Source organism: Pedobacter nanyangensis (assembly GCF_003313505.1).
In the GTDB taxonomy this organism is placed as follows: Bacteria; Bacteroidota; Bacteroidia; order Sphingobacteriales; family Sphingobacteriaceae; genus Pedobacter; species Pedobacter nanyangensis.
This window is the reverse complement of record NZ_QMHO01000011.1, coordinates 57,672-115,342: the sequence shown is the minus strand read 5'-3', so window position 1 is coordinate 115,342 and position 57,671 is coordinate 57,672. Positions and strand designations below refer to the sequence as shown.

The following is a 57,671-nucleotide window of genomic DNA, read 5'->3' as shown; positions in this document are numbered from 1 at the left end:
AACTAGCCCACCTCTTTCCATGTTTTTTTATTGATTAAATTGATTTTGCAGCCTTTTCTTCTAATAGGTTATAGATTGCTTCGTTCCTCGCAATGACGCACCTATTCTCGTCACTGCGAGGCACGAAACAATCCCTATTGGACAATGCCATAATATTTGTTTGGCTGTCACGAATTATTAAGATACTAAATTAGTGCTTTTTCAATATTTTTTGTCAATTGCTTAGGTCGGAGACTGCTTCGTCGTACCTCCTCGCAGTGACGAGAATAGGTGCTTCATTGCGAGGCACAAGCAATCTCTGTATATTAACGCTTTCGTGTTTTGTTGATTAGCTAGGTTGGAGACTGCTTCGTCGTACCTCCTCGCAGTGACGGGAATAGCAACGTCATTGCGAGGAGGTACGACGAAGCAATCTATATTAGTTATTTTTGGTTTAACTCACTTTCCACTTATTTCGGCATGTCATCCAGCAACTTTAAATAAAGCAAGGCATGTTGTTCGGCAATTACAGGCGGAGCAAAAGTGCTCAGCACCGTTCTGCGAGCTTCCTTTTGGATTTCCTCCTTTTGCTCATGCAGAAATAGCCATTCGATACCATCCGCCAGGTCAGAAGCATCTTCATATTTAGCTAAATAGCCATTTTGGAGGTGTTTCACCATATCGGGAATACCACCAGTGGTAAAAGCAATCACAGGTGTAGCGCAGGCCAAACTTTCCATCACGGTGTTGGGTAGGTTGTCTTCCAGAGAAGGAGTGATGAAAGCATCAGCTGCAGCATAGCATTTAGCTAGATGTTCATCCTTATTGATGGTTCCCAAAAAGGTGGTTTTGAAAGGGAACTTAGGAATATTTTCTTCGTTCTTATTACCAAAAATAACCAGTTCTATTTGCTCGTTAGGGATTTCTGGTCGACGGGAAAGTTCAAACAGGGCATCAATAAGGTATTGAGTGCCTTTATGCTTATCATTTTTAGAGGGCATAAAGCCGCTCATCAGTACAAATTTTTCAGGGGCTATCTTAAGGATTTTCTTGGCTTCGGCCTTTACGTAAGGTTTAAAAACATCCACCTCAATGGTATTTGGAATCACCGAAGTATGTCTTAATCCCAATAAACTACTTTCTTTTACCGATTGGGCCATCCATCTACTTGGAGCCACCACATGGAAATTTACTTCCGAGTAAGCTTTCTGTTTGCGTTTCCACGTTTGGTGGGAAATGTCTTTCGGCCCACTCATTTTCAGCAAGGGGCAATTGCCGCATTGCCTGTGAAAATTTTCACAACTGTAACGCACGTGACATCCACCTGTAAAAGCATTACTGTCATGGAAAGTCCAAACAATAGGTTTTTCCAGTTCATCAAGCTGCGCTAAAAATTTAGGGCTTAAAAAGCCGTGATTAATCCAGTGGATGTGAATAACATCAGCCTCTTTTACCAGCTTATTTTTAAGAACGCTTTTGCCAAACCACTGTAAGGAAAAAGGCGTTTTTACCTCTTTTTTTGAAAATAATTTGGCCAAGTATCGTTCGGCCATGATGTTAAAAACGGCCTTGGCTTTAGCAAAAGGACTTTTGCTTAAATTGTAGATGCCCGGATTGTTGCCAAATTGATAATAGACCAATACCTTCGAATCAATACCTGCTTGGTTCAGCGCATCGCTTAAACGTAAACACGCCCTACCAGCGCCGCCGTTGCCATCGTATGTGTTGAGGTGTACTACTTTCAAAGCAATCAAAAATACATTTTATTGTTTAGGTTTGTAAAACCGTTACTCAAATTAACTAAACTTATCATTATAAAAATGAAGAATAAAAACCTATTCAGCAAGCTTGCGTTCGCATTTTTGTCGTTACCGTTAATGGTAAAAGCCCAAAACCAAACTTATTTTGCCAGTTGTCCAGCCTTATCTCCAGACGCACAAACCGTGGTATTTAGTTACGATGGCGATATTTGGAAAGTGCCCGTTAAAGGTGGCTTAGCCTCAAGAATTACCGCGATGCAGGGCGATGAAATCAATCCTAAAATCTCGCCAGATGGCAAGTGGTTGGCTTTTTCGTCCAATCAATATGGCAATTTTGACGTTTATGTAATGCCAATGACCGGTGGCGAAATCAAACAGTTAACCTTTAATGATGGTACCGATGAAGTGGATAACTGGAGCTGGGACTCGAAAACCATTTATTTTACTTCTAGCCGTTATAACAACTTTTCGAGCTATAAGGTAGGCATCAACGGCGGTACTGCGGTACGTTTGTTTGAAAACTATTTTAATACTACGCACCATATTGCCGAGGCTCCAGATGGCAGCTTGTTTTTTAGCGATACTTGGGAAAGCAGGAACTTTGCTAACCGCAAGCGCTACAAAGGTGCTTTTAATCCTGATATCCAATCGTACAATCCTAAAACCAAAACGTATAAACGTTACACCGATTATATTGGCAAAGACTTTTGGACTTCTGTTGACCAAAAAGGGAATATCTACTTTGTTTCGGACGAAGCCAATGAGGAGTACAACCTTTACACTTTTGTAGGTGGTAAAAAAACAGCACTTACCAAGTTTGATACTTCTATTAAACGCCCATTTGTAGCGGCTAATGGCAATACCGTTGTTTTTGAGAAAGACTATCAGTTGTATGTGTATGACGTAGCTTCTAAAAAAGCTGAAAAAATCAATATCAGTTCTTTTAGAAATCAAGTGCTGACCAAAGAACAAGAGTATGAGGTAAAAGCCAATATCTTCAATTTCGATGTATCGCCAGATGGTAAAAAAATGGCTTTCATTTCACGAGGAGAGTTGTTTGTGAGTGATGTAGATGGAAAGTTTATCCGCCAGATTAGCAATAGCGGTGAGCGTGCGATGGAACTGAAATGGTTGGCAGATAACAAAACCATCCTTTTCAATCAAACCGTTAATGGTTACCAAAACTGGTTTACGGTAGTTGGTGATGGAAAATCGGCCCCAAAACAACTGACCAATGACAAGGCAAATAATAGGGCCATTGCTTTTAACAAAAGCAAAACCCAGGCGGTTTATTTAAGCGGGAGGAATGAATTGCGGTTGATGGACCTGAAAACCTTACAAAGCAAAACAGTGCTAAAGGATGAGTTCTGGGCTATCCAGGAATCTTCGCCTAGCTTCTCGCCAAATGAGCAATACTTGCTTTTTACGGTCTACCGTAATTTTGAGCAGGACATTTTGGTGCATGATCTTAAGGCCAACCAAACCACTAATTTAACCAATACAGGCGTAACCGAGTCCAGTCCAATTTGGTCGCCAGACGGAAAATACATCTATTTTACCAGTAACCGCACCAAGCCTTCTTATCCTTTCGGGATGCAAGATGCGCATGTGTATCGTATGGCATTGGATTACTACGATGCACCTTACCGTGCCGATAAGTTTGATGAGCTGTTCAAGGAAAATCCACCAGCAGCTCCAAAAGAAACTGCACCAACAAAGGATGCCAAAAAAACTGCCGATACTGCGAAGAAGAAAGCAGAGACTAAGCCAACAGCAAAACTGATTACCATTAACACTGACCGTATTTTAGACAGGATAGAGTTGGTAAGCCCGGCTTTTGGCACCCAATATTTAACGGAAGTTTTAGCCAAGGGCGATAAAACCTATGTGTTTTACACTTCAAGCCACGAAGGAATGCCGATGAGCACCTATAGAACGGTTATTGAACCTTTTGAAAACAACAAAACAGAAAAGGTAGCACCTGGCGGTTTTGGCATTGCCGAAGCTGCGGGCAAGCACTTTGTATTGGCTAGGGGAGTGCTTAATAAGTACAACATCGACATGAACAAACTGGATGCGATGGACTATAGCTACAAATTCAGCAAAAATTTGAATGCCGAGTTTAACCAGATGTTTTATGAAACATGGGTAGGTTTGGACGAAAACTTTTACGATGATGATTTTCATGGGGTTGATTGGCCGAAAATGAAAACTCGCTATGCGGCCTATTTGCCATACGTGAACAACCGTTCAGACTTACGTATTTTGTTAAATGACATGCTGGGCGAACTCAATTCTTCCCACATGGGCTTTAACAGCTTTGGCGCCGAGGAACGTAAAAACATGAACTATTTTACCAATGAAACAGGAATCATCTTTAATAATGAAAAACCTTATCAGGTAGATAGGATTGTAGCCAAAAGTAGTGCGGCATTGCTGGGAGGTAAAGTTGCCAGCGGCGATATTCTGACGCATGTAAACGGCGTAAAAGTTGATGAAGCAATGGACAGGGACTACTATTTCAGCAAGCCCTCTATTGATAGGGAAATGAACCTGACTTTCTCCCGTAATGGCAAGCCTGTAAATGTAAACGTACACCCGCAAAACACCGCAAGCTTAAAATCGAATTTGTACGACGAATGGATTGCCAATAATCGCAAAAATGTAGACAACTGGGGCAAAAACCGTATCGCTTATTCGTACATGAAAAACATGGGCGCCGGCGAACTGCAAACCTTTTTGTTGGATATGGTAGAACAGGAAAATAACAAGGATGCAATTATCTTAGATTTACGATATAACACTGGCGGAAATGTTCACGACGAAGTATTGCGCTTTTTATCGCAACGCCCGTACCTAAAATGGAAATATCGTGGTGGTAAGCTAACTACCCAAAGTAATTTCGGCCCTGCCGTAAAACCTATTGTGTTGTTAATTAACGAGCAATCTTTAAGTGATGCCGAGATGACCGCTGCTGGATTTAAGCAATTGAAGCTGGGCAAAATCATCGGTACAGAAACCTATCGTTGGATCATTTTTACCTCTGCTAAGGGCTTGGTTGATGGGTCTTCTTATCGCTTACCATCATGGGGCTGCTATACCATGGATGGAAAGAATTTAGAGAAAGAAGGTGTTGCACCAGATATTACGGTGAAAAACACTTTCGAGGATAGATTGGCAGGTAGAGACCCTCAATTGGAAAGAGCCGTGGCCGAAATCATGAAAGAACTGAAATAATATCCAAACACTAAAAAACTTACGAAGTTTTTAACAATAATGCACTTGAAAACTACAGGCAATTAAAGTTAAACTTCGTAAGTTTACTGCTACAAAATGGCAAACTTACTTACCGACAGAGATTTTTGGGTGAAATATTGGGAAAGCAAAACAGATCTTGCCGTAACCATCCCAGAAAATTATTTATTCCATCAGCAGCTAAAGGAAATCGTTAAACGAAATCAGGTGAAAACTGCCATCGAGCTTGGCGGCTTCCCGGGATATTACGCTGTTTTTTTAAAAAAGTATTTGAAGCTGGATGTTACTTTGCTCGATTACTTTGTACATGAGCCTATTACGCATCAACTTTTACAAGCTAACGGGCTAGGTAAAGACGATATTCACATCATTGAGACCGACTTATTTAATTATGAGCCAGCACAGCGATATGATTTGGTGTTAAGCTGCGGATTGATTGAGCATTTTAACGATACCGAGGACATTATCCGCAGGCACATATCATTTTTAAACCCAGGAGGGACCCTCTTTATTACCCTGCCCAATTTTAAGGCGGTTAATGGTTGGTTCCAAAAAAACTTTGATAAGGAAAATTACGATAAGCATAACATCAACTGCATGGATCCTCAGCTGTTAAAGCAGATCGTAGAAAATGCAGGGCTCAAAGTTTTAAAAGCCAATTATTTTGGTAAATTTAGTATTTGGTTAGAGAACGAGAAGGAAAAATCAGCGGCAGTAAGAATCTTTAAGAAAACCTCTTGGTTGGTTGGCAAGGTTTTTACCAAGATATTTCCCTTTGATTCGAGGCAATTATCGCCTTACATCGTAATCGAAGCCAAAAAAGCAGACTAAAAAAATTAAGGCTCATGAGTATCAGTTGGGGATATTCTCCCAAGGTTGAAAAATTTATTCCCTTAGCTGATTTTCCATCAGATAAGTATTTGATTATTGTTAAACAGGCTTTCGAAAATCTCGGTTGGAAGTTGAGCCATGTCTCCGAATCGGGTATTATTGCCTATACCCCACTTTCATTTCAGTCTTACAGCGAAGAAGTAACCGTGCGTATTCACGGCAACTTTGCCGTGGTGAAGAGCGAATGTGTGGGCATGCAACTGCTGTTTAATGATTATGGGAAAAACGAAGCCAATTTAGAAAAGCTGTTTCACGAATTTGAGTATGTACAGTACCATTTGAGTGAGCAATGGGAAGAACAGGTGCGTGCTTTTCATGAATTTGCTGAACAACAAGACGACCACTATTTTGAAAAGGCACCTTTAGCGGTAAAGGATAAAATCAAGAACATTTTTTACCTGTTTGTTCCCAGAAAGGGATATGTTGCTGCGCCAATTCTTTTGCTGTTTAATATATGCTGTTTCCTCGCTTGGATTGCGCTGCTAGTTGCTGCGCCCATGTTTTTGGCAGCCCGGCAAGTACCGCCAGAGGAAATCACCAATATATTCATGAAGCTTAGCTCACTGGGCTCACTCAACAGAAAACTGGTGCTGGAAGGGGATTATTGGCGCTTAATTAGCTATCAGTTTTTACATGGTTCGTTCAGGCATCTTTTTTTCAACATGTATGCCTTTGTTTATTTGGGGCTGATGTTGGAAAATAAGATTGGTTGGAAGAACTTTTTGCTGATTTACCTATTAAGTGGCATTTGTGCCGGTTTAACCAGCATTGCCTACCATGAGGATATTTATACCGTAGGTGCATCAGGCGCTATTATGGGGCTTTTTGGCGCCATGATGGCTTTATTGCTGAACAAATTTTTTGAGAGGAATGCGAACAAGGCTTTATTGGTGAGCACCGTTTTTGTACTGGGCATTATGTTAATGAACGGCAGCATCAGTGAAAGAGTTGATAACGCCTGCCACCTGGGTGGTTTGATTTCTGGCTTTGTGATTACTTACCTCTTGGTTTTCGATCATCGATGGGAGGTGAAGAAAGTTTATCCTGCCATAAAATATGCAGTGGTAATAGTGGTTTTTGGAGCATTTAGTTATGTCGTTTTAGCTTTTACTACGGTTTATCAGCATGAGGAATTTTTAAAATTAAAAAAGCAATTTGACATCAATGCGTTTGTTTTTAATAGAGTACTGTGGATGAAGGCCGACTATTCTAGAGACCAAAAGATTCAATATGTTAATTTGTTTGGAATTAGGCCCAGCAAAGCAAATTTGGAAGTGGTAGAAAAAATGGGGAAGCTCAAACTGAATGATCATTTCACCCTCGATAGAAAACTAAGGACAGCAATTGCCAAGGAAACCTACGAAGCCGCAGAACTTTTGATGAAAGATGTTAAAAGCGGTCATCAATACAAGAAAGCGGTGTCCGAAAAAATTACCAACCTCATGAAAATGCAGGCTAAGTTTAGGGATAGTTTGGGGCGCATCTCATCGCCTTTACCCCAATAAAAAGAGACCTATTTCGCTCAATGTAATAGCGGCTGGGCACTTGTTGATCTTTACTCGTATCAACCGCGAGGAGACAGGCTTGTCTAATTTAATTAAACGCTTAGCGCCAATGCTTTCTCCTTGTGCTATTTGCTGCCACTTGCCGTCTATCATTGCTTCAATGTGATACTGTTCAATCCGTTGGCCCAGTGGAATATATTCCTGAAGGCTGATAATGTCAAAAGTGATTGGCGTTTTAAAACTCAGGGAAATGGTGGCACTTTTTACATCATCGTTTGTTGCCCAATAGGTACTCTTATTGTTGTCTTTTAGATGGCTAGTTTTAAAATTTGAACCTCTGATGTTGCTAGCTATTATGGTTGCTTTAGTGGCTAAATTATTTGAAAAGGTTTTGGTGAGCCTAGTTCCGAATTTATTTAGGGCAGCCACATCATCCTCATGTAAAATACCTCTTTGATCAGGAGCAAGTCCCAAATCTAAACCTGCGCCTCTGCCCACACTTTTCAAATACAAATCAAAGAGTTCTTCGGGAGTTTTGGGCCGCTCATTGGCGTGGAAAAACCAGCCTTTTCTTAATGGTACATCACATTCGGCGGGCATCCAATATTTTCCATTTCTGATCCCCGTTGGGCTTTGGGGATAATTCGCCTGGCCTGGTACGGCAACATTTTTTCCCTGTGGCGGCATAGGCGTAAAAGTAGCCCAGCTAGTTGCCGCTGCAATACCTTTTTCATTGCCTACCCAACGTACATCAGGGCCAACGTCGCTAAAAATATTTGCGCTGGGTTGTAGCTTTCTGGTAATTTTCCAAGTGTTTTCCCAATCGTAATAAGTGGTGTTGTCAATTGCACGGTTTTCCTTAGCGCCTCCATAGTAGCCATCGCCACCATTGGCGCCATCATGCCAGCTCATAAAAAGAGGGCCATAATTGGTGTAAAGTTCTCTGAGTTGTTCCTGATAAATTGGGAGGTATTTTTCCGTACCATAATATGGGTTGTTTCGGTCCCAGGGCGAACAATAAACCCCAAATTTAAGCCCATGTTTTCTGGCTGCGGTTTCAAACTCCTTTACCATATCGGCTTTGCCATTTTTATAAGGACTTTTAGAGATATTATAAGAAGTAGTTTTAGTGGGCCACAACGCAAAACCGTCATGGTGCTTAGCTACCAAAATAATGGCTCTTAAACCTCCGGCTTTTGCTGCCAGAACAATCTGTTCAGCATTAAATTCCCTCGGATTAAATTTCAAAGGGTCAGCATCGCCGTATCCCCATTCCTTGTCTTCAAAAGTTGTAGGGGTGAAGTGTATTAAGCCATAAAGTTCAACGTTATGCCATGCTAATTGTCGCGCAGAAGGTATGGCACCATGAGGTTTAGGAGTTGTGTTTTGTGCAAATAAGGTAGTACAAAACACCAAATTCAGGTAGGCGAAAGTAAGCAGTTTCATGAGAGATTATTTTCGGTTAGGTAATTTTAAGGCAAATCGGGGGAAACGGCAGGTTATGTTATCCCTAAGATAGTAAAAGAGTAACTAAAATTTCTAGAGAAGGGCTTAATGAAGTTGGTGATGATTTATTTGTCCCAAGTTTTTGCTAATGTTGTTATTTGGCTTTTAAGGCCGATGCTGAACTAAATTCAGCATGACGGGACGTTGATTTAGCGTTACCCTGACCTGTAGCGAAGCGGAAAGCTACAGTAAATTTAGTTCGGGGTCAGCCTACATGAACAATAGTTAAACAACTATAAGCTAATGGTATAATATTCAGGTTATTTAATCAATTTTTCTCTAACGTAGCGTTTAATCCTGGTCCACAGGCTACCTTTTCTGCCCGCCAGGAAATTTTTAATGGCTGTGTAGGCTTTTTTGTCTTCTGCAATTTGTGTTGGGAAAACAGTAATTGGTTTAGGGTTGATGATGACGTTGTAGATATCGTTAATGCCCGAGTGTACGCCTGTGCCATCGTGACCAATATTGTTCACTAGAGATTGAGATGGGTTCAAGGTTAATCCTCCTTTTAGAAAGATAGAGGCATACCAGCGAATGGCCCAGGAGTTGTTTCTGCCACGTTTAAAATCCTGCATCTGTTTCCAGAAATTCATGGTGCCATCTATCGAAAACTCGTGAATTTTACGTGCATTAAATTGGGTTAGTAAGGTATCGATATTAGGTTCGAAATGTTGCCAAGCCCTTTGCCAAGTTGCCCAACCCCAGCTGGTAGCTGCTCTGTAAAAGAAACTTTCAGGCAGGTTTTCTTCTTTTAAATGATACATATAAGCCCCAATGTGCATCACTTGATCTTCATTTCTGTAAATATTGAGGGCTTCGTTAAAATACGTTAGGGTATGTGGCGAAGTAATCAGGTCATCTTCAAAAACAATCACCTGCCCATAATTTTGATTGAGCATAGTAACCCCTTCAATGATGGAATTGGCCAAGCCCTTGTTGGTTTTGCTTTCCACCACCTTTACTGATTTAAAACCTTCTATGGTTTTGATGAAGGTTCTTACTTCGTTTACTTTTTCCTCATCGTTTGGCGTTTTCGGCCCATCAGAGAAGATATATAAACGGCTATCGGCTGCCAGCTTATTCTGTTGTAAAAACTTTACGGTACGCTCGGTATGCTGCGGACGGTTGTAAACAAATAAAGCGATAGGGGCCAGATTTTGCATAAATCAAATTAATTCTACTTTTAGGCTTATATAGCTAAACAGTTGGATGCTTTGTAAAAAACAGAAGTTGCTTTATTATAAAACAATCCAGGAGAAATACCGGAGAAAGACAGCTCCTTAAAACCTTCTGCTTTTAAAAATGTTCTTGCTTCTTCGTAAACTTCACGTTCCGAATCGTCTAAAACCAATACACCATTTTCGGTTAGCGCACTGATGCTATGCTTGCAACAGTTTACCCGGTCTCTACCATCTACAATAATCACCTCAAACTTTTCGCCCAGTAGTTTGGCCTTTTGGCTGTATTCTCCGTTGGTTTCCAGTTTGGTGAAGATCATTTCGGCGTTTGGCGCCTTCTGGTTCACAATTTTTTGGTACCAAGCCTCGTCGTGCTCTACAGAAACTACTCGTTTTACATGCTTCGCATAAAATAAAGTGGAGTTGCCAGAGCCATATTCAAATACCGATAGGTTTTTGTTCAATCTGTCTTTGATAAAATCGATGAACGAATAGGTTACCCAGGGAATAGGTTGGTTGTGCGCATCTACCGCTTGGCGGTTGTCAAAAGCCGTAAACCATCCAATGCTGGCTAAATAGCCTTTGTGGCCATAGGACAAAAGGGCAGCCAAACGCTTTGGTTTGGATAGAAGTGTTGCTAGTGCTTTTAGTTTGTTCAACGTTTAAAAATTTTCTGAAATAAAGAAACCAAAAATAATGATTTTAACATCATTAAACCTTGTCGATGTGTTTTTGGGATAGCCAGGATGAAGAATGTTGCCACAAAATAGGCCGCAAGTGTAGCAATTGCGGCGCCCATAATCCCAAATTTTGGGATGAGATAAATATTCAGTGCGATATTTACCGCCGCTCCAACGCCAGTTCTAATTAACGAAATTTTGGTGTAGCCCTCTGCAATGAGATATTGGCCGCTTGCCGAGCCCAGAAATACAAAAATTCCGGCCCATACGTGCACGGAAAGTACATGTGCGCCGCTCCAAAATTCTTCTTTATAAATTATCCGATAAGCCAAAGGCGATATAAAAGTGGTGACGATGGCAATACTTAAGCTCATCCAAACCATGAGGTCATACAGGTTTTGCAGCCTCTTTTGATATCTTTCTTGATCATCACGTTTGGCATTCATAATTGCCGGGAAAACCGATGTAACAATGGCCACGGGGATAAAATACCAACTCTCACTTAGTTGGACAACAGTGGAGTAGATGCCCAGTTGTCCGGAACCCAGATAATTGTCTACCATGAGTTGGTCTATTTTCATGTATAACGACACAAGGATAGCCGAAAATGCCAAAGGCCAAGAATTGGAAAGCAGGTGTTTGGCGATACTTTTTTCGTATTTCCATTTGAACAAACTACCAGCCCTTTTGCGATAAAAATACAAATAGCCAAAAGCCAAAATGACGGTATCGAAAAATATGGCCCAAATGAACCAAATCAATGCAGCATGGTTTAAAATCAATAGCAATTTGACCAGGGCAGAAATGATATTGCCAAATATTTGTGTGAACGTAACGTATTTGGCCTGTACCGTAGCTTGGAAATAACTATCGGTAATGTAAAAAGCTTGTGTAATACCGCTTAAGCCAATAATGAGGATGTAACTTAATGGCGTTTGTGTGGGCGTAAAAAAGTGTTGGTTAACGAGGTAGCCGATATAGATCAGCGGCATAGCTAACAGGCCGCCAATTATTTTCAAACGTAGTGCGGTCCCTAAAAGTTCGTTCTTTTTTTCGGGGTGTTTTAGCAATTCCCTTGTGGTAAAACCATCTAAACCTAAGGCCGCCGCAGCTATGAAAAAGGCGATGAAGGCTTGGGGATAATTTAATAAGCCATTTTGGTCTTTGCCCAGGTAATTGGCAATGGCAAATCCAACCACAACTTTGATCAGCAAACTGCCAACACGAGCAAGGATTAGCCAGCCTGTATTTTTAAAATACTTGTGCAGGGCATCTGGGTCAAAGCCTTTAATGTGTGGCAACTTCATTGCTCAAAGATGCAAATTTAGCTTTGTTGCTTAAAACTATTTTCGATACGTTTCAATTGTGCCAGGTGATGCTTAAGGTGTATCTCGATAAAACGAAGCCAGTGTTTGGCATTCAAATAACCTATGATGGGATGTTTAACCTTAATTTTTGGATTGGCATTTTTGATTTTTGGATGCGCCAAAGCCAGCTGTAGCTCAAAATCGGTAATGAACTGTTGTGCAGCTGCGGGGGTAATTTTTTTCACTCTCTCGGCCATTTTAGGCGGAGCTTTGTATTTTTTGCCCGGTGGCAACATGCCTAGCCATAAAATGAACTTTACCACTGGGGCTGTGGGCTTAATTTGTCCATTTCCCTTAATGCAGTTGTTCATCGCTAGCAGCGACAGCAAACTCGAATCGAAAATATGTGCATATACCTCGCTATAGCTCCATCCGCCCATGGGCGGTTCTTGCTGAAAATCAGCTGGCCCAAAACGGTGGAGCATCTGTTGATAGGCATCAACGGTTTTCAAGATAGATTGATATACTTTTTCGATCCTCATTCAGTTAATCTAGTGCTATTTCTGGTTGTTAATGAAATCCAATAACGCTTGTTTGTTACTTAGAAATCTAAATTTATCCGCAACGGTATAATAATTCTCTTTGTCAAAGGTAATCCTGAATGCCCATTTGGCAAAATCCAAACCTTTGTCTTCAAAACTAAAGCAAGCAATCAGTTCTTTCACCTGCTCGCTGGTAAGTTTTATATTTATTAACGCAACTTTGGCCAATTCAGTTTTATGGTCGTCAAAAGCTTCACTCTTAAATTGTTTATAAAAGGCGGCAAAATCAGCTTGCGACATTGGCCTGTTGCGGTTTTGCCCGGTCTTTTGCCCATCCAAAAATTTCATGAATTCGTCTTTGGTGCTCATAAAAGTAAAGGCATCCTTAAGTAAATAAAATTGATGCGGATCCGATATATATTGGAATTCCTGTTTGGCTAGAAGTAGCTTGCTGTCGTCCTTAAAAAACAGAGGGAAAAGTTGTGCAATTTGTTTGGTGCTAAGCGCCGTATAGTTGGAGTAGGCACTAATCACTTTCAGCTTCTGGTCGTCAAAAGCTTCTTGTTTTACACGGGCAACTAATGCATCAAAATCATTGCGGTTTTGTGGAGATGTTGGTCTATCTGGAGGAACTATTCCCGTGTTGTAAGCTCCGGCATACTCGTCAAAATCATCCAAGGCATACACATTGTTTCGGTAGATGTTTAGTTCTTTGATAAGGCTTAAACCTCCTCTCCTTGAAAAATTGAAGATAAGCCTTGTATTGGGAACGGCAGTAATTTCTCTCGAAAAGATCTTTTCTGAGCCCGCAAGAATAGTGAGTACGGGGCGGGTATTGTAAACGTCATAGAAACGAAATCTTCCGCTGGCTGAGCCAATCAACTCCTCGTCTAAATAAACTTTAAAGTTGCCGCGGTCGGCAATTTGGATAAAAACTTCGGCTTTGCCGCGGTTCCTTTGCGCAAAGCTTAGGTTAATGGCCAGCAATGCCATTAAACTCAGTAGGATTAACTTCTTCATGTGAATTCATTTGTGTGTGATTGCCTAATGCCAAAATTAATCCAATAAATGTTAAGGGAAGTTAAAAATGGTTGAGCAGTTCCTCCAAATGATGGATTTGCTGTGCTACATCATTAGGTTTCTCGGCTTTAAGTGGGTTAAAGAAGATAGCTTTCATGCCAAAATTTTGTGCGCCATAAACGTCTGCTTCCAGGCTATCGCCAATCATGATGCTTTCGTGCTTTTCGGCTTGCGCTAAATTTAGGGCATATTCGAAGATGGCTTGGTCTGGTTTGTTGACACCTACATCCTCAGAAATGACCACGTTTTTAAAATAGGGATTGAGGTTGGAAACCTTCATTTTGGTAAGTACGGCTTCTTTAAAACCATTGGAAATGATGTGCAAGGGATATTTTTGTTGCAAATAACCAAGCACCTTTTCCGCGCTTTCAAAAAGATTGGTTTTGGTGGGGCCTAGTCGCACATAATCTTTCTCAAAATTTTCGGGAACAAGGTCGGCACTTACGCCAAGGTCGATAAATGTTTTTCTAAATCTTTCTTCCCTTAAGGCCTGTTTAGTGATTTTACCAACGTGGTATTGTGCCCAAAGTTGGTGGTTATTTACGGTGTAAGTACTGATGAAATCTTCTGCCGAGGCGAGCCCGAGTTCTTGGAGCTTGTAGGCGTCATATAGCTCTAATAAAGTTTCATGAGCGTTGCGGTCAAAATCCCAAATGGTATGGTCAAGGTCAAAGAAAATGTGCTTAATCATGTATCGAAGTTTGAGCGCAAAGTTACGAATTATAAATAAGCCACTAGTTTGGTTTTAGGCTGCTACCGGTTCATCATCCCTGTATTGATATTCGTTTTAGATGTTTAAAAGGAATGTTTTACTGCTTTATCCCGTAAGCCAAATCGCCAGCATCACCTAAACCGGGTACAATGTAGCTTTTGCTGGTCATTTCACTGTCAATGGCGCCCAGCCACAAACTTGCTTTGGGTAAATTTGCTCTTACATGGGCCACGCCTTCGGTACTGGCAATGGCGGCAACAATATGCAGTTTTTCAATTTTGTAGGAATTGATGAGTTCTTTGGCACAAAGCACGATGCTTAAGCCTGTGGCCAACATGGGGTCGGCCAATATCACGGTTTTACCTTCCAAATCAGGTGCCGAAATATGTTCCATTTGAATTACGAAATCGCCGTTTTTCTTCGTTTTGCGATAAGCGGTGATAAATGCAGATTCCGCTTGGTCAAAAACACTCAACATGCCTTGGTGCATAGGGATGCCTGCCCGCAAAATAGTAGCCAAAACCGGGTGCTGTTCTAATACTTGGCTTTTGGCGATACCTAGTGGCGTTTGGGTCTCTATTTCCTTGTATTTTAAGGTTCGGCTTATTTCGTAGGCAAAAAACGCACCTAAGCGCTCCATGTTTTTGCGGAAACGCATGGCGTCTTTTTGTACCCGTTCGTCTCTTAACTCGGCAATAAAGGTATTGGCAATGCAGTTGTTTTTGCTCAGGTCGTATATCATGTGATAAATATAACCAAATACCCCCTAAATTGTTACGGGTTTTTGGAGAATGCCAGCATTTTTTCATACACCTGTTTCCAGCCTTTCCAATGTCCTGTTTCCGAAAGGCTTTCGTTGTGCCACAAGCTATAAAAGATGCCATCCACAATCTTCACGCTTTCTATGAGCTCTATAACCAGTTGTATTGCGTGCTTGGGGTTCATTTTCAGGTATTTGCGTAAGGTGCTGTCCATTACTGCAAAAGGATGAACTTTGAGATGGGATTGCTTGTCGAGCTGCAAATCGTACCAAAAAAAGGGAGTACAAGTTCCTGCTCTAAAGCCTACCTGGGAGGCGTAGCCCATGGTATAATCGTGGTTAATGCCTACTTTGATGAGTTGTAGATAGGTTTTGGGCAGATGCAGCTTAAGGTAATGTTGCCTGGAGCTGTCAATCCCTTTGTGTAAAATCGATTCCAGCTGTTCCTTTTCTTCTCTCAACTTAATTACGTTGCTGTTAGAGGCATAAGAGGGATGTATGCCAATTTTAGCTTGCTTGGCAGTGTTTTCAATCAGCTGTTGTAGCAATGCGTCATTGGGATGGATATTTACGTCGTGTGTCCGGTCGCCTTTGTAGGAGAGTAGGAAAAAAAAGATAGGATTAAGTCCGTATTGTTGGTGTATTTGGTGGAGGAATTGATAAGTATCAAAAGGGTCCTTTTGCCTACCCAATCCGGTGCGGATAATATTGCCAAATTTTTCGGCATCGCCTTTGGCCAGCGCTCTCACCAAACGGGCGGCGTTTTTAATGATGCCGCTCGATTTGAAATGGTAAGCTCGGTCAATGTCAATCGTTGGGATAAATTCAAACTTTCTGCTCCCGAAATGCAATTTCGAAAGCTTATTGATCAGCAGGTTTTTTAAGATAATTCCCCAGTGGTCAATTACGGGGATTTTTAAAAGGCCCAGCTGAAACTGCAAGCTCAGCTTGGCGGGAAATCTTAGGTGCTCATCGGGCTCAAAAGGGAGATATTCTTCATACCTGCTCAAGAAATAGAATGATGCCGCAAAAATATCGAAGGGCAAGGCGCTTCCTTTAACGGCAAAAGGTACTCGCTCGTTTCCAAAGTCGGTAATATCGATTTTTAAAGGTTCGATGTTGTTTTTGGAAAGCAGGCCATGGGCCTTAAAAAAAAGTTCGTTGGCCAAAGGGCTTTCTGCGTAGGTAAACTTGGGACCGTTGTAATCCGTAAACTGTTGTGCTACGCTGGTAAAATCGAAATCGCAACGCAAAACCTCCCTAAAAATGAAATTGAAAATGTATTTGGTACGTGGGCTAACCTGCGGAGAGTAAATGAGCAATTGCATACTTACTAAGATAGCGAATTAGCAATTTTAAATGGAAATTTTAAGAGGTTTTTTGTTTAGGGATCCATATTTATGCAGTACAGGCATTAGATGGGGCCTGCCGAAACGTTTGTTGGAAAGTGCAATTGCGCAGCTCAAGCCTAAAAAATAATCGCTCAGCATGATAATTAACCTAGCGGGTTCTTAAAAAGCATTGAAAAACTCAAACAAGTTCACACTTCCGTTGATGTTCAGCTTTTTCCTTAAGCGATACCGGCCAATTTCCACGCCACGTGGCGAAATTTTCATCAATTTAGCAATTTCCTTGGTAGAAAGGTTCATCTTAAGGTAAGCGGAAAGGCGTAACTCATTGCTGCTAATAGATGGATAGGCGTCTTTCAAATGCTTCAGGAAATCAACGTGCACCTTGTCGAAATGAACGGTGAACTGTTCCCAACTTTCGTCCGATTTTTCTTCGGCGTTGAGCAGCCTGATGATTTTGTTGAAATCGGCAGCCTGCGTATCGTCCTTAAGCTCCTTTTTCAGTTTAAAAAGCTCTGTTTTAATTTTCGACATGAGGTCTGCCTTTTGCACCAAGTGCATGGTGTTGGAAGCAAGTTCCGAGTTTTTGGTTTCTATTTCCAGTTCAAGTTTCTCGTTTTTTAACTTGATGATTTCCTTGTCTGATTTGTCCATTTCTAATTGGTGCATATATTTCACATGCTCTTGTTCCCTTTGAAAGGCAATGCGCTGAGCCGTAATTTTACGCTGCTGCCTTTTGTAAACAAGGTAAATGATCCCGAGGAAAATCAACACATATGCAATATAGGCTACAATGCTTTGGTACCAAGGTGGTAAAATGGTAAACTCATAAGTAGCCACGGGCGATTCATTACCCAAATTGTCCTGCGTTTTAACCATAAAAGTATAATGGCCAGCAGGCAGGTTGGTGTAGTCCTTTTCGGTTTTTTTGTCCAAGGCCGACCAATCTTCATCAAAACCTTTTAGGTAGCAAGTGTAAAATGTATTGGCCTTGTTTTTGGTAAAGGTTGAAGAATATTCGAAATGGAAAGAATTAAGGCTGTGCGGTATGCGATGTTTGATTTTTTGGCTGGTGTTTGCGTTTACGTCGCCAAAATAGCCGCCAAACAATAGACTATCTTTTTTGCCCGATGCTTTGACCAGGCTAATGCGGACCTGCTGCTTCCCATATCTGCCCAAGTATTTCTCAAAATTAAGATGATAGAACCCTTTCTGGGCCCCAATGATAATGTTGTTTTTATCGATGCAGTTAATGTGCTCAAACCCGCCCAGTGTTTTGCCGTTGAGCTCGGGAATATAAAGCAATCTGTAGTTTTTGCCATCAAATTGGGCTACGCCTAGTTTCTTTTCTTCAATAAACCAAATGTTGCCCTGAGGGTCTTCTTTAAGGTAGCGCACATACCGTTCACCAAAAATGGGGGTGAAAAAGTTAGAGGGTTCAAAGCGGTCTGATTTTGGGTTGTACTCATAAATACCTTTTTCCGTACCTACAGCGATACGGTTTTTAACACGGTAAATGTGATTGTTAAAGGTAGAGGGCAAACCCTTTTGATTGGTGTAAAGCGATACGCCAGTAGTTTTCAATCCCGATAGGGCAATTTTGTAAACCCCTTTGTAGGGATGTGACACCCAAATGTTGTTGCCCTCGGGAATGACAAAACGAGCAGATTCGCTAAAATTTTCGATATTGCCGATAACCTTAAATTGATTATCCTGGTAGCTGAATATCGAAATGCCATTGTAGTTTCCCGATAGGATTAATGGATTGGAAGAGCCAGCTGTAGGAAAATCTACAAAGTTCCAATAGCCTTTTCCAGTGGCAATGGGTATCGCTTGGTTGTTCAGCTCCTCAAAAGCACCTTCGTGCCTGCCCAACAGTAGTTTGTTGTGCAGTACATTCGTTCCCCAGGCTTGGCCCCCAGCATTGGCAATAGGCGTAAAATTGGCTTGCGCCAAACTAATGTCAGCGTTTTGCGCTAGCGGAAGTTTATAAATTCCATTAGATAGGCCCACGTAAAGGTTGTTTTGGTAGATGATGGAAGTGTGCCCGCCGGCGTTATCAAAAATGGGCGGGTTGATATGTTTAAGCGCATTACCGCTGGCAATAAAACTTATGCCATCGGCAAGGCCCAGCCATATATTATTGTTATTGTCCTTAAATAGGCTTAATACCGAATTGTTTTGAAGACTAGAGCTTTTGGACAGATGGTATAGCTGTTTGCCGTTTTTCTCCATGAGAAAAAAGCCGTTGTTTAAGGTTGCAATGGCAAGGGTACTTTCGTTCACACGGCAGGTATTGGTGATATTGGGAATGGTTGAAGCTTCTTTTATCGGGTTCATTTCACCAGCACTGATCACTTGCAGCCCGTGTGATAAGGAGCTAACCAATATGCTCCCATTTTCATATTGGCACATAGAACTGATGGTGAACGAAGCCGAAACAGGTGTTTTGAGCAGTGGGACCCAGCTGTTGCCAACTAATTTCACCAGGCCTTTGGCTTTATCGTGTGCAATGATTTCGTTGTTGGCCATTCCAAGGTATAGCCATTTAGAGGCTGTACCGAAAACGGTGATTTTATTGTCCTGCCATCTGAATATGGCATTTTCAGTTCTAAAAAAAACAGCTTTTCCTGCGTACTGGATATTCCAGATGTCTGCAAATGAGCTATAGCTTTTGGGGATTTTTGGCTTTAAACTATTGAATGTGAGCTTACCGTTATCGTCGGGCGCAAAATAGCCAAAGTCACCTTGGCCACCTGCATATATTTTATGGTCGGCTGCAATTTTGATTGACCTTACAATGGTTTTATTAGGCAGCGGGTAAATTTTCCATCTACTGCCATCAAAAGTTAGGAGGCCTTCGTCATTGGCAAAATAGAGCACGCCATTCTTATCTTGTTGGATATCCCAGTTGTGGGTACCCCCGCCATAGGTGGTATTATCGTAGTTAAAAATATCGGGCATCCCTATGGGATTTTGCGCAAAACCCAATAAGCAATGGAACAAAAACAGAAGAAGTAATATTTGGCGTTTCATTAACAAACTTAAAAATAGATAAAATCTGTGTTTCTTCAAATGTTGTAGGTGAAAACCTTTTTATTGATGCTTTTTAAGCGGTTTTGATGTAGTTTTGATGGGGCTGGAAATTTGGAGCTTAGTGGTCATCGGTAATACATTTGTGTCAATTAACCCGATAACCAAATAATAAAAATCGTATGAACTACAAGTCATTTGTAAGGCATCATTGTCTTTTGTTGTTGGCTTGTCTTACTCTTTTAAATTTCAGTTGTAAAGATGAAGACTATGCCAGTAAATTAGGAACTCCTGCTAAGGCTGCTTTCAAAGTCACCAAAGTACAGGGCAAAGTAAACACCTATCTATTAGAAAGCACTTCCGAAAATGCTTTCCGTTACCAATGGGATTTTGGATTGAATGAAGGACCTAAATCTGCGGGCGCTTCTACCGAAGCCTATTTCATTTCCAAGGGCACTTATAATGTAAAACTTTATGCTTATGGCCAAGGAGGCTATGACATCGCTACCCAGGCAATTGTAGTGGACCAGGATGATTTTACCCCAACGTTGAACAATCCCATTTTTCAGCAGCTAACGGCGCATGCCTGGAAATTAGACCCGGTATCAGCGGCACCAATTACGGTAGGAACAGAAAACAACCCCGCTGAATACTTTGGTGGTGGAGCTTTGGCCAATTGCCAAGTAGATGATGATTATACTTTCAGCTTTGCTAACAACGCCTTTAAGCTGAGCTACAAGGCCAATGGACAAACCTTTAATGCGGGGAACATCGCACCAAACTACACTTGCGCAACAGACAGGTCTTATGATTCTGCTTTTACGTTTAGCACCACGGTTCAGGGCGCAGGTATTGCTACCATTACCATCCCAGGCAATGTTCCAGATAGGTTTATTGGCGTAACCGATGTTTCATCAAACAACTACCGAATCATCTCTATTTCTGCTAACGAAATGGTATTGCGTTCTGGAAAATCAAATGAAACAGTGCACCAAATGCGTTTTGTAAAAAAATAGTGCACCATAATGGTATTGTGAAATTAAAAGACCAAATATAAATATGAAAAAAATTCGACTATTAATCGTATTGCTAATTTGTTCGTTCGCACTGCAGAGCGCATTCGCACAGAACCTTACTGTTTCTGGTGTGGTGAAAGACAGGTTGGGCAAAGAAGTTCCGGGGGTTTCGGTAATCATTAAAGGCACCACCAACGGAGTTTCTACCGGGACAGACGGCAAGTATTCCATTACTGTCCCTAAAGCTGGTACTACCTTGGTATTTTCCTTTATCGGAATGACCACTCAAGAGTTCTTGATCACCAAGTCGGAAACCATCAATGTGGTGTTAGATGAAAGTGCCAACTCTCTTAACGACGTGGTGATTGTAGGTTTTGGTACTCAAAAAAGAAGCAACGTAACAGGCTCGGTATCTACCGTAAATAATAAGCAGCTCGTACAAACTCCCGTTGGTGATTTGAGCAATGCCCTTGCGGGTCGTACCCCTGGGGTAATTACCAAACAACCTTCGGGTGAGCCAGGAGCCGATGGTACCCAAATCTACATCAGAGGTAACTCTACTTTTGGTGGTGGTAGTATGGAGCCGTTGTTCGTTATTGATGGTGTAGTGCGCTCTGGCCGTGATTTTGGCCAAATGGATCCCAATGAAATTGAAAGCGTAAGTATTTTAAAAGACGCATCTTCTGCGGCAATTTTTGGGGTAAAGGGTGCTAATGGTGTGGTTTTGGTTACTACTAAAAGGGGTAAAGCAGGACAATTGTCGGCGAACTACTCGTTTAACTATGGGTTCTCCAAGGTAACCAGATTGCCAGATGCACTAGGTTCTTACGAGTACGCCGTATTGTATAACGAAGCGAAATTGAATGACAACCCAAATGCAACGCCAGAGTTTTCTTTGGAGCGTTTGGAGGCCTTTAAAAACGGAACTGACCCAGATGCCAATCCTAATACCGATTGGATGGATTTAGTACTTGGCGGAACTGCACCAAGAATGCAGCACAACCTATCACTAGCAGGTGGTAGCGAAAAAATCAAATATTTCACCTCTTTCGGTTACTTGAACGAAGATGGTTTATACAGTTCTTTAAACTATAAGAGATATAACGTGAGAAGTAATGTCGATATCCAGGCAACTTCAACCACAAAAATCTCTATCGATTTATCTGGAAGAATGGAAAATAAACAATCTCCCCCAGCAAGCATCGATAACATTTTTGAGCACACCATGCGTAATCCGCCAGTGCAGCCTGCCAGATTTTCCAATGGCTTGTTGGCGGCTCCAGGGGTATATCCAAATCCGCTGGCCTTAATTAGTGAAGAAAGTGGCTACAACAGAAATTCTGCGAGTTATTTCATGAGTAATTTTCAAGTAGTACAGCAAATACCGGGGGTAGAAGGTCTTTCGATCAAAGGTGTTTTAGCTTTCGACAGGAACTTCAATCAAAATAAAACCTGGAACCAATGGGTGCCGCTTTATGTGAGAAACAACGATGGAACCTACACCGTTAACTCCCAATCAAAATCATCACTTTCTAAATCATATGGCGAAGGACAAAGTACCGAGTTGCAAGGCCATATCAACTATGACAGAAGATTTGGCAAACACGGGATCTCTGCTTTGGCTTTGGTATTGCAAAAACAAAATCAAGGCACGGGAATTTACGGCGCTAGAAACTCTTACGAAAGTTCTGCTTTGCAGATTTTAAATTTCGGCCCAGCCTTAAATGAAGTTTTGAGCGATGGTGAAGATAAAACTGCATTAAGAAGTGCTGCAGTGCGTGTGAACTACGACTACGATGGCAAATATCTTTTCCAAGCAAGTTTAAGACGAGATGAATCGGAAAACTTTGCTCCGAAGGAAAGAACAGGTTATTTCCCTGCCTTCTCTGCAGGTTGGTTAATCACCAGGGAAAACTTCATGCAAAATGTGAAGTTCATCGATTTCTTAAAACTGAAAGCTTCTTACGGTACTTTGGGCAGTGATCGTATCCCTAGCCGTTTTGGTTACTACAACCGTTACAACCTGGTGCCTAATGTGTATCCATTTGGCGGTAACTTCGTAACAGGTTTAACGCCGGGCGCTATCGCCAACGAAAATTTAACTTGGGAAACCTCCGTAAAAATGGATGCTGGTATCGAAGCTAAATTCTTCAAAAGCCAGTTAAGTATTGATTTCACTGTATTTAAAGAAAGAAGAAAAGACATTTTAGCAACAAGGTCACTATCTGTTCCGTTAAGTTTTGGAGCTGCTTTGCCTGCTGAAAACTTCGGTATCGTTGATAATAAAGGTTTTGAGTTAGTGCTTAACCACACTAAACAGTTAACCAATGATTTGTCGTACTTTATTGGTGGTAACTTTACTTACGCAAAAAACAAGATTGTAGAAGCGGCAGAAGCCTCTAACATTCCTGAACACAGACGCATCACTGGCAGGCCAAATGGCGGCATTTACGGCTACAAAGCCATCGGGATTTTTAAAGATGCGGCAGATTATGCGGCCTCGCCAAAACACAGCGCATATTTAAGCTCAACCGGGCCTGGCGATATCAAATATCAAGATATTAACGGCGATGGTATCATCAATGATGATGACATCACCTATTTAGGCAATGGCTCGTTACCACAAATACTTTACGGTATTAATGGCGGGGTTAATTTCAAGGGCTTTGAATTGAACTTCTTGCTGCAGGGAGCAGCACAATCTCAACAGTTGTTCACCCAAAATGCGGCGTGGGCTTTCCATAACGGCGGACGTGTAAATGCGGAATGGCTGGACAGATGGACACCTGCCCGCCCAGATGCGCCTCTACCTCGCTTAACCTTAAATACCAACGGTAATAACTATTTAAACAGTAGTTTCTGGGTGCAAAACTCCAGTTACATAAGGTTAAAAAATGTGGAGCTTGCCTACACCCTTAAAAACAAATTGTTGTCGAGAATTGGAGCCAGCGGCCTAAGAATTTATGCCCAGGGCCAGAACTTGTTTACCATCACCGATTTGATCAATCTCGATCCTGAGAACACCAACGGTATTGGTAGATACTACCCGCAACAAAAGACTTACACTTTTGGGGTTAACATCCAGTTCTAATTACCAATCGTAGATATGATTAATATTAAAAGAAAAGAAATGAACAAAAGATATAAATGGTTGGTCGGCGTAATGGTAGTTACGTTTACAACTTTCTCCTGTAAAAAAAATCTATTGGATATTAAACCAATTGATTTCGTATCTGATGCGGCCGTTTTTCAAGATATCACCCTAACCAATCAGTTTGTTAACGATATCTACGGCTCCTTGCTAAGCGGTTTTGAACGTAGAGACTTTGGGTACGACCAAGATTGGGCACGTGGTTTCTCTAACTTGGATATGATGACAGACGATATTGAAGGCCACAATGATTTGCCAATGAACCGAGTACAGGCTGGAGATTTAAACTCCCACTTTTCTGAAGGCACACAACTATGGGCGGTTAACTACAGTTTAATTAGAAAGGCAAATACCCTCATTGCACGGGTTGACGGTGTGCCTACCACCAACACCGCTTTGAAAAATCGTTTAAAGGCCGAAACTAGATTTTTAAGGGCCTTTGCTTACGCAGATTTGGTGAAATCGTTTGGCGGGGTACCGTTGATTACTACCGAACAGAATGTGAACGATGATTTGGAAGTGCCTAGAAACAGCTATGACGAATGTGTGGCATTTATTGTGAAGGAATGTGACGAAGCTGCAGCGGTATTATTGCCAAGTTATCCAGATGCGGAGTTGGGCAGAGCTACAAAAGGCGCAGCGCTAGCTTTAAAAGCGAGAGTATTGCTTTACCATGCCAGCCCATTAAATAACCCAAACAATATCGCTTCTAGATGGGACGACGCCGCAAAGGCCGCACAACAAGTGATGGCTTTAGCCCCTGCAACTTATGATCTTTATCCTGATTATTATCAGTTATTCATGACCAAAGCGGGCAACAAGGAGGTAATTTTTGCAAAAAAATTCGGACGTCCAAACCGTACGCACCAAAGCGCATGGATGTTGCACATGAGCTTCACGCCAACAGGCTGGGGCGGTTGGGGCGCTTTCCACGCCACACAAAACTTGGTAGATTGTTTTGAAATGAGAACTACTGGCCTACGCCCCGATGAACCAGGTTCCGGATATGACCCACAAAACCCTTATGCAAATCGCGATACCCGTTTAGATAAGGCCATGCTAATGAATGGTTCACAATTTAAGGGCATTACGGTAGAAACTTTCCAAAGTGCCGACCTTGCGGTGTTCCCTGACGGTAATGCCAATAGCCGTACCAACGGCGATAGAACTAAAACCGGTTATGGTTTGCGCAAGTTCATCGACGAAAAAAACATGACTGCTGATGCAGTGTATCAAGGCGGAGATAACGATTGGATTTACATGCGCTATGCCGAAGTATTGTTAAACTACGCAGAAGCCAAAAACGAATTTAGCGGGCCAGATGGTAGCGTGTACGATGCCTTGGATAAAGTACGCTCAAGAGGTGGCTTGCCGGCATTGACTAGAAATTTTTCGCAAGCAACTTTACGGGAAAAAATCCGTAATGAGCGTAGGGTAGAACTTTGTTTTGAAGAGCAGCGTGTTTACGATGTGCGTCGTTGGAAAACCGGAATGACCTATTTTAACGGCCCGGTTTACCGCATGAACGTGATCAAAAACACCAATGGTTCCATTACTTATACCAAGGCCGTGCTAGAAAACAGGGTATATAAAGAAAGCTATAATTTATTTCCAATCCCTCAGATCGAGATGGAAAGAAACAGAAAACTAACCCCCAATCCGTAAAAATTTAAAAGAAATGGCATTCTATTTCCCCCAGCAATGGGGGAAATTTTAATGTACAGGTTTAATCCTGATGATATGCAGAAAATACTTTATAGCACTATTTTGATGTGTGCAACCATCTGTAGTAACCTCTTTGCTGCCGAAAAATTACCGCACAGCAAACCACTTCAACCTTTAAAAGTTGAAGTGAAAAAAACGGAAAAAGGTTTTGAGTTGCTCAGAGACGGCAAACCATATTTTATCAAGGGAGCAGGCGGTACTTCCTATTATTACAAAGTAGCCGCTTACGGCGGAAATTCTGTTCGTACCTGGAGCACTAATGGAGCCCAGAGCATCTTGGATTCGGCCCAAAAAAATGGCTTGACCGTGATGATGGGCTTGCCCGTTACCCCAGAGCGGCATGGCTTTAACTACGATGACCCTATTGCCGTAAAAAAGCAGTTTGAGCGGGTAAAAGCAGAGGTTTTGAAATATAAAGACCATCCTGCGTTATTAACCTGGGGCATTGGAAATGAGCTTAACCTGTCCTATAAGAACCCAAAAGTATGGGAAGCCGTTAACGATATCGCCAAAATGATCAAAGAAGTTGATCCCAATCATTTGGTCACTACCGTGTTGGCAGGTGTTAACAAAAAGGAAATAGAGCACATTAAAGCTAGTGCGCCCGCCATTGAGCTTTTGGCCATAAATACTTACGGTGGCTTGGCCGAACTGCCTGCCAAAATTAAAGCGGCCGGATGGAACGGCCCTTATATGGTGACCGAATGGGGACCTACGGGCCACTGGGAAGGCCTACAAACAGACTGGAATGCACCAGTAGAAGAAACCAGTACCGAAAAAGCTGCGGTTTATCAAAACCGTTACCAGTATGGTATCGAAAGAGATAAGGCAAATTGCTTGGGCTCCTATGTGTTTTTATGGGGCCAAAAACAAGAAAGAACCCCAACCTGGTATGGCCTTTTTACGGCCAAAGGCGAAGAAAGCGAAGTAGTGGATATGATGCACTACCTTTGGAAAGGAACTTTTCCCAAAAACAAAGCACCACATTTGTATGGCTTCCTGTTGAACAACCAAAAAGCTAACCAAAGTGTGTACTTAAAACCCGGATTAAGTTACGAAGCGCAGGTGATTGCCATCGATCCAGACCATGACCAACTGAGCTATCGTTGGGAGCTACTGCCCGAAGCCACCAAAGTAGGAGAGGGCGGAGACCACGAAGATAAGCCAGCGGCCATACCTATGGCACACACCAATAAAGGGAACGGGAAAATTAGTATTACTGCACCCAAAGCAGACGGAGCGTATCGTTTATTCGTGTACGTAGAAGATGGAAAAAATAAAGTAGCTACCGCAAATATTCCGTTTTTCGTAAAAAAGTAATTGCCTAAATTGTTCATATAAAGAAGCTGAAAAGATGAAAGTAGATACAAATTTGTTTAGAAATTGGTTGCTCATTGGATTGATGCTCACCATAAGCCTGAGCTGCAAAAAAGAAGCCAAGGCAGTGGAGCCAAGTAACCTTAAGTTAGTAGCTAACGTGAGTACTGATGGCTCGGGCAGAGTTGATTTTGTGGCAACGGCTACTAACGCAGATCGTTACTACTTTAGCTTTGGCCAGGGTAGCAATGAGAGTATCAGGTCTAATGACGGAAAGGCTTTTACCATTTATACCCAAGGAGGAACTTACACCGTGAAGGTAACCGCCTATTCATCAAGCGACAAATCGATTGAGCTTACCCAAAAAGTTACCGTGGATATAGATGAGGTAATTGATAACACGGGCTACATCTCTCCTGAAAGCTACCCTGGAATGACCCTCGTGTGGCGGGATGAATTTAATGGCGATGCTTTAGATACCAAATCTTGGAATTTCGAGGAAGGTAATGGTGTTGACGGATGGGGCAACTGGGAGTTGCAATACTATCGTAAAGAGAACACCAGGGTGCACAATGGCTATTTGACCATTACTGCAAAAAAAGAATCCTACGGAGGTAAGGAATACACCTCATCAAGATTAACTACGCAAGACAAGAAGGAATTTATGTATGGACGCATCGACTTTAGGGCGAAATTGCCTAAAGGACAAGGAATATGGCCAGCATTTTGGGCTTTGGGAGCTAATATTCGTACCTCGCCATGGCCTTTCTCCGGAGAAATTGACATCATGGAGATGGTAGGCGGTGGCCCAGGAAAGGACAATACGGTTCACGGCACCGTGCATTATGAAGATGGTGGACACAAGTATATCGGAGGCTCAACCACTTTAACCTCTGGAGACTTTTACGATAAATTCCATGTGTTCTCCTTGGTATGGACAGCCACTTCTCTGAAATGGTATGTGGACAATGTAGAGTTCTACACCTTTGATACCACAGGAGCAAACAAAGATGAGTTCAGACGTTCTTACTTCTTGCTGATTAACCTTGCCGTTGGCGGAAACTGGCCAGGTGCTCCAAATGCGAATACCGTGTTTCCTCAAAAGTACATTGTAGACTATGTTAGAGTTTTTCAATAGAAAAATCATCCGTTAATAGTTAATATTGTTTGTGAAGTCCCGCATCTGCGGGACTTTGTTTTTTGCGGTATCTATTAATACCAACGGTGAGGTGTCGGGGGGATAAAATAAGAGAACAGGTAGTAAAACCAGCAACTCTAAAACGAAACACTCATCTTCCTTTCTGGAAAACTTGCCTTAGTACTTTTTCTATTGCCATTTTTATCAACGTGCAAAATATTCATTTGGTCCTCAAACAAATCATATAAAACGCCATTGTCAACACTCAGGGTTTTAAAAGAAGGCGAGTTGCCAATTTCAAGATAAACATTGGTAGCTTCGTGGTCATTTTCGAAACCTACATAATTATACTTAACCGATTTTCCATCAATCACAAATTTCAAATTGGCCGCTAAATAACTCTTTACAAAAGCATTCATTTCCTTTTCTTGACTTTTGGCATACAGGTCAATTTTATTTTTAAATCGCTTGCTCAATACGTTTTCAAGGTCGTCCGTAAAAATTCTACACGTAATTTCTAAGGATTTATTTTTAGTGTTGTAAGAAACTTCGGTGTTGCTTACGTGAAACGGATGCCTTTTTACTTCCTCTTTTGAATAAAAGCCAAAAGGAAGTAGTAAAACAAGTAACAATTTTGAAAATATTGGGTTCATTTTTTAAACTAAGCCTTAAAAGTAACAGAAAGAACCTAACTTAGGTTTAATTAACTAGCTAAAATTAATATAATACATGTCCTTTTCCGATTTTCTATTCTATTTTGAGCTAGGTTGGTCGCATATCGTAAGTTTAGATGCTTTAGATCATCAACTATTCATCTTGGCCCTTGTTGCTGTTTATACCTCTAAACAGTTTAAACAAATATTGATATTGGTTACTGCCTTTACCGTTGGGCACTCCGTTACATTGGCCTTAAGTACCTTTGATATTATCCGCTTTGATAGTAAATGGGTGGAGTTTTTAATTCCATGTACCATTTTTATCACGGCAGTTGCCAACCTGTTTAAAAACGGTAAAAAGAAAAAAAGCATATCGCTAAATTATTATTTGGCACTTTTTTTTGGTTTAATTCACGGAATGGGCTTTGCAAATACGGTCCGTATGATGCTGGCAAAAGACCAGTATATAGGTTGGGGCTTATTTGGCTTTAACTTAGGGCTAGAAGTTGGACAAATTGTTTTTGTTGCTCTAATCATGTTGATATCGGGCATCCTCCTGTATTTCTTCAAAATAAGACAACGAGATTGGATCATATTTATATCATCCGCAGTTTTTGCCTTAGCTTTACAAATGGCTTTGCAGCGAGTACCTTTTTAAAATAACATCAGATGAAAAGATTTTACGGTTTTTGTTTAAGTGCTACTTTACTGGTTTCGGCCACTATGGCACAAAACATCCAAAACAATCCAGGAAGCAACCACGGGAACAAATTTGAGCAGTTGGGCACCATACTGCCTACACCAAATGAACAACGTACCGCTAGCGGGGCCCCAGGTGTAAAGTACTGGCAACAGCGTGCCGATTACGACATTAAGTGCGAACTGGATGAAAACACGCAAACCTTAAAGGGAAGCGAAACCATTACTTATCACAACAATTCGCCCGATCCATTAACCTATATTTGGATCCAGTTGGATGAGAACCAGCACAACAACCTTAAAAATGCCAATTATCAAAGCGCCACCAAAATGCCGCAAAGCGCTACCGATAAGCAGCTGGAAAATTTTGCGCTTAAAACAGACGATAACGGCTTTGGGTTTAACATCCTGAAAATTACCGATGCACAAGGCAAGAACCTTAAATATACCATCAACAAAACCATGATGCGAATTGAAACACCTGTGCTAAAATCTGGTGATAAATTCGTTTTCAATATTGATTGGAACTATAAAATTGTAGATAGGATTGCTAAAGGCGGTAGAGGTGGCTATGAATATTTCCCCGGTGATGGCAATTACCTATTTACCATGGCGCAATGGTATCCTCGCCTTTGTGTTTACAGCGATTTTCAGGGATGGCAAAATCACCAATTTACGGGCAGGGGCGAGTTTGCTTTAACCTTCGGCGATTTTAAAGTACAAATGACCGTGCCGGCAGATCATTTGGTAGGTTCTACAGGCGAGTGCCAAAACTACGCTCAGGTACTTACACCTGCTCAATTATCAAGGTTTAATACTGCAAAAACAGCCACTGCTCCCGTTGAAATTGTAACCTTGGCCGAAGCCAAAGCCGCTGAAACAAAGAAATCAACTGCTAAAAAAACTTGGATTTTTCACGCTAAAGATGTGCGGGATTTCGCTTGGACATCCTCCCGTAAATACATTTGGGATGCCATGAACCAAAAGATACAAGACAAGGATGTGCTTTGCATGAGTTTCTACGGAAAAGAAGCCTACAACCTTTACAGCAGGTATTCTACCAGGGTAGTGGCGCACAGCATCAAAACCTATTCAGATTTCACCATTCCCTACCCGTATCCAGTGGCCCAAAGTATTGAAGCCGCCAATGGCATGGAGTATCCAATGATTTGTTTCAATTATGGAAGAACCAACGAAGACGGCACTTACAGCGAAACCGTAAAAAACGGGATGATTGGCGTAGTCATCCACGAAGTGGGACATAACTTTTTCCCAATGATCATCAATAGCGACGAGCGCCAGTGGTCGTGGATGGATGAAGGCTTGAACACGTTTACACAGTTCTTGACCGAATCATCTTGGGACAATAAATTTCCAAGCAAACGCGGGCCAGCTTATGCCATCGTGCCTTACATGCAATTGCCAAAAGACCAATTGGAGCCTATCATGTCCAATTCGGAAAACATTGTGCAATTTGGTCCAAATGCTTATGCCAAGCCTGCTACAGGTTTAAATATTCTTCGGGAAACCATCATGGGCCGCGAACTTTTTGATTATGCTTTTAAAGAATATTCGAGAAGATGGGCCTTTAAACACCCAACACCAGCCGATTTCTTCAGAACGATGGAAGATGCCAGCGGCGAAGATTTGGATTGGTTTTGGAGAGGTTGGTTTTACAGTACCGATGTTTGCGACATCTCTTTAGATGAAGTGAAATATGCCAAAGCTGATTTTCCTCAGCCAGCAAAAACCAAAACAGAAAAACCTACGGTAGGCAAACCTATTTTAACCGATGACGACATTAGCAAACAAAGAAACAGGGAAGACAAGCGCATCAAGTTTTATACCGACCAAGACTTAGAAGCCCGGGATTTTTATTGGAAATATGCCAGAGGCTTGGTGCAGGTAGACAGTAGCAAAGTAAAAACAAAGGAAATAAAATTGCCCGCCCAAGAATTTACAGCAGAAGAAAAAGCGAAATACGGTAACAAGCATTTTTACGAACTCAACTTTAGCAATAAAGGTGGTTTGGTGATGCCAATTATTGTAGAGTTTACTTTTAAGGACGGCACCAAAACCGTAGATAGAATCCCAGCTCAGATATGGAGGCTCAACGAATTGAAAACCGCTAAATTTTATGCCTTAGACAAAGAAGTGGCAGCCATTAAAGTGGATCCTTTCCGTGAAACGGCCGATATCAACGAAAGTAACAATACTTGGGGAGCAGTTGAAGCGGCGCCGTCCAAATTCCAGCTGTTTAAAGCCGCTCAGGGAGCTGCAGGCAGAGGACAATCGGAAGGTGTGAACCCCATGCAGCTCCAATTGAAAAAAAGCAAATAATCATTCTCGGACAATACCTCAAGCCCCGCACCTGCGGGGCTTTTTTTGCTCAATCAACGTGTTTTTAGTGAAGATAGAAAGCGCCAATAAGCGATGTTTTGCATTTTGCAAAATGCAAAATGAATGATATCTTTACCGTTGTGATAAGAAGAAAACATAGCGGAATAAGGCCCCAGGATATCGTAATCCTGCTCAAAATTTTGATTTTAAAATCAGAGAACTGGTATATACAAGATTTGGTGCATAGCCTGAAAATAAGCTTGTCCGAAGTGTCCGAATCGCTTGAAAGAAGCAGATTCTCGGGTTTGTTAGACCAGACCAAAAAAAGGGTGAACAGGCAAGGGTTAAGTGATTTGTTGACATACAGCATTCAATATATATTTCCTGTAAATCCTGGGCCATTGGTTAAAGGATTTCCTACGGGCCATTCATTTGCCGAATTCCAAGAAGAATTTAACAGCAATGTACAATTTGTATGGAAGGATGATGCAGGCACAATAATTGGCCAGGAAATAGAACCATTGTATAAAAATCAGATTTTTGCAATCAAACAAGACCAAGTGCTACATAAAACTTTAGCATTGGTAGATTTGTTAAGAGTTGGTAAAAAAAGAGAAAGGAATTTTGCTTCAGAAAAACTAATCTCATTTATCAAAGAAGACAAATTGCTATGAACCAGCATCATACCAATGTTGTTAGGCTTAAAGCAGTGAGGAACGCACTGGACGCACTTTATGAGGAAGTGGTATTTGTAGGCGGAGCTGTCTTATCTTTGTATGCAGATAAACCTATTATTGATATCCGAAATACCAATGATATCGATGTGATTATTGATATATTAAGCTATTCTCATCGAGTAACGATTGAAGAGAAATTAAGAAATATTGGCTTTCAAAATGATATGACATCTGGTATCGTATGCCGATATAAAATTCGGGGTCTTGTGGTTGATATTATGCCTACCAATGATCCAAGTATTGAGTTCCATAACAAGAAGCCTTTAACAAGGCGATTAAGATAGCATTGGATGAAAAAATAAGTATTAAAATTCCTACCGCTCCACATTTTATAGCTACAAAATTTGAGGCATTTAAAAGTCGCGGACAATATGATGGCTATAGCAGCCACGATTTTGAAGATATCGTATTTGTACTTCAAAATAGAAGTACAATTTGGGAGGAAATGAGCAACATAACCGGGGAACTAGCGCTTTATCTTTTAAAATCATTTGATGATTTATTAAACCAACCATTGATTTTTGATTGGATAGAAGGCAATGTTGACCATACTTTAGAAAGCAATGCCACAGAAAATATAATAAAGGGATTAAAGAATTTTACAAAAAACAATAAGGAATGAAGTTTAAGCTAATTTCTGACTATAAACCCACTGGTGATCAACCTGGCGCAATTGCCCAGCTGGTTGAAGGCGTAAATGCTGGCGACCACTATCAAACCCTTTTGGGAGTGACGGGTTCTGGTAAAACATTTACGGTGGCCAATGTGATTGAACAAACCCAACGGCCAACGTTGATCCTTAGCCATAACAAGACTTTGGCGGCGCAGCTATATGGCGAAATGAAGCAGTTCTTCCCTGAAAATGCGGTAAACTATTTCGTGTCGTACTACGATTATTATCAGCCAGAGGCTTACATGCCTACCACCAATACTTATATTGAAAAGGATTTACAGATCAATGAGGAAATAGAAAAATTAAGATTAAGATCAACCTCCTCTTTGATCTCGGGACGTAGAGATGTGATCATCGTTTCTTCCATTTCTTGTATCTATGGTATGGGGAACCCCGATGATTTTTCGAAATCGGTGTATCGGTTCGGAGTAGGTACGAGAGTGAGCAGAAATGCCTTTTTACATCATCTGGTAGAAATTTTATATGCCCGTACCATCAATGATTTTAAACGTGGCACTTTCCGCGTAAAAGGAGATACCGTAGATATTTATCCCGCTTATATGGACTACGCCTATCGCATTTCTTTTTTTGGAGATGACATTGAAGAACTTTCGGCTATTGATCCCGTAACCGGAAAAACCATTGAAAAACTGGAGGACATTGCGATCTATCCAGCAAACCTTTTCGTTACGCCGAAAGATCGGTTCAATCAATCTATTTGGGGAATACAGGAAGAACTGGAAGTTCGCAAAAATCAACTGTTAAATGATGGACTGTTGTTGGAAGCCAAAAGATTGGAGGAAAGGGTAAATTTTGATATCGAAATGATGAAAGAGCTGGGTTACTGCTCTGGAATTGAGAACTATTCCCGTTTCTTTGACGGTCGTACGCCAGGCATGCGTCCCTTCTGTTTGTTAGATTATTTCCCCGACGATTACTTGATGGTAATTGATGAAAGCCACGTGACCGTACCGCAAATTAGGGCCATGTACGGTGGCGATAGGTCCCGCAAGTTATCATTGGTTGAATATGGTTTCCGTTTACCTTCAGCTTTGGACAACCGCCCCTTGAATTTTGAAGAATTTGAAAGACTGGCCCCGCAAACCATTTACGTAAGTGCCACCCCTGCCGATTACGAACTCCAAAAATCAGACGGCGTGGTAATTGAGCAGGTGATCAGGCCAACGGGCTTGTTGGATCCTTTGATTGAAATCCGTCCCGCTATTAACCAGGTAGATGACTTGTTGGACGAAATTGATAAAACCATCAAACAGGGCGACCGGGTTTTGGTAACTACCTTGACCAAGCGCATGGCCGAAGAACTGACCAAATACATGGATAGGTTGAATATCAAATGCCGTTACATCCACTCCGAAGTTAAAACTTTGGAAAGGGTTGAGATTTTACGAGGCTTGCGTTTGGGCGAGTTTGATGTTCTGGTAGGGATCAACCTTTTGAGAGAAGGATTAGATTTGCCGGAAGTAAGTTTGGTAGCCATTTTAGATGCCGATAAAGAAGGTTTTTTACGTTCTGACAGGGCCTTGATCCAAACCATTGGTCGTGCAGCCCGTAACGATAGGGGGCGTGTGATCATGTATGCCGATGACATCACTGAATCCATGGAACGTACCATCACCGAAACCAACCGACGTAGAGAAAAACAAATTGCCTATAACTTAGCGCATGGCATTACGCCTAAAACCGTAGGTAAATCGAAAGCTGAAATTATGGAGCAAACCTCTGTATTGGAAGTTTCCGAAAAGCAGAAAGCAAGAGCAAAAGCTTACGTAGAAGTGGATGAGGTAAGTGTGGCTGCGGATCCAGTGGTACAATACATGACCAAGCCAGAGATGCAAAAAGCGATCGATAAATCTCGTAAGGATATGCAAAAAGCAGCCAAGGATATGGACTTCCTGTTGGCCGCCCGTTTACGCGACGAGATGTTTGCACTCGAAAAAGTTTTTGAAGAAAGATTCAACAAATAAGATTAGACTACTTCGTGCCTCGCAGTGGCGCTCCTGTTCCCGTCTTTGCGAGGTACGAAGCAATCTATAGACCAATATTTTATCTGAAGTTTAAACAGTTCTATGAATAAGAAATTATTGAGCATTGTGTTGCTCTGCATAAGTAACTTACTTTATGCCCAAAACGAACCTCGAATTGTGGTGCCCATGGGTGGTAATGCCTATACTAACGTGGATAACGACAAAACCATTACTCGCAATGGAATTGTGAACTGGAACAGTAGTGACATTGTTTATAAAGTGTACGTTCGTTTAACCCAACCTGGAGAACTGAAAGTAGCTTTTGATAAAATAACCAAGGTCGAGGGAAATAGCCAGCTTAGCGTGGGAATCAACAACAAATTCCAAACGGTTGAGGTGGCAGAAAGTAAAGACACCTCCAAAGAAATAGGTTCTTGGCAAATAAAGGATACAGGCTACGTAGCCATTACCATTAAGGGACTGAAAAAGACAGGGACGAAATTTCCTGATATTGGAGGGCTGGTTTTGTGGGGAAGCGCCATTACCGCACAAACATCCTATGTGAAAAACAATGAAGGCAATTTTTTCCATTGGGGAAGAAGAGGACCATCCGTGCACCTGAATTATCAACTGCCTGCTCAAATGGAGGCCGAATGGTTTTACAACGAATTAACGGTGCCCAAGGGCGAAGATGTCATTGGATCTTATTTTATGGCCAATGGATTTGGCGAAGGCTATTTTGGTATCCAAGTAAACTCCGCTACCGAAAGAAGGGTGTTGTTTTCGGTTTGGAGCCCATTTACTACCGATAATCCAAAAGATATTCCCGATAGCCATAAGATTTTGATGCTGAAAAAAGGAAAAGAAGTACATACGGGCGAGTTTGGCAATGAAGGCTCAGGCGGACAGAGCTATCTTAAATATAACTGGAAAGCTGGCAATACCTATAAGTTTCTGTTGCGAGTTAAGCCAAGCGAAAATATTAAAGATAGCACCACCACTTATACCGCCTATTTTTTTGCCCCAGAGCTTAACCAGTGGCAATTGGTTGCCTCTTTTAAACGGCCAAAAACCCAAACCTACTTAAGGCGGCCTCATTCTTTTTTGGAGAATTTTATCCCAGCTTACGGTGCTCATTCCCGAAAGGTTTTGTTCAATAACCAACGGGTATGCGATACCAAAGGCAACTGGATTTCACTCGGCACCGCACGTTTTACGGTCGACAACACTGGCAACGTAAACTATCGTAAAGATTATGCCGGAGGCCTAGATGGCGATAGTTTTTATTTAATGAACGGAGGTTTCTTTAATCATTTTACACCTGCAAAAACCGTGTTCAGCAGGAAAGTAGCCAACAAAAAACCTCAAATTGATTTTAGCAAACTTCCATAACAATTGGTTGTGAGTTTAATATTGTACACGAAATGCAAGGACAGAACAGAAAAGATATTTACCCAGGATTAGAAGTGGGGATTATTCTTAAAAAAGATCAAAGAAGCGGAAATGTGACTTACGGGATAGTTAAAAATTTATTGACTTCTGCAGCATTCCATTCGAGGGGGATAAAAGTGCGTTTGGAAGATGGACAGATAGGCAGAGTTTGCGAAATTGTAGACGAAGACTGATCATAAGTTTGATGGTAAGAAGAGCATAATACATGTCCTTTAGCGTGTAAAAGTTAAACAATTAACTTCGAATTGTAATGAAATTGCAATGAAAAGCGTTATTTGAAACAAAAAACTGTAGGCAAAGTCTATATTTGTAATAAGAGTAAAAAAATGGGATATATATTAAATTTTCTTTTAATAGCGATAATTGTTTTATGGGTAATCAGGTTACTGGTAAGAATGATATTTCCTGCTGTAATTAGAAATGCCTTTGGCAATATGCAAAACCAAGCTCAACAGCAGCAAAGACCTCGTCGTCCAGAAGGAACCATTTCTATAGATTACATGCCTCAGAAAGAAAAGAAAAAAGGCAATGCCGATAAATTAGGAGACTTCGTAGACTACGAAGAGGTGAAGTAAACCTGTTATATTCGTAAGCTCAATAAATCTCTGATAGCAGTGGCGGCGGTTAGATATTGGAATCTAAAACCGCTATCTTCCAATATTTTCGGATAAACACCCAAACCAAATTTAACCAAGTTGAGTAAACGCGGAAAAGCTCCATCGGCCCTGCCGAAAACAATTCCCATGCTAAGTGCAACCTGACGGTTGGCGTATTTGCAAAACCATTCACTATTGACTTACCTAGATTGATGTTGATTAATTTCTCGGCATATTCTTCGGAGACAACCATTTTCTAATCGGCAAATCATAAAACTTCATGGCTAAGTAAGCCACTACTAACTGCATGGCCATGAGCGATGGAATAACCCAGGCCAATGTTTGTGCGGTAGGCTGCACCTGTCCGTAGTAGTTCCCGAAAGACCAAAGCACAAAATAATGGGTGATGTAAAGCGGATAGGAAATTTGTCCAGAAAACCTGCAAATGCCCTGCTGGGCTGGATTTAATGCGGCTCCTGCTCCCAAAGCTACCAATAAAGGAAAATAAAGCACAATAATTAATGGTTCCGTAATCCAGTTCCATTCATCTCTAAAAGGAACAAAAAAACTGGCGGCAAGCAGCAAAGCCAATATCGGGAATCCCAAGTTATTTTTGATAATCAGCTGATAACGGAAAATGCACATGCCTGCTATAAAGGAAAAGGCAACTCTAGCGCCACCATGCCAAAAATTATCTTTTGACCAGCCTCCGCTAATATTCCCGGCAGTATTTGCCACATAGAAAATGCCAATTGCCGCTAACACGGCAAGCAATAATAACCAAACTCTTTTAAGGCGTTGCAATACCAAGGCATAGGCAATATTGGCTACGTATTCCCAGAAAAGGGTCCAAGCCGGAGCATTCAGGCCAAAATTATTAAAGGCCCTTTCGCCAATGATAGGGTAAGGGATCATTAATACAGAAGCAAAAAAGAGCCCTAACATTTTCCAGCCACTATAAGTTTCCCACTGGCTGCCAAAGGGATCAAAAATGAACGCCAGCACACCCAATATGGTGCCCAATACAACCAACGGATGCAACCTGATTAACCTTTGTTTAAAAAACGTTTTCAACCCCATTTGCGGCAATCTATCATCATAGGCATAGGCCACAACAAATCCAGAAAGGCAAAAGAAAAAATCTACAGCTAGATAAGCATGGGCAATTAAATCTTCAGGATGGGGCGTGTACATTTCAATAAAATGGAATACCACCACGCCAACAGCGGCAATGCCACGCAGGCCATCTAAAATTTCGAAATGTGTTTTGGTTGTTAAGGTCGGTTGTTGGGCAAATGCACTCATTTTGGTTCGGTTGAAATTCAATATTAAGTATTCCTATTGGCATGGGCAAAATTTTGATGTATGTACGTTGTTACATGAAACTTAGAGGCCATTTAAACAAACCTCATAGGTTTAATAGTGCAGTGTATAGTAAACCTATGAGGTTTTGGCTATAAAAAACATAACGGTGTGTTAACAATCAGTTAATCAGTGTGCTGCAATTTTGTATCAGATCATATTCTCAAAAGATGCTTGAACTATTTCTATTGGTATGCGTAATTGTTTTTGTGGCGTTTTTCTTTAGTCCATACGAATTGACCGTGGGCGAAGATGAAGATTAATTACTGTTCCCAAAATAATTTATGGAGAAAAGGAATGTAGAAATTGTGGTTATTTCTGATGTGCATTTGGGTACCTATGGCTGCCACGCTAAAGAATTGCTGAAGTACCTAAAAAGCATTAGGCCCAAAACGCTGATTTTAAACGGCGATATCATCGATATTTGGCAGTTCAGCAAGCGCTACTGGCCTGAAACCCACATGAAAATTTTGCGCAAACTGATGAAGTTTGTGGTAGAAGGTGTAGATGTTTATTATCTGACGGGAAACCATGACGAGCTGTTGCGCAAGTTTGCCGACATGAGTTTGGGCTCCTTTTACCTACAAAACAAGCTTATTTTGGAAATAGACGGGAAAAAGGCCTGGTTTTTTCATGGTGATATTTTTGACGTAACCATGCAGCACTCGAAATGGTTGGCTAAACTTGGTGCCATTGGCTACGACAGCTTGATTTTACTGAACAGTGTAGTGAATTGGGGCTTGAATTTGTTGGGGCGGGAAAAAATGAGCTTCTCTAAAAAAATCAAGGCCAAGTTTAAGGATGCCGTAAAGTTTATCAATAGTTTTGAGGACACGGCCGCAGAACTAGCCATTGAAAATGGTTATCATTACGTAGTTTGTGGGCATATCCACCAGCCTGAAAAAAGAAACATTGTTATGCAAGATGGGGAGGTGATGTATTTGAATAGCGGCGATTGGGTAGAAAACCTTACTGCTTTGGAATACAACCACGGACAATGGGAAATCTTTAGGTACGAAGCCAAAAACTTTGTAAAAGACGAAGTGGAATTGGGCGAACTCTCGGACGGGGATGACCTACATGGAAAACTTGACGTGAATATTTTATTGCAGAAAATTAAACTCGGAATTGGCTAACGCCTAAAAAATATGGATATTAGGAGCCAATGAGGATACTTTACGCGATACAGGGAACCGGTAATGGGCATGTGAGCAGGGCGAGGGAAATTGTCCCTCTTTTACAACAGCATGGCGAGGTAGATCTGTTGATTTCGGGCACGCAAGTGGATGTGAAATTGGTCCAGGAAATTAAGTATCGATTTCATGGTTTCAGTTTTATTTTTGGGAAAAAAGGCGGTGTAGATCATTACAAGACCTGGAAAAACATGGATCTATTCCAGTTCAGAAAAGACATGAAAGCCATTCCACTGCGTGACTACAATCTGATCCTGAACGATTTTGAGCCCATTTCTGCATGGGCCTGTAAGCTACAGGGCATTGAAAGTGTATCATTAAGCCACCAAGCATCATTTAAGTCCAAAAAAGTACCGCGTCCCAAAACCATTGATTGGGGAAAGCTTATCTTGAGCAGGTACGCACCAACTACGCATCATATTGGTTTTCATTTTGACAGGTATGATGATTTTATTTACAAACCTGTCATCAGGAGTGAAATTAGGCAGCTGCAACCGTCCAATTTGGGGCATTATACGGTTTACCTTCCAGCTATCGACGATAAGGACTTGGTAAACGTGCTGAAACAAATCCCACAGGTGCGTTGGGAAGTTTTCTCCAAACATGCCAAAATAGCCTACCATGATGCAAATGTGTTTGTAGAGCCCGTTAACAACGAAAAATTTAACGCAAGCATGGCCAGTTGCGCAGGTGTTTTTACCGGCGGAGGTTTTGAAGGGCCCGCCGAAGCCCTGCACCTGGGCAAGAAATTATTGGTGGCGCCAATGCGTTTCCAATACGAGCAGCAGTGCAACGCCTATGCTCTAAAACAGTTCGGGTTGCCTGTAATTTGGGGCAGTAACCGGCATTGGGTGCCTATTCTTCAAGAGTTTGTTGCCAATCCGCAGGAGCATCAATTTGATTTCCCCGATGAAACAGCTGCAATTATTGCCCATGCGGTAAACACTTTTGCCAGATAAATTTCTTTACTTTGCCTTCGTAATTTGGCATGATCAATCAGTTTAGAAGCTTACACCCCATTAACCTGTTATTGTTGGTTGCTTATACCGTTTTAATGCGGCTGGCTATCCTTTTTAATTTACCTGCCGAGCTTGATTTTGAAATACTGGAATCTTATACCAAGCTCTTCATCAACATTCCGGACAATGCACTCTCTCCCGAAGCCAATGTTTTTTTCGCTGCGGTGGTGGTATTGGTACAGGCACTCATTTTTAACAGAATCATCAACAACCACGGCCTTTTAAACAAGCCAAGCTATCTTCCAGCCTTGATGTACATCTCTGGCACAAGCTTATTTCTACAGTTTTTAGTGCTAAGCCCAGCGCTTATCTGTAATTTTCTGATGATTGTAGTGATCGATAAGTTTTTAAGACTCGCTAAAACGACAAATGCCATGAGCATTATGTTTGATTCGGGCATGGTCATCGCCATTGGAACCCTCATCTATTTTCCATTTATTATGCTATTGCTCATGTTATGGCTCAGCCTGCTTTTATATAGGCCTTTTAACTGGCGGGAATGGATTTCTGGGATCATCGGTTTTCTGACCATTTTTATGTTTGTGGCCGTGTTTTATTATTGGAACGATAACATCGATCGGTTTTTTGACATCTGGCAGCCGCTAACCAATAAATTCCCGGTCAACCTGCAAATCAATTACAACGATTATCTGGTGCTTATTCCGGTAGTCCTGATCATGATCATGGCCGTAATCCAGCTGCGGGATAATTTTTTCAGGAGCTTTATCAGTACACGTAAAGCTTTTCAAATGCTGTTTTTCATGTTTGTGGTTAGCATTGTGAGTTTTTACACCAAAAGGGGCGTTACCGTGGCACATTTTTTACTTTGCGTACCTTCAGGAGCGATACTGCTGGCCTACTATTTTTCCAACGCAAAAAAAAGGTGGTTTTACGAAACTCTTTTCGTAATCCTGGTGGCTTGTATCCAATACTTTTTGTTCGTTTAAACACGGCCACAAATGCACAAAATGAAGTAGGGTTTATGGGTAGTTTGGAAGGCATATCCCGGATGTATGCCTTAAAAGGGAAACCTGAAAATCCGTAGCCGTGGTTAACAAATGATCTGCAAATAATTAGGTTTAACCTTTTTTAACAAATTGATACCTCGAAACTTGCCAAAGATGGTTAGATTTGTGGCATGAAACGGTTGACAATGTTTCTTTCTATTCTTAACTCGTTGTTGGTAATGTAAATATTTGATGAATAATCTAGTCATAGATATTGGCAACACCTATAGCAAACTAGCAATATTTGAGCAAAAAGAACTCCTCTATTTCGAGCAGCTTGAAAAAATAGAAGAGGCTAATCTCTTAAAACTAATTGCCGAGTATAAGATTGTAAGTTCAACGGTTTCGAGTGTAGGAAATGAGATTGATGATTTGGAAAAACTGCTAAAACAGCACACAACGTATGTGCGATTTAGCACCCAGATTGTTGGCGGTATAAAGAGCTATTATGAAAGTCCGCAAACTTTAGGGCTGGACAGGTGGGCAAAGGTAATTGCCGCCCATTGCTTGTACCCCGGCCAAAACACCCTGATGATTGATGCAGGGACTTGCATTACCTACGATGTACTTACCGCAAATAATGAATACTTTGGAGGAAGTATAAGCTTGGGATTGAATATGCGGTTTAAAGCATTAAACCACTACACCGGCCGTTTGCCCCTGGTTACTTGGGATAAAAGCCAAGAAATAATTGCCGAAGGGAGCAATACCCAAAATGCCATCAAAAGAGGGGTGTTGCAGGGAGCGGTGAACGAAATAGCGGGCTTTATTGCCCTGGAACAAAAAAGAAACCCCAATTTACAGGTGGTTTTAACGGGGGGTGATTCGCTTTTTTTGAACAAGCAATTAAAAAATAGCATATTTGCCGCCCAGATTACCCATGAACCATATTTGGTTTTAAAAGGATTGAATGAAGTTATCACATTATAAAATGAACAAAAAAATGAAGCATGTGTATGTTGCTTGCCTGCTAATGGTTTCTCTAGGAGCTTATGCGCAATCAACCGTGCAGTCGCCATATTCTAAGTTTGGTTTAGGAAACCTTAGAGGTTCTGTTTTACCTAACCAAAGGGCTATGGGTGGTATTTCTACAGGTGTTTTTAAGTCAAGCTATATTAGCAACATCAACATGCAAAACCCAGCCTCCTATGCAGGTATTAATTTAACTACCTTGGATATTGGCATGTCGGGAAGTTTTACCAGCTTAAAAACCAATAGCTTAAATGAGCAGAGCTTCAACGCTTCATTAAGCCATTTGGCGATGGCCTTCCCAGTATCATCAAAATCGGCACTTAGTGTTGGTATTTTACCTTACTCAGAACTGGGATATGATTTCAGCAACCGCATGACCGTGGGCAACACTACCGAAAATACCAAAACAGTAGATTATTTATACAGTGGCGAAGGTGGTTTATCCAAAGCTTATATCGGCTATGGTATCCAATTCGGTGACCATTTTAGAATTGGGGCCAATGCCGAATATCTTTTTGGTAACTTGATCCAAAACCGTTCAACCGAATATGTAAATGATGCGGGAGCCATCAATTCACGCGACCAGTTGAAAAACAGTGTATTTGGTTTTAACTTCAGCTACGGAGCTCAATATGATTTCCGCCTAGGTAATAAAACCTCGTTGGTATTGGGCTACTCTGGTTCTGCTGCTTCAAAACTGAATTCAGAAAAAAGCCAGTACATCACCATTTATCAAAAAGATTCACAGGGCAACGAATTGTCGGCTTTGGATACCCTGTACGCCATTGAAAATGGGAAAACTAATTTGAAATTACCGCTGGTGCACAATTTTGGGTTTTCCTTGCACAAAGAAAATAAATGGCTGATCGGGGCTGATTATCGTATGGGCAAATGGTCGGAAATGTCCATCGACAATGTGAATCAGAACCTGAAAGATACGTATGGGTTTTCCGTTGGGGGGCAATTTACGCCCGATATTTCGGCTATTAACGGCTATTTCAAAAGGGTAGATTACCGTTTGGGCTTCTCCTACGACAAGACTTATATCCAAATGAATAACCAAGATGTGAAGCAAATGGCTTTAACTTTCGGTTTGGGGCTACCACTGCAAGCGGCCTATGCCAGATCATCATTCTATAAAATGAACGTTTCTGCAGAAATTGGAAGAAGGGGTAAAGTGAGCAATGGACTTATCCAGGAGCGTTATGTGAACATTCATCTAGGATTTATGCTAAACGACAGATGGTTCCAAAGATTTAGGTTCGATTAATCTGTCGGCTGTTGCAGCATTTCATTTAATAGGTCATGAACAGGTTTTTTCTTCTCTCGCTTGGCGCTATCTGCTTGTCGTTATTGGCCTGCGAAGGTGATGACCTAAAAAAGGTTTCGGCCATTGCCGCCAATAAAATTACGCTTAGCAAAGATCGTACTTACGGCGTGGAGATTATCTACAGTGATTCGGCCAAGGTAAAAGCCAAGGGCTACGCTCCCATTTTGGATAAAGTAACTCCATCTGCGGGAGCAATTTACAGTGAGATGCCCAAAGGCGTGAAAATTTATTTTTACGATGATTTTATGAAAACCAAAGGCAGTATCACTTCTGGCTATGCCATCAACAAAGAAACAGAACGAATTACCATTTTCAGGAAAAACGTGGTTGTGGTAACAGATGATATGACCTTCACCACCGAAGAACTCACCTGGAACGAAAACACCAAAATGTACAACTCACCAGCGGGTACGGTAACCACCAAAGATGGCAATGTACTAAGGGGAACCAGTTTTTCGGCCCCTCAGGATTTCAGTACCTATAGCATTACCCTGCCTTCGGCGGATGCTTATATCGAGAACGGAAAACTGCCTTAAAACAACAGGAAATTTGGGCCATATCTGCCTAATTTTCAAGTTAAAAAACAATTGAAATTTAATATTTTCTAATTTGGCGCAAATTTGTATCTTGCGCCCTCTTAAAATTTACTAACAAAATAAAGATTTATAAAGAATAGTATGGGTTTAATGACTTTCATGCGTACCAAAATGGGCTACTTTTTAGTGGGTGGTATTGCAGTGGTGCTGGCGTTATTTGTTTTAGAGCCTTTGTTGCAGCAAGGTACAGCAATATTTGGAGCAGCATCAAGAACAGTTGTAGGAAGCATTGATGGCGAAGAAGTGAAATACGATGCGTTCAACGCAAAAGTAGAGCAAACTTCTGCACAGTTTAAACAACAGTATGGTGGTGTAATGAACGCCCAAATGCAGTCAATGGCTGTGGACCAGGCTTGGCAATCGGAAATTGCAAATGTTGTGTTGGGCAAAGAGTTTGAAAGAGTTGGTTTAACCGTTTCTTCTGATGAGCTTTTTGATTTGGTGCAGGGTAAAAACCCAAGCCCTTTGATTACCCAATATTTTGGAAATCCGCAAACAGGCCAATTTGATAGAACCGCCGTAATGACTTCATTGAAAAGCAGGGACAAGAACCCTCAGCTAGCTCAGCAGTGGTTAATTTTGGAAAGTGAAATCGAAAAACAAGCGCTCCAGCAGAAATACAATAAGTTGGTCAGTAACTCTGTTTACGTAACCAACCTGGAAGCAAATGATGAGTACACCAACCGTAACAAGCTGGTGAACTTTAAATATGTAAACCTTGATTATAGCGCTATTTTAGACGCCAACGTTAAGCTGGACGATGCAGATTATAAGGCGTACTACGAAGAAAACAAAAAACGTTTTGATAATCCTCAGGAAAGAAGAGATTTCAAATATGTTTCTTTCAGTATTTTGCCTACTGCAGCGGATAGTGCCATCGTAAAAGCTCAAATTGAGAAATTGGCCGCTGATTTCAAGACTACTCCTAATGATTCTTTATTCTCTGCAAACAACTCGGATGTTAAAATCCCATATACCTACCTCTCAAAAGGCAAATTGGATCCAGCGGTTGATTCGGTAATCTTCAACTATCCGGTAGGAAGTTTCTACGGGCCAAAATTCTCTGGAAACTCTTACAAATTGGTTAAAGTAGTGGATAGCCGTTTCTCTCCAGATTCAGTTAAGGCAGCGCACATTTTGATTAATCCGGCGCAAGTTGGTGGCGAAGAAAAAGCCTTCAAACTGGCCGACTCTTTAAAAGCCCTGGCGCAAGGTGGAAGTAACTTTGCAGATCTGGCCAAAAAATTCAGCGTTGATGGTTCAAAAGACCAAGGCGGAGATTTAGGTACTTTTGCTCGTGGTGCAATGGTGCCAGAGTTTGAAAATGCTTCTTTCAATGGCAAAGCTGGTGATATCAAAGTAGTGAAATCTCAGTTTGGTGTTCACGTGATCAAAATCGAAAAACAAGTAGGTTCATCCAAAGTAGTGAAGTTGGCTTACATCGAGAAAAACTTGGCACCTAGCCAAAAAACCAGAGATGCGGCCTACAAAAAAGCAACTGCTTTCCTAAACGAAGTAAAATCTGATAATTTTAGTGCCTTGGCCCAAAAACAGGGCTATACCGTTGGAGTAGCTGACGGAATTACCGCTACCCAGGGATATGCACCTGGTCTGGATAACCCTCGCCAACTGATCAGGGAAGGTTATGAAGCAGATAAAGGAGAGGTATTGCCACAGGTTTACACTATGGACAACGCCTATGTAGTTGCCCAATTAACCGGCATTAAACCAAAAGGCCAACTATCTTTAGAAGACGTGAAAAAGCAAATTGAACCTCAGGTGCTAAACGCTAAGAAAGCTAAAATGTTGACAGAGAAATTTGACAAAGCTTTAGCTGGCACTTCTACTATTGAAGCAGTAGCCCAAAAAGTGGGTAAAACAGCTACTCCAGTGCAAAACATGGTGTTCGCCAACCCTATTATCCCTGGTTTATCACAGGAAAACAAAGTGGTGGGAACAGTGTTCGGCTCGCAAGTAGGAAAACTTTCTAAGGCAGTTAGCGGCGATAGAGGCGTATATGTTTTTGTGGTAGAAGGTTTCACTAATCCAGCGCCTTTAGCAAACACATTCAAGCAAAAACAAGGAATGATGATGAATATTAGCCAACGTGCGCTAGGCGGTGCATTCCAAGCATTGCAAGAAAAAGCCAACATAAAAGACAATAGGGTGAAATTCTATTAATCTTAATTACTTAATTTTGTAACCGTCTCGACTTTACATCGAGGCGGTTTTTTGTTTTAAAGAGAAGCTCAATAGACTTTTAGCGCTTTTAACTTTACACTTTTGACTTAGCAAAATGGACATTCAAGAAAACATCGTTAATAAAGTTGCAGCTAGCGGACTAATCACGTTTAACCTGGAAGACTATCTGGAGAACGGCGAGCGTGTGCTGTATGATATCAAGGACAACCTTTTTCACGGATTGATGTTGAGGGAAAAGGACTTCCGCGACTTTGTAAAGGAACATGATTGGCAACAATACCAGGATAAGAATATCGCCATAACCTGTACCGCCGATGCCATTGTGCCAACTTGGGCATATATGCTACTGGCTAATAAAATGAGGCCATTTGCAAACCAAGTGGTGTTTGGTAGCCTCGAAACATTGGAAACGGTTTTGTTTTCGAAGGCCTTGGCTCAAATCAATCTGGAAGACTATGCCGGACAAAGGGTAGTGGTTAAAGGCTGTGCCAACCCGCAAATCCCAATTTCGGCCTATGTAGAAGTTACGGCGCTGTTAACGCCCGTAGTAAAAAGCCTCATGTACGGCGAGCCTTGTTCAACCGTGCCACTGTACAAGAGAAAAGACTAGCAAATTATTTTTGCGAAAGCGTATATTTGCCTTTATTTTATTCTTTTGCCGCTGCGTTTTAACAAATGTTAACATCTGTTCCCTCACATATTCTAAAAATTGGATTACTTTTTGTTTTAACCAGGGCATGAGAAAATTAGCGTTGATATTAGCGATAGTTGCTTGCGGGAATCTTGTACATGCTCAAGAACTGCCCATTAAGAAAGAAGCCGCCTTTAAAGAAGGCGAGGTACTTACCTACAGGTTGAAATACGGTTTTATCACGGCCGCCGAAGCAACCATTAAAGTGGAAGCCTCCGACATGAAGTTTGACGGAAACCCCACCTATCGTTTGGTGGTTGATGCACGTACATCGGGCACTTTCGATATCTTCTATAAAATCAGGGACCATTACGATTCGTATATCCATAAAACAGAACTGACCCCTTATTTTTACCAAGAAGACATCAGGGAAGCAAGTTATCGTAGGCAGGACAAAGCCAGGTTTTACCAGGATAACAAAAAGGTAGTAGCGAACAGAGGCACCTTTAGTACACCAACTACGCAAACTTTTGATTTGGTTTCGGCTTACTATTTCGCCCGTAGCCTGGATATTTCCAAGCTGAAAATAAACGATACCTTTAAGCTGAATTATTTTTTGGGCGATGAGATCTCGTCGCTCGAGATACAGTATGTTGGTAAGGAAACCATTAAATCTAAACTGGGTAAAATCAACTGTCTTAAGTTTAGCCCTTCCATTAAGCCGGGGCGTATTTTTAGAAAAGACAGTAAATTGTACCTTTGGATTACCGATGATGGAAACCGCGTTCCCGTAAAAGCTCAAGTTGAAATACTGGTGGGGTCCGTAACACTCGAAATAAAATCAGCCGAAGGCTTAAAATACCCAATAGGAAAATAACAAAAACTAATTGGTTAACTTTGGAAACGGTACAACGCAAACAATTGGCCAATTTATACAAATAAACAGCAACCGTAACAATGATAGAAGTTCAAAGTACCTTATTGCACGAAGACCTGATCAAAGAGGATTTTGTGTGCAATTTAGGCAAGTGTAAAGGAATTTGTTGTATAGAGGGAGATGCAGGTGCCCCACTTGAACAATCAGAAAAGGCAATTTTAGCGGAAATATACCCTAAGATAAAGCATTTACTGGCACCCAAAGGGATAGCGGCCATTGAGCAATATGGAACTTCGGTAATAGATTTGGACGGAGATTTGACCACCCCTTGTGTAGATGGACATAAGGAGTGCGCCTATGTGACTTTCGAAAATGGCATCACCAAATGTGCCATCGAAAAAGCTTATGAACAAGGTTTGATAGACTGGAAAAAGCCTATTTCGTGCCATCTATATCCCATCAGGATTACCCAATACCCTGAATTTGACGTGCTGAACTATGACAGGTGGCACATCTGTAAAGATGCTTGCACTTTTGGAAGGGAGCTGAAAGTACCGGTTTATAAATTCCTTAAAGATCCTTTAATCAGAAAGTATGGTGAGGATTGGTATGCCGAACTCGAAGAAAACTTGGCGGATCAAAGCTAAATTCCTTAATTGTTTTAATTTTAGATAAATAGAGACTTTCTTATATTTTTGTAAGAAACAAGATACATATTGCTTTGAAGAAAATATTAATCACAGGTGGTGCAGGTTTTATCGGCTCTCACGTAGTTCGTCGGTTTGTAAACAATTATCCCGATTATCAAATCGTAAATTTGGATAAATTGACCTATGCGGGTAATTTGGCGAACCTAACAGATGTAGAAAATCGGCCCAATTACAGATTTGTCAAAATCGATATCACAGATGCCCAGGCAATTAATGAACTGTTTGCGGAGGAAAACTTCGATGCAGTGGTTCATTTGGCCGCAGAAAGCCACGTTGACCGTTCTATTGTTGATCCTACGGCTTTTGTAATGACCAACGTAATTGGAACGGTTAACCTGTTAAACGCGGCCAGAGAGTATTGGAAAAACGACTATAAGCAAAAACGTTTTTACCATATCAGTACTGATGAAGTGTATGGTGCTTTAGGAGAAACAGGGATGTTCACAGAAACTACTGCCTACGATCCGCACAGCCCTTACTCGGCTTCAAAAGCAAGCTCTGATCACTTTGTTAGAGCCTACCATGATACCTACGGTATGGACTGTGTAATCTCAAATTGCTCCAACAATTACGGCTCGCACCATTTCCCGGAAAAGCTAATTCCTTTGGCCATTAACAATATTAAAAACAATAAGCCCGTACCTGTTTACGGTAAAGGTGAAAACGTAAGGGATTGGCTTTGGGTAGAAGATCATGCCAGAGCAATTGATGTGATTTTCCATCAAGCAAAAACCGGCCAGACCTACAACATTGGCGGGCATAACGAATGGAAAAACATTGATTTGATCCACTTGCTCTGCAAAATCATGGACAAGAAACTAGGCCGTAAAGACGGAGAATCTGCACAACTGATTACGTTTGTTACGGACAGGGCTGGCCACGATTTGCGATATGCCATTGATTCGACCAAGCTACAAAAAGAACTCAACTGGGTGCCTAGCCTGCAATTTGAAGAAGGTTTGGAGAAAACCGTAGATTGGTATTTAGCTAACGAAGAATGGTTGAATAATGTGACTTCTGGGAATTATCAGTCTTATTACGAAAAGCAGTACAAAAACAGATAATGGGCAATATTGTAGTCATAGGAGCTGGAGGACAATTAGGCCAATGCATTAAAAAAATAGCAGGTTTAAGAGTAATCGAAAATGTAGTTTTTCCCGATGAAAATACAGCTAATATTTTAGATGTATCGGCATTAAATCTCCTTTTTGATCAAACCAAGCCATCTTATGTGGTTAATTGTGCCGCATACACAGCCGTTGACAAGGCAGAAGACGAAGCGGATATTGCCAAGGCGGTAAATGAAACTGGGGCTAAAAATTTAGCCCAGCTTTGTAAAAAATATCAAGCTACGCTCATCCATATTTCCACAGATTTTGTATTTGAAGGCAAGGAAGTAAAGCTGCTAAAAGAGGATGACAAAGCCAATCCAATTAGCGTTTACGGCGCAACAAAGTTGGATGGTGAATTGGCAATCATCAACGAATTGGATACTCATGTCATTATTCGTACCAGTTGGTTATATTCTGAGTTTGCCAATAACTTTGTGAAAACCATGCTGAAACTTGGTGCCGAGCGTGATGAGCTGAATGTTATTGCGGATCAAGTAGGGACACCTACTTATGCCGTTGACCTAGCCAATATTATTTTTGATATCATTCAAAATCCCCAAAAAAAATATGGTATTTATCATTTTAGTAATGAGGGCGTAACCTCATGGTATGATTTTGCAAAGGCAATATTCGACCTGAGTGGTACAAAAGTGAACGTAAATCCAATACCAACAAGCGCTTATCCAACCAAAGCCAAAAGGCCTCCTTTTTCGGTAATGGATAAAACAAAAATAAAAGCCGACTACAGCGTTCAAGTGCCTTATTGGCTAGATAGTTTAAAGGTTTGCATGGAGGCGCTTAAATCTAATCATTAACCAAAAAACTGAACCATATGAAAGGGATAATATTAGCCGGCGGTAGCGGCACCAGATTGCACCCGTTAACTTTAGCTTGCAGCAAGCAAATGATGCCGGTTTATGATAAGCCAATGATCTACTATCCATTGTCGACCTTGATGCTGGCGGGGATCCATGAAATCCTGATCATTTCAACGCCTCGTGATTTGCCTAATTTTCAAAAGCTACTTGGCGATGGAACTTCTTTAGGTTGTAAGTTTAGCTATGCGGTACAACCGGAACCCAATGGATTGGCGCAAGCCTTTGTTATCGGAGAGGAGTTTATCGGTAAAGATAAAGTGGCCTTGGTATTGGGCGATAATATTTTTTATGGCGATGGAATAGCCAAACTGCTACAGAACAGTGCTGATCCTAATGGAGGTGTTGTTTTTGCCTACCAGGTATCAGACCCAGAGCGCTACGGTGTAGTAGAATTTGATAAGGACAACAAAGTGATTTCCATTGAAGAAAAACCTGCACAGCCTAAGTCAGATTATGCGGTGCCAGGTTTATATTTCTACGATAACGAGGTCATCGAGATTGCCAAAAATATCCAACCTTCTGCCCGTGGGGAATATGAAATAACCGACGTTAACAAGGTTTATTTAGAAAGAGGAAAACTGAAGGTAGGCGTATTGAGCCGTGGTACAGCCTGGCTAGATACCGGAACCTTTGCGTCGTTGATGCAAGCGGGACAATTTGTGCAGATTATCGAAGAAAGACAGGGCCTAAAGATTGGATGTATTGAAGAAATTGCCTATCGTATGGGATTTATCACCGCAGATCAATTAAAAGAAATTGCTAAACCCTTGGTGAAAAGTGGTTACGGCGAATACCTCTTAAAGATTGTAAAGTAAACAATGAAGGCCGCGAATATTCGTGGCCTTCATTGTTTGTTATCCGTCAATTCGAATTGCAGCTTGTCATTCCGAGGAACTGCCTGCCCCGATACATCGGGGAGGAATCTGCTGCTAAAATAGGAATTGATTCTTCGCTTTGCCCAGCATGACAAATCGTTCATTACCTCTCTCCAACTTGCTGTCTCCACATGGCGTAGTACAGTCCTTTTTCTTCCAATAAGTCTTCGTGTTTGCCTTGCTCGGTAATTTGGCCTTTCTCCAAAACATAAATCCTATCGGCATGGCGAATGGTAGACAAACGGTGAGCAATTAAAATGGTAATCTGTTCACTCAATTTAGATACATCTTTAATCGTTGCGGTAATCTCCTCTTCGGTAATAGAATCCAGAGAAGAAGTAGCCTCATCGAACACCAAAATATCCGGGTTACGCAATAAAGCTCTAGCAATGGATAATCGTTGTTTTTCTCCACCCGAAACTTTAACCCCTCCTTCGCCAATAACGCTGTCTAAACCTTTGTCGGCTCTGGCCAATAAAGTATGGCAAGCCGCTTGACGAAGTACCTTTAGGCATTCCTCATCGCTGGCATTGGGTTTCACAAACTGTAGGTTTTCTCTAATCGTTCCGGAAAACAATTGGGTATCTTGAGTAACGAAGCCAATTTTTTCTCTCAATTGATCAAGATTGATTTCCCTGCCGGAGATATTATTGTAGAACACATTGCCTTCTACAGGCTGATAAAGGCCAACCAATAATTTCACCAACGTTGTTTTGCCAGAGCCTGATGGACCGACAAAGGCGATAGTTTCTCCTTTATTTACACTGAAGTTAATATGGTTTAAGGCATTGGTCTTGCCTGTAAGATGCTTAAAGCTGATACCATCGAACGTAAGCTGTTCAATTTTATGCAAAGGTTTCGGATTGTCTGGTTTTTGATCAATGGGAGTGCTCAGGATTGCTTTAAACCTGCCCAACGATACTTCGGCTTCCCTCCAGGCTAAAATGACGTTTCCGAGCTCCTGTAATGGCCCAAACAAAAAGAAAGAGTAAAACAGGAACGAGAAATATTGTCCAGGGGAAATGGTGTTCTCAAAAATCAAGATCAATAATACCACAATCATGATACTGCGCACCAAATTCACCGTGGTACCCTGCACAAAGCTCATGCCCCGTACAAACTTTACTTTCTTGAGCTCTAAACCCAAAATCTTGTAGGTGGTTTTGTTCAACCTTTCAATCTCTTGGTTGGCCAAGCCCAAGCTTTTTACCAGTTCAATATTGCGAAGGGATTCGGTGGTTGAGCCTGCCAAAGCTGTAGTTTCTGCTACAATAGAGCGTTGTATGGTCTTGATTTTTCTGCTCAGGAACCAACTGATAAATGCGATAACCGGAATAGATGCGGCATAAATTAACGTTACCTTGTAGCTTACTGTTAGGGAGTAAACGATCACGAAAACCATTCCGATCAAACTCACGAAAAGAATGCTGATAAAAGAAGTGATAAATTTCTCGCAATCTATCCTTACTTTCTGCAAAACGCCCAAAGTTTCGCCGCTGCGTTGATCTTCAAAAACCTGGTAGGGGAGTTCCAGGGAATGCTTTAAACCATCGGCATACATTTTGGCACCTACTTTTTGTACAATAATATTGGTGAAATAGTCTTGGAAATTCTTCGCAATCCTGGAAACCATTGCGGCGCCTATAGCAAGGCCAACCAATCCTAATACACCCCATATATATTCAGAGCGCCCAAGAATATCTTTTTTTTCGATGAATCGGTCTACAATTTGGCCAGTAAAATATGGGTCCATAAGAGAGAAGCCAATGTTTACCGCAGCTAAAAATAGTGCAAGTACTACCACCCACTTATATGCTTTGAGGTAATCGAGTAATAAATTCATTTTTGTTTTGTGATTGGGATGCAAAAATAAAAAAAGGGAATGTAGCTGAGTTACATTCCCTTTTATATTACAATTTAACGATATTGTTAGAAACTGTTTAAGAACAACTGGTGGGTTTATAGGTTTGTTTTGGCGTGTATGCCAAAGCCCAGTTTCTTAAACGGTCATGATATCTTTTTCTTTCACTTCAGCGTGCTTGTCTACCTTTACAATATAGCTGTCGGTAATTTTCTGCACTTCTGCTTCGCCGGCCTTGATTTCGTCGTCAGATACGCTGTCGGCTTTCAATTTCTTGATTTTTTCATTGGCATCTTTACGAATGTTGCGGATAGCGATTTTCCCTTTCTCCGCTTCTTCCTTTACTTTTTTCACGAGCTCTTTCCTACGTTCCTCAGTTAGGGGCGGTACAACCAAACGGATGATAGAACCATCATTTTGAGGATTGATGCCAATGTTAGCTTCCATAATTGCTCTTTCAATAGGAATTAACATGTTTTTTTCCCAAGGTTGAATTACGATGGTACGGGCATCGGGCGTATTAATTGCGCCTACCTGCGCCAATGGCGTTGGGTTGCCATAATACTCTACCATAATCCCATCTAGCATACCAGCTGAAGCTTTTCCGGCTCTAATTTTTGTCAGTTCAGCTTCACAGTGTGTAATGGCCTTCTCCATAGTGGCCTGTGCGTCTGTTAGCTGTTTCTTTATGAGGTCATTCATTGTTCTGAGTGATTTATATGCAAAAATATAAAATAATGGCCATAAATTAACCTTGCACCAAAGTGCCAATTTCTTCGCCTTTGGCAATTTTCATGAAGTTTCCGGCTTTGTTCATGTCAAAAACGATAATTGGAAGATCGTTTTCTTCGCACAGGGTGAAAGCCGTCATATCCATCACGTTAAGATCCTTATCATACACTTCTTTAAAGGATAATGTTTGATATTTGGTAGCAGTGGGATCTTTTTCAGGATCGGCCGTATAAATGCCGTCTACGCGAGTCCCTTTAAGCACTACATCTGCATTGATTTCGATGGCTCTTAGTGCGGCGGCAGAGTCTGTAGTGAAGTAAGGGTTTCCGGTACCTGCACCGAAAATAACCACACGTCCTTTTTCCAAGTGCCTAACCGCTCTTCTACGTACAAAAGGCTCGCAGATTTGCTCCATTTTAATGGCCGAAAGTAAACGGGTTTTTAAACCTACTTTTTCTAGGGCGTCTTGTAGTGCCATGCTGTTGATTACCGTAGCTAACATCCCCATGTAGTCAGCCTGTGCCCTGTCCATTCCAGATTTTTCAGCACTTAAACCTCTAAAAATATTGCCCCCGCCTATTACAATCGCTATTTCTAGTCCTTCGTCGTGAACCGCTTTGATATCTTCTGCGTACTGTTTAACTCTTTCGTTATCAATGCCGTATTGCTTTTCGCCCATTAGCGATTCGCCACTCAGTTTAAGTAAAATCCGTTTATATTTCATAAAAGGCAAAATTATCAAGTTTTTTTAATTTGCTGGTGCCTAATTCAGTTTAATTTCGGCTCCTCTGAAAAATACTTGTTGCAATTCCAATTTTTCGTTTATCCTGACTAGGTTTGCTTGGGTATTAACAGCAAGTTGCCCAATTTCGTTTTCTTTTTTGATCAGCTTTGCTGGATTGAAGGTGGCCATGTTAATGGCATCTAATAATGAAATACCGCAATGCTCCACACAATTTTTGACCGATTGTAGCATGGTCATGGCCGAGCCAGATAAAGTGCCGTCGGGCATGACAAACTTGCCATTTACCGCATGATGTTGGTATGGGCCCGAATTGCATTCCGTAACGGCATCAGTAATGAGGAATAGGCGCTCCCTCAGCATCTTTGCAGCTATTTTTACCACTTCAAAATCTACATGCAATCCATCTGCGATAATGCTGGCCATGGCCGTTGGATGATTAAATACCGCTGCTGGAATGCCTGGCGCTCGGTGTTGTAATGCCGACATGGCATTGAACAGGTGTGTGGTGGTTGGTATGCCCTTATCATAAGCAGCGGTTGCCTGCTCAAAAGTGGCACTGCTATGCCCCAAAGATACCACCACGTTCTGATCTAATAAATACTGAATAACTTCGTCATCTTGTAGCTCTGGGGCAAGTGTCATCATTTTAATGGTGCCATCACCAAAATCTAACAGCTGTTTGATTTCATCCAAGCTCGCTTTGCGAATATATTCTTTAACATGGGCACCTCTTTTTTCGGGATTGATAAAAGGACCTTCCAAGTGTAAGCCCATGCAATTTCTGGCATCTTTTCTGTATTCTTTAATTACCGAAATACATTGGTTAAAAACGTCTGGTGTATTGGTGGCCAAGCAGATCAGAAAACCAGTAGTACCTTCTTGCAATAATTGATCCTCTATGGTACGAATACTATCTAAGTTTGGTTCGGCAGAGAATAACTTGCCAGCCGCCCCATAAATTTGCAGGTCAATAAAACCCGGGATCAGGTAAGTGTTTTCTGTATTCGATTGATTGGAATTTAGTTTGATTTCCTTAATCAAACCATTTTCAAATGAAATATCTTGTTGAGTTTGTAATCCCGTTGGGAGATATAGATTTTGATTTTGTAGCGATTGCATATTACAAGTTTACCAAAAAATACAGCGCTTATTAAACAAAAAAGTCCCGACATTAAGGCGGGACTTTTTATATTTTTTTGCTTAAAAATTAAGCACCTAATTGTACGCGTTTGAAAGCAGTAACGGTTAAACCCTTAGCCGTGTTGTCTAAGAATTTACGAACGTCGATAGAACCATCTTTAACAAACTCTTGGTTTAATAAAGTGCTGTCTTTGTAGAATTTGTTCAATTTACCAGCAGCAATTTTTTCTACCATTTCCTCTGGTTTGCCTTCTTGACGGATCACGTCTTTAGCGATCTCAATCTCACGCTCAACAGTTGCAGGATCAACGCCATCTTTATCCACGGCAATTGGGTTCATTGCAGCAATTTGCATGGCAACATCTTTACCAGCTTCAGTAATATCAGCACCGTTGGCACCTTTAAATACTACTAAAACACCCATTTTACCGTTAGAGTGGATATAAGAAACGATTTTCTCACCAGAAATATTTGCATATTCTTGGATAACGATTTTCTCGCCGATTTTACCAGTTAGTTCAGTAATGGTTTCAGCAACCGTACGGCCGTCTTCTAAGGCAATTGCCAACAATTCTTCTGTAGAAGCTGGATTATTGGCCACCGCAGCCGCTAAAATAACCTGAGCCAGGTTACGGAAATCTTCAACTTTAGAAACTGGTTCAGTTTCGCAAGCCAAAGCAACTAATTTACCATTTGTACCATCTGCCGAAACATTGATTAATACTAAACCTTCAGAAGTAGCATTACCAGAACGGGCAGCCGATACTTTTTGACCTTTTTTGCGCAATAAATCAACAGCAGCTTCGAAATCGCCATTGGCTTCTACTAATGCTTTTTTGCAATCCATCATGCCGGCACCTGTTTGTTGACGTAATTTGTTTACATCTGCCGCAGAAATTTGTACTGTAGACATCTCTTTTAAATATTTTGAATTTCTATAAAATGTTATAAGTTGCAAGTTATAGGTTATAAGGCTGTTTAAAACCTAATAACTTACAACCCACAACTTACAACTTCAATTAAGCTTCTGTATTATCTTCTGATGAAGTTTCTGCTTCAGCAGTTTCTTTTTTAGCTTTTTTAGCCGGAGCCTCAGGAGCATCAGCAGCAGCTTTAGCCGCTACAGCTTCTTTCTCAGCTTCTTCGTCTTTCTCACGTTTACGCTCATCTAAGCCTTCTTCGATAGCTTTAACGATGATGTCAGTAATCAAAGAGATTGATTTGGTTGCATCATCATTAGCCGGAATAGGGAAATCGATGTTCGAAGGATCAGAGTTGGTATCAACCATTGCAAAAGTAGGAATGTTTAGTTTCAAAGCCTCAGCAACAGCGATGTGCTCTTTCTTCACGTCGATTAAGAAGATAGCCGCAGGTAAACGGTTCAAATCAGCGATACCACCTAAAAGG

51 protein-coding genes (2 of these 51 cut by a window edge) are annotated in these 57,671 nt (G+C 41.3%); 30 read left to right on the top strand and 21 right to left on the bottom strand.

Annotated elements, in window-relative coordinates:
• Together DUT71_RS16205 and DUT71_RS16200 are read right to left on the bottom strand one after the other, a co-directional pair.
• On the bottom strand, window positions 1–21 hold the start of the coding sequence (locus DUT71_RS16205) for a GIY-YIG nuclease family protein (RefSeq protein WP_113663587.1). It extends 276 nt beyond the left edge of the window; the window shows 21 of its 297 coding nt (coding positions 1–21); its start codon is at window positions 19–21; its stop codon lies beyond the left edge, outside the window.
• A 428-nt stretch (window positions 22–449) separates the two neighbouring features.
• A complete protein-coding gene (locus tag DUT71_RS16200; protein WP_113663586.1) occupies window positions 450–1,733 on the bottom strand; it encodes a glycosyltransferase in 1,284 nt (427 codons plus the stop codon).
• Between the two features lie 66 nt (window positions 1,734–1,799).
• Here DUT71_RS16200 and DUT71_RS16195 point away from each other — a divergent pair, with 66 nt between their 5' ends.
• The 3 genes from DUT71_RS16195 to DUT71_RS16185 all read left to right on the top strand — a co-directional run bounded on the left by DUT71_RS16195 (window position 1,800) and on the right by DUT71_RS16185 (window position 7,390).
• Window positions 1,800–4,976 carry a S41 family peptidase gene (locus DUT71_RS16195; protein WP_113663585.1) on the top strand — a complete coding sequence of 1,059 codons (3,177 nt, stop codon included), beginning with the start codon at window positions 1,800–1,802 and terminating at the stop codon, window positions 4,974–4,976.
• A gap of 96 nt (window positions 4,977–5,072) precedes the next feature.
• Entirely contained in the window at window positions 5,073–5,825 is a 753-nt protein-coding gene (locus DUT71_RS16190) for a class I SAM-dependent methyltransferase (RefSeq protein WP_113663584.1), read from the top strand.
• 14 nt (window positions 5,826–5,839) lie between these two features.
• Window positions 5,840–7,390, top strand: coding sequence for a rhomboid family intramembrane serine protease (locus DUT71_RS16185; protein ID WP_113663583.1), 1,551 nt, complete (start codon window positions 5,840–5,842; stop codon window positions 7,388–7,390).
• On the opposite strand, the gene DUT71_RS16180 is transcribed toward DUT71_RS16185, so the two are convergent.
• The 10 genes from DUT71_RS16180 to DUT71_RS16135 form a co-directional block, all read right to left on the bottom strand.
• The gene (locus DUT71_RS16180) at window positions 7,379–8,836 is read right to left on the bottom strand and encodes an alpha-L-fucosidase (RefSeq protein ID WP_113663582.1); all 1,458 of its coding nucleotides are present in this window, start codon (window positions 8,834–8,836) and stop codon (window positions 7,379–7,381) included. The two genes, DUT71_RS16185 and DUT71_RS16180, sit on opposite strands and share 12 nt — an antisense overlap.
• A 320-nt stretch (window positions 8,837–9,156) precedes the next feature.
• Window positions 9,157–10,059, bottom strand: a complete 903-nt coding sequence (locus DUT71_RS16175; protein WP_113663581.1) for a glycosyltransferase — start codon at window positions 10,057–10,059, stop codon at window positions 9,157–9,159.
• 26 nt (window positions 10,060–10,085) lie between these two features.
• Window positions 10,086–10,733 carry a class I SAM-dependent methyltransferase gene (locus DUT71_RS16170; RefSeq protein WP_113663580.1) on the bottom strand — a complete coding sequence of 216 codons (648 nt, stop codon included), beginning with the start codon at window positions 10,731–10,733 and terminating at the stop codon, window positions 10,086–10,088.
• Complete coding sequence (locus tag DUT71_RS16165) at window positions 10,730–12,061, bottom strand: flippase (RefSeq protein ID WP_113663579.1); 1,332 nt, start codon at window positions 12,059–12,061, stop codon at window positions 10,730–10,732. Before DUT71_RS16165 ends, DUT71_RS16170 begins: the two co-directional genes overlap by 4 nt.
• Before the next feature lie 17 nt (window positions 12,062–12,078).
• Entirely contained in the window at window positions 12,079–12,603 is a 525-nt protein-coding gene (locus tag DUT71_RS16160; protein ID WP_113663578.1) for a DinB family protein, read from the bottom strand.
• A 15-nt stretch (window positions 12,604–12,618) separates the two neighbouring features.
• Window positions 12,619–13,623 carry a DUF4476 domain-containing protein gene (locus DUT71_RS16155; RefSeq protein ID WP_113663577.1) on the bottom strand — a complete coding sequence of 335 codons (1,005 nt, stop codon included), beginning with the start codon at window positions 13,621–13,623 and terminating at the stop codon, window positions 12,619–12,621.
• Between the two features lie 61 nt (window positions 13,624–13,684).
• Window positions 13,685–14,374: a YjjG family noncanonical pyrimidine nucleotidase gene (locus DUT71_RS16150; protein WP_113663576.1), complete on the bottom strand. Its 690-nt coding sequence runs from the start codon at window positions 14,372–14,374 to the stop codon at window positions 13,685–13,687.
• A gap of 118 nt (window positions 14,375–14,492) precedes the next feature.
• Complete coding sequence (upp, locus tag DUT71_RS16145) at window positions 14,493–15,137, bottom strand: uracil phosphoribosyltransferase (protein WP_113663575.1); 645 nt, start codon at window positions 15,135–15,137, stop codon at window positions 14,493–14,495.
• 32 nt (window positions 15,138–15,169) lie between these two features.
• Window positions 15,170–16,483: a polysaccharide deacetylase family protein gene (locus DUT71_RS16140; RefSeq protein WP_113663574.1), complete on the bottom strand. Its 1,314-nt coding sequence runs from the start codon at window positions 16,481–16,483 to the stop codon at window positions 15,170–15,172.
• 183 nt (window positions 16,484–16,666) lie between these two features.
• Window positions 16,667–19,540 carry a ligand-binding sensor domain-containing protein gene (locus tag DUT71_RS16135; protein ID WP_113663573.1) on the bottom strand — a complete coding sequence of 958 codons (2,874 nt, stop codon included), beginning with the start codon at window positions 19,538–19,540 and terminating at the stop codon, window positions 16,667–16,669.
• Between the two features lie 179 nt (window positions 19,541–19,719).
• On the opposite strand from DUT71_RS16135, the gene DUT71_RS16130 reads away from it, so the two are divergent.
• From DUT71_RS16130 to DUT71_RS16110, 5 genes are all read left to right on the top strand, one after another.
• Complete coding sequence (locus tag DUT71_RS16130; RefSeq protein WP_113663572.1) at window positions 19,720–20,553, top strand: lipocalin family protein; 834 nt, start codon at window positions 19,720–19,722, stop codon at window positions 20,551–20,553.
• Window positions 20,554–20,596: 43 nt separating this feature from the next.
• Window positions 20,597–23,644, top strand: coding sequence for a SusC/RagA family TonB-linked outer membrane protein (locus tag DUT71_RS16125; RefSeq protein ID WP_113663571.1), 3,048 nt, complete (start codon window positions 20,597–20,599; stop codon window positions 23,642–23,644).
• Window positions 23,645–23,683: 39 nt separating this feature from the next.
• Window positions 23,684–25,369, top strand: a complete 1,686-nt coding sequence (locus tag DUT71_RS16120) for a RagB/SusD family nutrient uptake outer membrane protein (protein ID WP_162796082.1) — start codon at window positions 23,684–23,686, stop codon at window positions 25,367–25,369.
• A 75-nt stretch (window positions 25,370–25,444) separates the two neighbouring features.
• A complete protein-coding gene (locus DUT71_RS16115) occupies window positions 25,445–26,749 on the top strand; it encodes a glycoside hydrolase family 2 TIM barrel-domain containing protein (RefSeq protein ID WP_113663641.1) in 1,305 nt (434 codons plus the stop codon).
• Window positions 26,750–26,783: 34 nt separating this feature from the next.
• Window positions 26,784–27,884, top strand: coding sequence for a glycoside hydrolase family 16 protein (locus DUT71_RS16110; protein WP_113663569.1), 1,101 nt, complete (start codon window positions 26,784–26,786; stop codon window positions 27,882–27,884).
• Between the two features lie 137 nt (window positions 27,885–28,021).
• On the opposite strand, the gene DUT71_RS16105 is transcribed toward DUT71_RS16110, so the two are convergent.
• Window positions 28,022–28,537 carry a DUF6702 family protein gene (locus DUT71_RS16105; protein WP_113663568.1) on the bottom strand — a complete coding sequence of 172 codons (516 nt, stop codon included), beginning with the start codon at window positions 28,535–28,537 and terminating at the stop codon, window positions 28,022–28,024.
• Between the two features lie 76 nt (window positions 28,538–28,613).
• Between DUT71_RS16105 and DUT71_RS16100 the strand changes: the two genes are divergently transcribed.
• The 9 genes from DUT71_RS16100 to DUT71_RS16060 all read left to right on the top strand — a co-directional run bounded on the left by DUT71_RS16100 (window position 28,614) and on the right by DUT71_RS16060 (window position 37,001).
• Entirely contained in the window at window positions 28,614–29,198 is a 585-nt protein-coding gene (locus tag DUT71_RS16100) for a HupE/UreJ family protein (protein WP_113663567.1), read from the top strand.
• 11 nt (window positions 29,199–29,209) lie between these two features.
• Window positions 29,210–31,579 carry a M1 family metallopeptidase gene (locus DUT71_RS16095; RefSeq protein WP_162796081.1) on the top strand — a complete coding sequence of 790 codons (2,370 nt, stop codon included), beginning with the start codon at window positions 29,210–29,212 and terminating at the stop codon, window positions 31,577–31,579.
• A 119-nt stretch (window positions 31,580–31,698) separates the two neighbouring features.
• On the top strand, window positions 31,699–32,253 hold the full coding sequence (locus DUT71_RS16090; RefSeq protein WP_113663566.1) for a hypothetical protein: 555 nt from the start codon (window positions 31,699–31,701) through the stop codon (window positions 32,251–32,253).
• Window positions 32,250–32,600, top strand: coding sequence for a hypothetical protein (locus tag DUT71_RS16085; RefSeq protein WP_113663565.1), 351 nt, complete (start codon window positions 32,250–32,252; stop codon window positions 32,598–32,600). Before DUT71_RS16090 ends, DUT71_RS16085 begins: the two co-directional genes overlap by 4 nt.
• Window positions 32,601–32,602: 2 nt before the next feature.
• A complete protein-coding gene (locus DUT71_RS16080) occupies window positions 32,603–32,938 on the top strand; it encodes a hypothetical protein (protein WP_113663564.1) in 336 nt (111 codons plus the stop codon).
• Window positions 32,935–34,974, top strand: a complete 2,040-nt coding sequence (uvrB, locus tag DUT71_RS16075; protein ID WP_113663563.1) for an excinuclease ABC subunit UvrB — start codon at window positions 32,935–32,937, stop codon at window positions 34,972–34,974. Before DUT71_RS16080 ends, uvrB begins: the two co-directional genes overlap by 4 nt.
• A 102-nt stretch (window positions 34,975–35,076) precedes the next feature.
• On the top strand, window positions 35,077–36,366 hold the full coding sequence (locus DUT71_RS16070) for a DUF3472 domain-containing protein (protein ID WP_113663562.1): 1,290 nt from the start codon (window positions 35,077–35,079) through the stop codon (window positions 36,364–36,366).
• A 32-nt stretch (window positions 36,367–36,398) separates the two neighbouring features.
• Window positions 36,399–36,599 (top strand): YwbE family protein, encoded by a 201-nt coding sequence (locus DUT71_RS16065; protein ID WP_113663561.1) that lies wholly within the window; start codon window positions 36,399–36,401, stop codon window positions 36,597–36,599.
• 153 nt (window positions 36,600–36,752) lie between these two features.
• Entirely contained in the window at window positions 36,753–37,001 is a 249-nt protein-coding gene (locus tag DUT71_RS16060) for a DUF4834 family protein (protein WP_113663560.1), read from the top strand.
• Window positions 37,002–37,006: 5 nt separating this feature from the next.
• Here DUT71_RS16060 and DUT71_RS20480 read toward each other — a convergent pair whose 3' ends face one another.
• Complete coding sequence (locus DUT71_RS20480) at window positions 37,007–37,171, bottom strand: DUF1731 domain-containing protein (protein WP_240186962.1); 165 nt, start codon at window positions 37,169–37,171, stop codon at window positions 37,007–37,009.
• Between the two features lie 70 nt (window positions 37,172–37,241).
• A complete protein-coding gene (locus DUT71_RS16050) occupies window positions 37,242–38,327 on the bottom strand; it encodes an acyltransferase family protein (protein ID WP_113663639.1) in 1,086 nt (361 codons plus the stop codon).
• A 341-nt stretch (window positions 38,328–38,668) separates the two neighbouring features.
• Here DUT71_RS16050 and DUT71_RS16045 point away from each other — a divergent pair, with 341 nt between their 5' ends.
• The 13 genes from DUT71_RS16045 (at window position 38,669) to rfbA (ending at window position 51,726) form a co-directional block, all read left to right on the top strand.
• Window positions 38,669–39,520: a UDP-2,3-diacylglucosamine diphosphatase gene (locus DUT71_RS16045; RefSeq protein WP_113663559.1), complete on the top strand. Its 852-nt coding sequence runs from the start codon at window positions 38,669–38,671 to the stop codon at window positions 39,518–39,520.
• A gap of 29 nt (window positions 39,521–39,549) precedes the next feature.
• Complete coding sequence (locus tag DUT71_RS16040) at window positions 39,550–40,536, top strand: glycosyltransferase family protein (protein WP_113663558.1); 987 nt, start codon at window positions 39,550–39,552, stop codon at window positions 40,534–40,536.
• A 29-nt stretch (window positions 40,537–40,565) separates the two neighbouring features.
• A complete protein-coding gene (locus DUT71_RS16035) occupies window positions 40,566–41,543 on the top strand; it encodes a DUF6427 family protein (protein ID WP_113663557.1) in 978 nt (325 codons plus the stop codon).
• Window positions 41,544–41,795: 252 nt separating this feature from the next.
• Window positions 41,796–42,533, top strand: coding sequence for a type III pantothenate kinase (locus DUT71_RS16030; protein ID WP_113663556.1), 738 nt, complete (start codon window positions 41,796–41,798; stop codon window positions 42,531–42,533).
• Complete coding sequence (locus DUT71_RS16025; RefSeq protein ID WP_240186961.1) at window positions 42,514–43,845, top strand: hypothetical protein; 1,332 nt, start codon at window positions 42,514–42,516, stop codon at window positions 43,843–43,845. The genes DUT71_RS16030 and DUT71_RS16025 overlap by 20 nt, the downstream gene beginning before the upstream one ends.
• Before the next feature lie 35 nt (window positions 43,846–43,880).
• A complete protein-coding gene (locus tag DUT71_RS16020) occupies window positions 43,881–44,441 on the top strand; it encodes an LptA/OstA family protein (protein WP_113663555.1) in 561 nt (186 codons plus the stop codon).
• A 141-nt stretch (window positions 44,442–44,582) separates the two neighbouring features.
• Complete coding sequence (locus DUT71_RS16015; protein ID WP_113663554.1) at window positions 44,583–46,682, top strand: peptidylprolyl isomerase; 2,100 nt, start codon at window positions 44,583–44,585, stop codon at window positions 46,680–46,682.
• 115 nt (window positions 46,683–46,797) lie between these two features.
• Window positions 46,798–47,313 carry a DUF2480 family protein gene (locus tag DUT71_RS16010; protein WP_113663553.1) on the top strand — a complete coding sequence of 172 codons (516 nt, stop codon included), beginning with the start codon at window positions 46,798–46,800 and terminating at the stop codon, window positions 47,311–47,313.
• A gap of 127 nt (window positions 47,314–47,440) precedes the next feature.
• The gene (locus DUT71_RS16005) at window positions 47,441–48,211 is read left to right on the top strand and encodes a DUF3108 domain-containing protein (RefSeq protein WP_113663552.1); all 771 of its coding nucleotides are present in this window, start codon (window positions 47,441–47,443) and stop codon (window positions 48,209–48,211) included.
• Between the two features lie 80 nt (window positions 48,212–48,291).
• Window positions 48,292–48,858 carry a DUF3109 family protein gene (locus tag DUT71_RS16000; RefSeq protein ID WP_113663551.1) on the top strand — a complete coding sequence of 189 codons (567 nt, stop codon included), beginning with the start codon at window positions 48,292–48,294 and terminating at the stop codon, window positions 48,856–48,858.
• Window positions 48,859–48,932: 74 nt separating this feature from the next.
• Window positions 48,933–49,985 (top strand): dTDP-glucose 4,6-dehydratase, encoded by a 1,053-nt coding sequence (gene rfbB, locus DUT71_RS15995; RefSeq protein ID WP_113663550.1) that lies wholly within the window; start codon window positions 48,933–48,935, stop codon window positions 49,983–49,985.
• Window positions 49,985–50,848 (top strand): dTDP-4-dehydrorhamnose reductase, encoded by an 864-nt coding sequence (gene rfbD, locus DUT71_RS15990; protein WP_113663549.1) that lies wholly within the window; start codon window positions 49,985–49,987, stop codon window positions 50,846–50,848. Before rfbB ends, rfbD begins: the two co-directional genes overlap by 1 nt.
• Before the next feature lie 17 nt (window positions 50,849–50,865).
• Window positions 50,866–51,726 (top strand): glucose-1-phosphate thymidylyltransferase RfbA, encoded by an 861-nt coding sequence (rfbA, locus tag DUT71_RS15985; protein ID WP_113663548.1) that lies wholly within the window; start codon window positions 50,866–50,868, stop codon window positions 51,724–51,726.
• A gap of 163 nt (window positions 51,727–51,889) precedes the next feature.
• Here the strand turns inward: rfbA and DUT71_RS15980 are convergent, their stop codons facing one another.
• The 6 genes from DUT71_RS15980 to rpsB form a co-directional block, all read right to left on the bottom strand.
• Window positions 51,890–53,629: an ABC transporter ATP-binding protein gene (locus DUT71_RS15980; RefSeq protein ID WP_113663547.1), complete on the bottom strand. Its 1,740-nt coding sequence runs from the start codon at window positions 53,627–53,629 to the stop codon at window positions 51,890–51,892.
• Window positions 53,630–53,785: 156 nt separating this feature from the next.
• The gene (gene frr, locus DUT71_RS15975) at window positions 53,786–54,349 is read right to left on the bottom strand and encodes a ribosome recycling factor (RefSeq protein WP_113663546.1); all 564 of its coding nucleotides are present in this window, start codon (window positions 54,347–54,349) and stop codon (window positions 53,786–53,788) included.
• Between the two features lie 46 nt (window positions 54,350–54,395).
• A complete protein-coding gene (gene pyrH / locus DUT71_RS15970) occupies window positions 54,396–55,103 on the bottom strand; it encodes a UMP kinase (RefSeq protein WP_113663545.1) in 708 nt (235 codons plus the stop codon).
• 39 nt (window positions 55,104–55,142) lie between these two features.
• The gene (gene nagA / locus DUT71_RS15965) at window positions 55,143–56,243 is read right to left on the bottom strand and encodes an N-acetylglucosamine-6-phosphate deacetylase (RefSeq protein ID WP_113663544.1); all 1,101 of its coding nucleotides are present in this window, start codon (window positions 56,241–56,243) and stop codon (window positions 55,143–55,145) included.
• An 88-nt stretch (window positions 56,244–56,331) separates the two neighbouring features.
• Window positions 56,332–57,177, bottom strand: a complete 846-nt coding sequence (gene tsf / locus DUT71_RS15960) for a translation elongation factor Ts (protein ID WP_113663543.1) — start codon at window positions 57,175–57,177, stop codon at window positions 56,332–56,334.
• Window positions 57,178–57,283: 106 nt separating this feature from the next.
• A protein-coding gene (rpsB, locus tag DUT71_RS15955; protein WP_113663542.1) for a 30S ribosomal protein S2 crosses the window boundary here: on the bottom strand, window positions 57,284–57,671 show its end. The gene runs 437 nt beyond the window's last position; the window shows 388 of its 825 coding nt (coding positions 438–825); the start codon falls outside the window, past its right edge; it ends in the stop codon at window positions 57,284–57,286.

What these genes read in the sequence shown, in the direction of transcription:
- DUT71_RS16195 (WP_113663585.1), top strand. Translation starts at nt 1,800, where the DNA reads ATGAAGAATAAAAACCTATTCAGCAAGCTTGCGTTCGCATTTTTGTCG.
- DUT71_RS16190 (WP_113663584.1), top strand. Translation starts at nt 5,073, where the DNA reads ATGGCAAACTTACTTACCGACAGAGATTTTTGGGTGAAATATTGGGAA.
- DUT71_RS16185 (WP_113663583.1), top strand. Translation starts at nt 5,840, where the DNA reads ATGAGTATCAGTTGGGGATATTCTCCCAAGGTTGAAAAATTTATTCCC.
- DUT71_RS16180 (WP_113663582.1), bottom strand. Translation starts at nt 8,836, where the DNA reads ATGAAACTGCTTACTTTCGCCTACCTGAATTTGGTGTTTTGTACTACC.
- DUT71_RS16175 (WP_113663581.1), bottom strand. Translation starts at nt 10,059, where the DNA reads ATGCAAAATCTGGCCCCTATCGCTTTATTTGTTTACAACCGTCCGCAG.
- DUT71_RS16165 (WP_113663579.1), bottom strand. Translation starts at nt 12,061, where the DNA reads ATGAAGTTGCCACACATTAAAGGCTTTGACCCAGATGCCCTGCACAAG.
- DUT71_RS16160 (WP_113663578.1), bottom strand. Translation starts at nt 12,603, where the DNA reads ATGAGGATCGAAAAAGTATATCAATCTATCTTGAAAACCGTTGATGCC.
- DUT71_RS16155 (WP_113663577.1), bottom strand. Translation starts at nt 13,623, where the DNA reads ATGAAGAAGTTAATCCTACTGAGTTTAATGGCATTGCTGGCCATTAAC.
- DUT71_RS16150 (WP_113663576.1), bottom strand. Translation starts at nt 14,374, where the DNA reads ATGATTAAGCACATTTTCTTTGACCTTGACCATACCATTTGGGATTTT.
- upp (WP_113663575.1), bottom strand. Translation starts at nt 15,137, where the DNA reads ATGATATACGACCTGAGCAAAAACAACTGCATTGCCAATACCTTTATT.
- DUT71_RS16140 (WP_113663574.1), bottom strand. Translation starts at nt 16,483, where the DNA reads ATGCAATTGCTCATTTACTCTCCGCAGGTTAGCCCACGTACCAAATAC.
- DUT71_RS16135 (WP_113663573.1), bottom strand. Translation starts at nt 19,540, where the DNA reads ATGAAACGCCAAATATTACTTCTTCTGTTTTTGTTCCATTGCTTATTG.
- DUT71_RS16130 (WP_113663572.1), top strand. Translation starts at nt 19,720, where the DNA reads ATGAACTACAAGTCATTTGTAAGGCATCATTGTCTTTTGTTGTTGGCT.
- DUT71_RS16125 (WP_113663571.1), top strand. Translation starts at nt 20,597, where the DNA reads ATGAAAAAAATTCGACTATTAATCGTATTGCTAATTTGTTCGTTCGCA.
- DUT71_RS16120 (WP_162796082.1), top strand. Translation starts at nt 23,684, where the DNA reads ATGAACAAAAGATATAAATGGTTGGTCGGCGTAATGGTAGTTACGTTT.
- DUT71_RS16115 (WP_113663641.1), top strand. Translation starts at nt 25,445, where the DNA reads ATGCAGAAAATACTTTATAGCACTATTTTGATGTGTGCAACCATCTGT.
- DUT71_RS16110 (WP_113663569.1), top strand. Translation starts at nt 26,784, where the DNA reads ATGAAAGTAGATACAAATTTGTTTAGAAATTGGTTGCTCATTGGATTG.
- DUT71_RS16105 (WP_113663568.1), bottom strand. Translation starts at nt 28,537, where the DNA reads ATGAACCCAATATTTTCAAAATTGTTACTTGTTTTACTACTTCCTTTT.
- DUT71_RS16100 (WP_113663567.1), top strand. Translation starts at nt 28,614, where the DNA reads ATGTCCTTTTCCGATTTTCTATTCTATTTTGAGCTAGGTTGGTCGCAT.
- DUT71_RS16095 (WP_162796081.1), top strand. Translation starts at nt 29,210, where the DNA reads ATGAAAAGATTTTACGGTTTTTGTTTAAGTGCTACTTTACTGGTTTCG.
- DUT71_RS16090 (WP_113663566.1), top strand. Translation starts at nt 31,699, where the DNA reads ATGAATGATATCTTTACCGTTGTGATAAGAAGAAAACATAGCGGAATA.
- DUT71_RS16085 (WP_113663565.1), top strand. Translation starts at nt 32,250, where the DNA reads ATGAACCAGCATCATACCAATGTTGTTAGGCTTAAAGCAGTGAGGAAC.
- uvrB (WP_113663563.1), top strand. Translation starts at nt 32,935, where the DNA reads ATGAAGTTTAAGCTAATTTCTGACTATAAACCCACTGGTGATCAACCT.
- DUT71_RS16070 (WP_113663562.1), top strand. Translation starts at nt 35,077, where the DNA reads ATGAATAAGAAATTATTGAGCATTGTGTTGCTCTGCATAAGTAACTTA.
- DUT71_RS16065 (WP_113663561.1), top strand. Translation starts at nt 36,399, where the DNA reads ATGCAAGGACAGAACAGAAAAGATATTTACCCAGGATTAGAAGTGGGG.
- DUT71_RS16060 (WP_113663560.1), top strand. Translation starts at nt 36,753, where the DNA reads ATGGGATATATATTAAATTTTCTTTTAATAGCGATAATTGTTTTATGG.
- DUT71_RS20480 (WP_240186962.1), bottom strand. Translation starts at nt 37,171, where the DNA reads ATGGGAATTGTTTTCGGCAGGGCCGATGGAGCTTTTCCGCGTTTACTC.
- DUT71_RS16050 (WP_113663639.1), bottom strand. Translation starts at nt 38,327, where the DNA reads ATGAGTGCATTTGCCCAACAACCGACCTTAACAACCAAAACACATTTC.
- DUT71_RS16045 (WP_113663559.1), top strand. Translation starts at nt 38,669, where the DNA reads ATGGAGAAAAGGAATGTAGAAATTGTGGTTATTTCTGATGTGCATTTG.
- DUT71_RS16040 (WP_113663558.1), top strand. Translation starts at nt 39,550, where the DNA reads ATGAGGATACTTTACGCGATACAGGGAACCGGTAATGGGCATGTGAGC.
- DUT71_RS16035 (WP_113663557.1), top strand. Translation starts at nt 40,566, where the DNA reads ATGATCAATCAGTTTAGAAGCTTACACCCCATTAACCTGTTATTGTTG.
- DUT71_RS16030 (WP_113663556.1), top strand. Translation starts at nt 41,796, where the DNA reads ATGAATAATCTAGTCATAGATATTGGCAACACCTATAGCAAACTAGCA.
- DUT71_RS16025 (WP_240186961.1), top strand. Translation starts at nt 42,514, where the DNA reads ATGAAGTTATCACATTATAAAATGAACAAAAAAATGAAGCATGTGTAT.
- DUT71_RS16020 (WP_113663555.1), top strand. Translation starts at nt 43,881, where the DNA reads ATGAACAGGTTTTTTCTTCTCTCGCTTGGCGCTATCTGCTTGTCGTTA.
- DUT71_RS16015 (WP_113663554.1), top strand. Translation starts at nt 44,583, where the DNA reads ATGGGTTTAATGACTTTCATGCGTACCAAAATGGGCTACTTTTTAGTG.
- DUT71_RS16010 (WP_113663553.1), top strand. Translation starts at nt 46,798, where the DNA reads ATGGACATTCAAGAAAACATCGTTAATAAAGTTGCAGCTAGCGGACTA.
- DUT71_RS16005 (WP_113663552.1), top strand. Translation starts at nt 47,441, where the DNA reads ATGAGAAAATTAGCGTTGATATTAGCGATAGTTGCTTGCGGGAATCTT.
- DUT71_RS16000 (WP_113663551.1), top strand. Translation starts at nt 48,292, where the DNA reads ATGATAGAAGTTCAAAGTACCTTATTGCACGAAGACCTGATCAAAGAG.
- rfbD (WP_113663549.1), top strand. Translation starts at nt 49,985, where the DNA reads ATGGGCAATATTGTAGTCATAGGAGCTGGAGGACAATTAGGCCAATGC.
- rfbA (WP_113663548.1), top strand. Translation starts at nt 50,866, where the DNA reads ATGAAAGGGATAATATTAGCCGGCGGTAGCGGCACCAGATTGCACCCG.
- DUT71_RS15980 (WP_113663547.1), bottom strand. Translation starts at nt 53,629, where the DNA reads ATGAATTTATTACTCGATTACCTCAAAGCATATAAGTGGGTGGTAGTA.
- frr (WP_113663546.1), bottom strand. Translation starts at nt 54,349, where the DNA reads ATGAATGACCTCATAAAGAAACAGCTAACAGACGCACAGGCCACTATG.
- pyrH (WP_113663545.1), bottom strand. Translation starts at nt 55,103, where the DNA reads ATGAAATATAAACGGATTTTACTTAAACTGAGTGGCGAATCGCTAATG.
- nagA (WP_113663544.1), bottom strand. Translation starts at nt 56,243, where the DNA reads ATGCAATCGCTACAAAATCAAAATCTATATCTCCCAACGGGATTACAA.
- tsf (WP_113663543.1), bottom strand. Translation starts at nt 57,177, where the DNA reads ATGTCTACAGTACAAATTTCTGCGGCAGATGTAAACAAATTACGTCAA.